Consider the following 57,671-nt stretch of genomic DNA (forward strand, 5'->3'; position numbering starts at 1 on the left):
TTGAGACGCTAACCTGGCAACCTTACACACAGGCGAACTTCGATGCCGCACGCGCATCCGGCAAGCCCATCTTCATCGACTTCACCGCCGCCTGGTGCCTGAGCTGCCAGGTCAACGAGCGCGCCGTTCTACGCTCAAAGGATGTCGAGTCGAAGCTCATCGACAACCACGTCCAACTGCTCAAGGCCGACTGGACACAGTACGACCCGCAGATCACGCAGGAGTTAGCTGCGGTAGGCCGCAGCGGCGTCCCCACCTACGTCATCTACCCCGGAAGCAAGAACTCCAATGCCGATGTGCTGCCTGAGTTGCTGACCAAGGATATTGTGCTGAAGGCCATCGAGAAGGACAGCAAAACCGACTAGGTTGTCAGGGTACCCTGACAACCTACGACTTTTTTACGAATCCTGCATTAATAGAGCGCGCAGATTGCAATAATGATTGACAGGCGGAAAGTGATCACTTAGGGTTGGGAACATCTTTTAAAATCCCACTCCAAGGAAATTCCTTATGCTGAGCAATAAGCTGAGATTCTCAACAACTGCATCTCGATTAGCTTGTTAGATTTGCTAACAGGATGCACGGTAACCGGAAGTGCCGGAGCGCCTGCGACATACAGCACCTCTACTGGGGGCTGGACAATTGGCGGCCAAGTCGATGTCACCGTCGGCAAGACCACCAAGTCTGGCACATTGCCGAACGCCATAATGCCTGTCTGCGGAGACGCAACTCCCACCACATCCAGTCTGCTCTTCGTGCTCCCTACAGGAGTGGCGCTCAGAAACAACCAGGCAGTAGTGACCCTCGTGGCGACCACAGACACAGGATACACATCGTCTATCGCTGTGCCTGTAACCGCATCCTCCATGGGCTCAACACAAGCCAACTCGATCTCTTACGCTTATACCGTTCCGGATTCAACCGACCTGCAAAACTGGAAATCGCAGGTAGATGCGAACACAACCAACACCGCTACACTTAGTGTCCAGACCTCCGTGCCTGCTGTTGTAACTGGAACAGCCCCGTCGTATCCCGTGCAGATCACAGCTACTAGTCCGATGGGAGATTTCAATGTAGCTACGGTGAACGTGTCTGGAAACGCCACGTCCCCAAGCGGCCCGAGTGGTAACTGCCCGACACGAGGGAACTGCCTGGAACCCGGTTCAGGAGGAAGCAATTGAAGGCTTCTTCCTCCTGTCAGCTAAGCTCTTGTCGAGCAGGAGGACTGATCGTCCTCCTGCTCGCAATCTTGGCTCCAACCCTCCAGATGAAGGCCCAAAGCAGCAAAACAAAACCTGCCTTTTCACTTCCCTTCGTAAATCACGATGGCTATATTATTGTGAGTCTCGACTTTAACAAAGCAGGTCCCAGATTTTTCCTTGTAGATACAGGACTCTCCGATACGATGCTTGACTCGGGGTTCGCCGAGCAAATGAAACTGGATACATACGAGGAGAAAGGGCTCAAAGCTACTGGGATCTTCAGTCAGGATGCTATCCCTGCGCGTGTTGCCCGCAAAGGTGTTATCCATCAAAAGAAATTGTCCTTTGCAAGTGGCCCTTACCCAATCTTTAATATAAGTGGCTTGAGCCAAGGGCTGGGAATCGACCTGGCTGGCGTTTTAGGATTTCCAATTTTTGGGAAATACGTCGTCGAAATCAACTACGATACAAAGACCCTCGACTACTTCAAACCGAAGAAGTTCGAATATCAAGGTTCGGGGCAAGTACTTCCACTCAAAGGATCTCGAAAGTTGATTATCGATGCGGGACTGACGTTAAACAACTGCCAACAAGTCTCCGTCCCGCTAATTCTCGACACCGGCTCTAACGATTCTCTGCAGTTAGACAAGACTGCACAGATAAAGTACGGTTTTCCTGGAAAACAGCCCCTGCACTCTAATGGCAAAGGGACTATCGTAATGGGCGGGCCTGAGGGAACGGAGATGGAACCCAGTAGCAAAGCGGGGAAGATCAAGTCCTTGCAGCTTGGTTCCTACACTTTACCGGATGTCGAAACCGTTTTCGCGGAAAGAGACGCTGTCACCGAAGATAGTGCACCCACAGACGGAGTTCTCGGCGTCGAGCTTCTATCTCAATTCAACATCATCGTCAATAAACCAAATGGCAGCCTGATTCTAGAGTCACGTAAATCTATGGTAACGAATCAACCTCCAGCATGCGTACCGTCGAGCTAGATCGTGAGATCTCTCTACCTATGATGAATTTGCCTATTCATCACAGTTCATAAATAGCGTATCTGAAAGCTGTCGACTAGGAATATTGCGCCAAAAGCAATCGAGAAGAACTGCAAACCTTAGCCAATTAGAATGGCTTGGTAATTAAAAATCTCTCTATAAGTTGAACGAAACATGCTGCGACGGAAACAGCTGAGCGCTTCTCCCGCACATCAGTTAAACCCTTGTCGAGCAGGAGGACTAATAATCCTCCTGCTCGCGATCTTGGCTCCAGGTCTCCAGATGAAGGCCCAGGGGCCAAAAATGAAACCTGCCTTTTCACTTCCCTTCGTGGATCACGATGGCTATATCATTGTGAGTCTCGATTTTAACAAGGCAGGCCCCAAGTTTTTCCTTGTAGATACAGGAGTCACTGATACCGTACTTGACTCGGGGTTCGCCGAGCAGATGAAGTTGGATACACACGAGGAGAAACGACTCAAAGCTACCGGTGGCTTCAGTCATGATGTTATTCCCACCCGTGTCGTTGACAAGGGTGTTATCCACAGAAAAGGGTTGTCCTTTGCGCGTGGCCCTTACCCCGTCTTTGATATGAGTGGTTTCAGTCAATTCTTTGAAATCGACTTAGCGGGCATCTTAGGGTATCCACTTTTTGGAAAGTACGTCGTCGAAATCAACTACGATACAAAGAGCCTGGACTTTTTCAAACCCAAGAAGTTTAAATATCAAGGCGCGGGACAGATATTTCAACTCAAAGGATCTCGAAAGCTGATCATTGATGCCGGGTTGACGTTAAATAGCTGCCAACAGGTTTCCGTTCCTCTATTTCTCGACACCGGCTCTAACGATTCTCTTCAGCTTGATAAGACCGCACAGCAAAAGTATGGCCTTCCTGGAAAACAGCCTCTGCACCCTAATGGCGAGGGGACTATCGTAATGGGCGGACCTGAGGGAACTGAGGTGGAACCCAGTAGCAAAGCGGGAAAGATCAAGTCCTTGCAACTTGGTTCCTACGCTTTACCGGATGTCGAAACCGTTTTCGCGGAAAGAGACACTATCACCGAAGATAGTGTATGGACAGACGGGGATCTCGGGGTTGACGTCCTGTCTCAATTCAACATCATCGTCAATAAACCAAATGGCAGCCTAATTCTGGAACCACGTAAACCTATGGCAACGAACCAACCTCAGACGTGCGTGCCATTGAATTAGATCGTGAGACCTTCTACCTGTAATGAATATGGCTATTCAGCACAATTCATAAATAGCGCACCTGAAAACTGTCGGCCAAAGATATGTGCTGAAGGCAATCGAGAAGGACAGCAAAACCGACTAGGGAAAGTAGCGCGTTTTGTACATCACAACCTGGGTGCCCCATCCTCGACGCGCGTCGAGGATGGGCACCCGGATATAGCTTGTCTAAATCTGCCCCAGCCGCCGCTGCCACTCTGCAATCACTGTTGTCTCAGACGCCGCGCACGTCAGGTGCCCCACCTTACGCCCAGGTCGAGACTCCTTGCCGTAGTCGTGCCGAAACAACACCGGAAACTGCGCCGTCTCTTCTACCGAAGGCATCATTCCAATGCAGTTCAGCATGACCGTCGGCCGGCTCTCCGTGCTGCCCAGCTCCATCCCCGCAATAGCACGCAGATGATTTTCAAACTGCGAGGTCTTTGAGCCTTCAATCGTCCAGTGGCCGGAGTTATGCACCCGCGGCGCCATTTCATTGGCCCGCAGCGTATCTCCCTGCACAAAGAACTCGATCGCCAGCACACCGACATAGTCGAGTTCTTCCAGAATCTTCGTCATATAGGCTTCAGCCTGCGCCTGCAAAGTAGAAGCATGAGCATAGGGCGCGATAGAGGTCCGCAAGATACCGTCGCGATGATGGTTTTCGATCAGCGGATAGAACACAATCTGCCCCGTCCGTCCGCGTGCCGCAATCAGCGATACCTCGGCATCGAACCGCAGCATCCCCTCGAGGATGCACGACACACGGCCGATCTCCTCCCACGCCGCCGCAGCATCTTCAGGACGATGCAACCGCACCTGCCCCTTGCCGTCGTAGCCCATGCGGCGCGTCTTGAGAATCGCCGGCAGTCCGGTAGAAACGATCGCCCGCTCCAAATCCTGCAGGCTATCGACTGGCGCAAACGGCGCAGTGCCGATGCCGCAGACCTGAAAGAAACTCTTCTCCGGCAGGCGGTCCTGCGCAATGCCGACAGCGCGCGCGTTCGGATAGAGGTTCAACCCGTGCAGCACAGTCGCATCGATGTTCTCGCTCTCGATCGTGACCAGATCGACCTGAGCCGCAAACGCTGCGACCGCTGCCGCGTCGTCCAGATCGACAGCTACCACCGGCGCAACCTGTTCGGCACAGTCGCCAGGCTGGCCGGCGCAGATGATATCCACGTCAAGCCGCCTGCCTGCCTCTGCCAGCATGAGCGCCAACTGCCCGGCGCCGAGGATACCGATACGGGTTCGTGCTGTCTGTGTCATGCGCGCGGATTCGGGTTCTTCAAAACGGTCTTCGTCTGGGTGCTGCGAAACTTCTCCAGCTTCGCTGCAAGAGCTTTGTCTTCGAGCGCCAGAACCGCCACGGCAAACAGCGCCGCATTCTTCGCTCCTGCCGGGCCGATGGCGAACGTCGCAACAGGAATGCCCGCAGGCATCTGCGCGATTGATAGCAGTGAATCCAGTCCATCCAGCGCGCGGCTCTTCACCGGAACTCCCAGCACCGGAAGGCTTGTCTTCGATGCCACCATTCCCGGCAGATGAGCGGCCCCACCTGCACCCGCGATGATGAGTCGCAGACCACGGTCCTTCGCGCTCTCGGCGTACTTGATCATCTTGTCCGGCGTGCGATGCGCGGAGACAACCTCAGCCTCATAGCCGATGCCAAACTCATCCAGCACCTTCGCGGCCTCTTCCATCGTCGGCCAGTCGGACTTCGATCCCATGATGATGCCGACATAGATATTTTTCTGCTTCGCCATTACACTCTCCAACCCTGCAGGACTTCGACGAATGCCACTTGCTCCAGCGCCTGCACGCGATCCTTCAGGCTATCCACCGTATCGTCCGGCAGCACAGCGCAGCGCTTCTGCAGCACGATCGGCCCCGCGTCCACGTCTTCCGTTACCTGGTGAATCGTGCAGCCAGTCTCGGTCACTCCAGCGGCCAGAACCGCCTCATGCACGCTCTTGTTCATCTTGCCGCCAAAGGCCGGCAGCAGCGAAGGATGCACATTGAGCAGCCGCCCGCGCCACGCCTCAACAAAAGAGGCGGAGACGATCCGCATATAACCGATCAGTAAAACAAGCTGCACGCCCGCGTTTTGCAACGCCTCCGTTACCTGCGCGTCATAGACCTCACGTGTCAGCCCGGCAGGAGAAAGAAAGGCCGAGGGGATGTTGTGATCCGCAGCCCTTTGCAGGATCGGGGCCGTAGCCTTATCCGATACGATCAACGCGATCTCTACGTCGAGCGTGCCGCCTTCAATGGCGTCGATGACGCCCTGCAAAGCTGTACCGCGGGTTGATCCGAGAACACCAATCTTCAAACTCATGCGGACCTCAGCGATTTCATATGTTCGACACGGCGTGCAATCAACGCCGCCGTACCGATGTCCGTGCGATGAAAGAACGGACCGGGGATCTGCTGCACCACCTGCTCGCACAGCACCTCAGCTTCGGCAATCGTGGCGGCTCTGCCAACCACTGCTACCGTACGCGAGCCCGTCGCAATCAACTCGCCATCCTTCACATCCACCGCACTCAGGAACAGCGTAACCTCCGCCGGCAACTGCGACGGCAGAGACACCGCATCGCCCTTGCGCGGCGCATCAGGATAGCCATCGGGCACGATGTACTTGCAAACACTGGCCTCACCCGCAAAGCTGACAGTCTGTTGATCGAGCGTTTGATCCGCAATCGCGCGGCACACCGCTACAAAGTCCGTCTCCAGCAACGACAGCAGATTGAGCGACTCCGGATCGCCGAAGCGCGCGTTGTATTCGATCAGCTTGACGCCATCCTTCGTCACCATGAAACCGCCATACAGAATGCCTTGGTACGGCGCGCCGCACTCCTGCGCAAGAGCCGCCGTCACACGCTCGTTGATCGTCTGCGCCTCTGCGATATCGGCATCGGTCAGAAAAGGCAGCTTGTGGTCGGCATCGGTGTAAGTTCCCATGCCGCCGGTGTTCGGGCCCTTGTCGCCCTCGTAGGCGCGCTTGTGGTCCTGCACTGCAGGCATATGCCGCAGCGTCTCGCCGTCACAGAAACTCATCAGCGAAAACTCTTCGCCTTCGATCTTCTCTTCCACTACAAAGGGATGACCGCTCTCCACCAGTTCACTGCAGAAGGCCAGGCTATCGTCCTGCGACAGCAGATGATCGCCACAGACCTTTACACCTTTGCCACCAGCCAGCCCATCATCCTTGATAACGTGCCGGTTCGGAAACCTCCCAAGCACCTCTTCCAAACCATCCAGCGACTCGAAGCGCTGAAAGAAAGGGTTGCCGGGAATGTTGTACTTCGCCAGCAGCTCTCGTGCAAAACCTTTGCTCGATTCGATACGCGCGAGCGCCTGCGTCGGACCGACCACAGGAATCTTCGCAGCCCACAACGCATCGGCAACGCCCGTAGCCAGCGGCGCTTCAGGTCCAACGATCGCCAGCGTCGGCGTATGTTCTACCGCAAACGCCGCAACCGCGCTCGCATCCGTGATGCTGCCAATCCCATAAGCACCGCAGAGCTCTGCGATACCTGGATTGCGTGCTCCACTAAAGCAGATCAACTCAGGCTGTTGCGGCGAACGCGCCAGCGCCACCGCGATGGCATGCTCACGCGCGCCCGAGCCAATGATCAGAATCTTTTCCTTCATGCCGATAAACCTGCGATCACGGTCGCGTCCAGCGGACGCAGATCCGGCACGAACGCCGTACCCGTAATCTTCTCGAAGAGTTGAATGTAACGCGAGGCCAGCTCCGCGATGAGGTCATCAGGAGGCACAGGAAGGATCGCGTCTTTGTACGGATCGCAGCGCTCGCGGAACCAAAGACGGAAGAATTCCTTGTCGATCATATCCGGCTCCTGCCCAACCGCGAGCCGCTCCGCATAACTGTCCGCGAGCCAGTAACGGCTGGAATCCGGCGTATGGATCTCATCGATCAGAAGGATCTCGCCATCGTCTCCAACGCCAAACTCATACTTCGTGTCCACGAGAATCAGCCCGTGCTCCGCAGCGATCTTCTGCCCGAACGCGAACAGCGCCAGCGCCTTTGCCGAACAGAACTCCCACTGCTCCGCCGTCATCCAGCCTTCGGCGACGATCTCCTGCGCCGTGATGGGGCGATCATGCGCCGTCTCCTTCGTCGTAGGCGTCACGATATTCTGCTGCAGCTTCTCGTTCTTACGCATGCCCTCAGGCAGTGCATGACCGCAGTACTGGCGCACGCCCTTCGCATACTGCGTCCAGATGGAGGTATCGGTCGAACCCGTCAGATAGCCGCGCACAACGAACTCAATCGGCAACACCCGGCACTTGCGCGCAAGCAGCGCATTCGCATGGGGACTGCGGAGAACGTGGTTGCCAACGATATGCTTCGTCGCGGCAAACCAGTGCAGCGAAGTGCGATTGAGCACCTGCCCCTTAAACGGAATCGCCCCCAACATGCGATCGAAACCGCTCTGCCGGTCCGTGGTGACGAGCAGCAAACGTCCATCTCCCAGGTCGTACGTATCACGCACCTTGCCGGGATACTTGTCCAGCAAAGGCAGGTTGGTCTCCGTAAGGCAATACGGAATGGCGTCGATCAATCTCTGTCGTTCCATCTCTACACCCCGCTGAACCGCACGCCGGTCGTGCCCGCTTCGACGCGGCCAAGCTCCCAGACGCGCAATGCCGGAAAATCACCAAGCGCAGCAGCCAGGTCGTCCTGCAAACCTGCAGGCGCAACGATCACCAAACCAACGCCCATGTTGAACGTCCGGTGCATCTCAAGATCGTCGATGTCGCCAAGCCGCTGCATCGTCGCGAAGACAGGCTGTGGCGTCCACGTCGCACGATCGACCACCACGCCAAGCCCATCGGGAATAATGCGCGGTACGTTTTCGACCAGCCCGCCGCCGGTGATGTGCGCCATTCCCTTCACCGGAATACCGGCACCCAGAATGCTCTGGATCGGCGCGACATAGTTGGCATGCGGCGCGAGCAGCACATCGGCCAGCGACTTGCCGCCGAACTCTTCCGGCGTCGCATCGATCGCATAGCCACCGATCTCAAAGAACAGTTTGCGCGCCAGCGAAAAGCCATTGGTATGCAGACCGCTGGAGTTGATCGCGTAGAGCGCATCGCCCGGCACAATGCCGGCGCCCGTCAGCAGCTTCTCACGCTCCACAACACCCGTAACGAAGCCGACCACATCGAGATCGCCCTCCGCGTAGACTGCGGGCATCTCGGCGGTCTCGCCGCCCACCAGCGCAATGCCCGCGTCGAAGCAGGCCGCGGTCATGCCGCGCACCAGTTCTTCCACAACCGCAGGATCGGTCTTATGCAGCCCAACATAATCCAGAAACGTTAGCGGCTTCGCACCCATCACAGCGATGTCACCCGCAACAGCAGCGACGAGGTCATGGCCAAGAGCTTCATAACGACCGGCCATGACCGTCACCTTGGTCTTGGTTCCGACGCCGTCGGTGCTCTGCACCATCACCGGGTCGATCATCCCCTTGATCGCATCGCTCAGCGAGAACATGGTGCCAAACGATCCGAGCCCGGTCAGCACCGCAGCCGAATGCGTGCGTGCCACATGCGACTTGATGCGTCGCACCGCCTCATTCCCGGCTTCAATGTCCACTCCAGCAGACTTGTAATCAATCTTCGCGCTCAAGCTCTCTCCTCAATTCTGGCCTGTTCTTCCTCGTAGCTCTAAACCTCAAAGCTCGTAGCTCACAGGAACCGCTCTTCTACATACCCGCCCGCAGCTACCGAACCCAGCGACGAGCATTGTCAAACATACGTTGCCAGGGGCTATGCTGCAATTTCCGCGTCCAGGTGTGCTGCAGTCCCAGCGCGACGCGCTCGGGATGCGGCATCAGGATCAACGCCCTGCCATCGGCGCTGCTCAACCCCGCGACACCCTGCACAGAACCATTCGGGTTCAGTGGATAGCTCTCCGTCACAGCGCCATAGGTGTCGATGTAACGCAGAGCCGTTAGATCTCCACCCGAGCCAGCATAGCCCTCGCCATGCGCCACCACGATAGGGATCTTCGCCCCTACCATGCCGCTGAAGAACAGCGAAGGCGTGTCCTGAATCTCCACCATGGAGACCCGCGCCTCAAAGCGTGCGGATACATTGCGCTCGAAGTGCGGCCAGTCCGACGCCCCCGGAATAATATCGCGCAGTTGCGCCATCATCTGGCAGCCATTGCAGACTCCCAGCGAGAAAGTATCCTCACGATGGAAGAAGTCCGTGAACTGGTCCTTCAGACGATCGTTGAACAGAATCGTCTTCGCCCAGCCGCTTCCCGCTCCCAGCACATCGCCATAGGAGAAACCACCACAAGCTGCAAGTCCGCTGAAGTCTTTCAACTCCGCGCGACCAGCGAGCAGATCGCTCATGTGTACGTCGACAGCAGTAAAGCCCGCACGGTCGAAGGCCGCAGCCATCTCCACCTGCCCGTTCACACCCTGCTCGCGCAGGATCGCCACCCTCGGACGTTCGCTATGGAAGAACGGCGCGCTGACACGCTCCGCCAGCTCAAACGGCACACTCACCGAAAGCCCCGGACCCTCCGCATCGTCAAGCAGCGCAAACTCCTGCGCGGCGCACTCCGGATTGTCTCGCAGCGATTGGATATGAAAGCTCGTCTCCGCCCACATCTTCTGCAGCGCGGTGCGCGTATTGCGATAGACAACCTGCCCGTCATGGCGGAACACGATCTCGTTCCCGGTAACGCCGTGACCGATCGCCTGCGCGGCAAGTCCCGCATCCGTCAGCGAGTCGAGCACGGCAGAAGCATCAGCACTAGCCACCTGGATCACAGCCCCGAGCTCTTCGCTGAACAAGGTACCGAGATCGGCCTGAGCCAGATCGATCGCCAGCCCCATGTGCCCGGCAAAGGCCATCTCCACCAGCGTGACGAAGAGACCGCCATCGCTACGGTCGTGATACGCCAGCAGCTTCTGCTCGCTGTTGAGCTTCTGGATCGCCTCGAAGAAGGCCTTGAGCACTGAGGGTTGCGGCGCATCGGGTGTTTCATCGCCCACCTGGCCGTAGACCTGTGCAAGGCACGACCCACCCAGACGATTCCAGCCTGCGGCAAGGTCGATCAGAATCAGCGTTGTATCGCCTGCCTGCAACTGAGGCGTCAGTGTCCGGCGCACATCGCTCACCGGCGCAAAGCCTGAGACGATCAGCGACAGCGGCGACACCACGGACTTCTCCGCCTCGCCCTCGCGCCACTTCGTCTTCATCGACATCGAGTCCTTGCCGACCGGAATCGTCATCCCCAGCGCAGGGCAGAACTCCATGCCAACCGCATGCACCGCATCAAAGAGCTTCTGGTCTTCGTTCCCCTGCCCCGCGGCCGCCATCCAGTTGGCCGAGAGCTTGATGTCCGAGAGTTTGTCGATGGCCGCGCCTGCCATGTTGGTGATGACCTCACCTACCGCCATGCGCGCCGAAGCCGCGGCATCGATCACCGCCAGCGGCGTGCGCTCGCCCACGGCCATCGCCTCACCGGTCGTCGTGTCGTAAGAAGTGATCGTCACCGCACAGTCAGCCACCGGAACCTGCCACGGGCCGACCATCTGGTCCTGCACCACCATGCCGCCAACGCTGCGGTCGCCAATGGTAATCAGGAAGGACTTCGACGCAATCGCAGGCAGACGCAACAGGCGCTCCACCGCAGCCTCAATCGTCACACCCGAGAGTTCCAGCGGTGTTGCCTTCAAGTCCGTGCGGGTAAATGCGCGCTCCATCTTCGGCGGCTTGCCGAAGAGTACCTGCAAAGGCAGGTCAATAGGTTTTTCCGCGCCATCGCTCAGCGTCAGGTGCGGCTCCTGCTCTGCATAGCCGATGACGCCGAACGGGCAGCGCTCACGCGCGCAGATCGCCTCAAACGCCGCCAGATTCTCCGGCGCAATCGCCAGCACATAGCGCTCCTGGGCCTCGTTGCACCAGGTCTCCAGCGGGCTCAAGCCCGCCTCGCCGCGCGGAATCGCGTTCAGGTCGAATGTGCCGCCGCAGCCGCCATCCTTGATCAACTCCGGGAAGGCATTCGACAAACCGCCTGCGCCGACATCGTGGATAAACGCAATCGGATTGCTCTCGCCATACTGCCAGCAGCGGTCGATGACCTCCTGCGCGCGGCGCTCCATCTCCGCGTTGTCGCGCTGCACCGAGGCAAAATCCAGCTCGGTATTGCCGTTCCCAGCACTGCTCGAAGCCGCGCCGCCGCCAAGGCCGATCAACATCGCCGGGCCACCAAGCGCGACCAGTGCGTAGCCGGGCTTCATCGCGCCCTTCTCAACATGCTCCGCGCGAATATTGCCCAGGCCGCCCGCGAGCATGATCGGCTTGTGATATCCCCAGGCCTGACCGGCGCTCTCGTCATTCGCCTGCTCAAACGTCCTGAAGTAGCCGCACAGGTTAGGCCTGCCAAATTCATCGTTGAAGGCCGCTGCACCCAGAGGTCCTTCGATCATGATGTCCAGCGGCGAAGCGATATGCGCGGGACGGCCAAACGGCTGCTCCCACGGCTGCGGGGCCTGCGGCAGATTCAGATTCGAAACTGTAAATCCGCTCAACCCGGCCTTCGGCTTCGCGCCGCGGCCTGTTGCACCCTCATCGCGAATCTCCCCGCCCGAGCCGGTCGCCGCACCCGGCCACGGCGAGATCGCCGTCGGATGGTTATGCGTCTCAACCTTCAGCAGGATGTGAATGTCTTCGTCGTGATAGCCATACGCATTCCCCGTCGCCTCCGGGAAGAAGCGTCCGCCCCGCGACCCGCGAATCACCGCAGCATTGTCACGATAGGCCGAGAGTACGTTGTCGCCCGAGACCTCATTCGTATTGCGAATCATCTGGAACAGCGAACGCGGCTGCTTCACACCATCGATGGTCCAGGTCGCATTGAAGATCTTGTGGCGGCAGTGCTCGCTGTTCGCCTGCGCGAACATATACAGCTCCACATCGGTCGGATTGCGGCCCAGCTTCTTGAACTCCGCAACCAGGTAGTCGATCTCATCCGCAGCCAGAGACAGCCCAAGCTCGCGATCCGCCGCAGCAATCGCCGCAGCGCCCTGCCCCAGCACGTCGATATGCGCCAGCGGCTTCTGCTGCCGTGGCGCGAACAGCGTCTGCAACTCTTCGGCATCCCCAAAGAAGACGCTCTCTGTCATGCGATCGTGCAAAGCACCAGCCAACGCCTTCACATCGTGCGCGCCGGCAATATGCACCACGCGCGCGCGTTCTATCCGCTCGATATTGCCGAAGCCCGTATTGTGCAGAATGTCGGTGGCCTTGCTCGACCAAGGCGACTGCGTCCCCATGCGCGGAGCAATCCAGACACTCGCTCCCGAAAGAGTTTCATCGCCCGGGCCCAACAACTCGGCAAGCCGCGTCTCGTCGATCTCGCCCTCGCGAACGAGCAGCATGTAGAGATACGAGGCCGTGACCGCCGACACCCCCGCGTCGAGCGCGCGCAGGCGCTCCGCGAGCCGTTCGGCCTCGAACAGCGTCAGTGCCGCCGGACCGGGCAGCAGACGCACCGAGACCTGGCGGCTAGAGTCGGGAAGAGAGGTTTCTGGTGATGTGGCTGGCGACATCTTCTGTATGTTTAGCGGCGTCGTTACGTTGTTTTTCAAGTGTGGCAAGATACTCTTCTGTGACGTCTCCCGTCACATAGTTTCCATCGAAGACCGAGCTGTCAAAGTGCGTCAGATCGGGTGAAGCCTCGGTGATCGAATCCTTCAGATCCTGCAAATCCTGGAAGATGAGCTCGTCGGCGCCGATGTCCTTCGCCAGCTGCTGCACGGTCTTGCCGTTAGCCACCAGCTCGGAGCGTGCCGGCATATCGATGCCGTAGACGTTGGGATAGCGCACCGGCGGCGCAGCGGAGCAGACATAGACATTCTTGGCGCCCTGCTCACGAGTCATCGCGACGATCTCGCGGATTGTCGTTCCACGCACAATGGAATCGTCCACCAGCATCACGTTCTTGCCTTGGAAGGCCTGCGGAATCGGGTTCAGCTTGCGGCGAATCGACTGCTTGCGCTGCGCCTGCCCCGGCATGATGAAGGTGCGCCCGACATAGCGGTTCCGCACAAAGGCGTCACGGTAAGGGATATTAAGCCGCGTCGCGATCTCCTGCGCCGCAATGCGGCTGGTCGATGGGATCGGGATAATGACATCAATCGGCAGATGCGACCATTCGCGCTTAATCTTCTCTGCCAGCTTGATGCCCATGTTGATGCGGCACTGATATACCGAAGCGCCATCCATCGTGGAATCGGGCCGTGCCAGGTATACGTACTCGAACAGGCAGGGAGCTTTTTCGTGCGCCTGTAAACTTACATGGTTGAAGAGTTCCCCATTGTGGTCGATGAAGATCACTTCGCCGGGGGCAAGATCATGCTCCAGCTTGAAGCCGCTGACCTGCAGGGCCACGGTCTCCGAGGCAATCATGTACTCGGTCTTGCCTTCCTGGCGGGTGCCGAAGACCAGCGGACGAATGCCGTTCAAATCGCGAAACGCCACCATGCCAACGCCCGCGATCATCGCAACGACGGCATAGCCACCCTTACATCGACGGTGGACCTCTTCCACGGCGGCAAAGATGTCGAACTCATTCGGCTTCACCGCGCCGCGCCGCGCCATGGCGTGGGCAAAGACGTTCAGCATGACCTCGGAGTCGGAGTTCGTGTTCAAATGGCGCATGTCCGTTTCGAACAGGCCTTGAACGATATCGGCGACATTCGTGAGGTTGCCGTTATGCGCAAAGACGATGCCGTACGGCGAATTCACATAAAAGGGCTGGGCCTCGGCCACCGACGCACAACCGGCAGTCGGATACCGCACATGACCAATGCCAATGTTTCCCAGAAGCCGTGCCATATTGCCGGCATCGAAGACCTCGGTAATCAGGCCGTTGCCCTTTTCGAGATAGAAACGCTCATCAAAACAGGTAGCAATACCCGCAGCATCCTGCCCACGGTGTTGCAGCATGGACAAAGAATCGAAGATAACCTGACTAACCGGATTGTGCCCAAAGACACCAACAATACCGCACATTACTCTTAGTTTACGGCAGGATGACATTTGGCGCTGGCAGCCCTGTGAGTAAGGGCTTACAGATAAAAGCAATCATCGGCACAGCCACGGGTTCGAAGGCGCTTGCCTTTGCTGTTGCTGTTGTTTTCTGGTTGTCATTCCGCCCCTCGAGCGAAGCGAAGGGGAGGAACCTGCTGTCTCCCGTTCTTTGTTCGTACCACCCGGAAACATATAAGTCAGAACTGAAGCAGCATTTACGCCAGAACGTAATATTTGTGGCATCAACCGGCGAAAAGCGGGAGACAGCAGGTTCGCTCGCTGCGCTCGGCATGACAACCAGAAAAACAAAGACGATTTGTGCCCCTTAAAAGCGAAAGCCCCATCCTCGCCGCACAAACGCGACAAGAATGGGGCTTCCGTAATTCCCTACTTCAAGGTCGAAAGCGTAGGCTGCAGGTGCACGACGACCCCGTCCAGCCCAGCCTGATGCGCAATGATCTTCTTCAGCGTCTCGTACGGAATACCCGCGACCGGAAGCAGATGACCGTTCACCGCAAGAATCGGTGTCTGGTCAACACCAACATCCGTACCCAGCTTCTGGGAGGCCTTGACAGCATCCTTGATCGCCGGAGTCTCCGCGCAGGCAGCCGCCGCCGCGGGGTCTCCGCCAGCCTTCGTGACAGCAGCGCTCAACGTAGCGTCAGCACGCTCAGGAGTCAGCCCATCCTGCATGTCGAAGACGGTCTGCGCATAGGTAAAGAACGCGCTATCGCCCTTGGCCTTGCGTACGCACTCGCCTTCAGCCGCCGCGCGAAACGCGTAGGGATGAAGCTCGCTGATCGGATAGTTCTCAAACACGATGCGCGCCTGGGGGAAGTCCTGCGCAATGTTGTCCATCGTCGCCTGGACTTCCTTGCAGTGAGGGCACTGCAGATCGGCAAACTCTACGAGCAAAAGCTCTTTGCCTGCGGCTCCGCGCGCGGGGCCATCGACACGATCCTGCAGAATCTTCCGTGTCGCGGCAAACGGCGTCGCACCGAAGTCGATCACGTTATCGGCGATCGCATGCTTGCCATCCGGCGTAGTGAAGAAGACAGTCTGCGTGCCCTTACCCGGCTGCGACTTATCTGACACAAAGACAACGACCTTGCTGACACCAGGGGCCGGCGTCGCAAGGACTGCGGCAACGCTCCAGATGCGATTCTCGTCGTAACCCCAGATCGCCTTCAGAAAGCTGTTAACCTCATCGGCCGTAGGAGAGGTCGCCGTAAAATTCTTCGGATTTACCGGAGGAAACGGATTGGCAGGCGGCACGGCGTTCTGCGGCTTGGGAGCCTGGGGCTCCGCAGCCTGCGTTGCGGGACTAAGCTTGGGCGTGCCCGGCGTCTGCCCGAACATCGGTACTGCGACTGTCAGCAGCGCCAGACCGGCTGCCGTTGCGAGGGTGCTGTTCTTCACGTCTTTCGGTCTCCTGGCTTCAGCGGTCTCCGCCTCAGCCGTTTATTTCTTTTCAGATTTTGTCGAGCTTTTCCGTTAGGGCCTGCTTGAACCATTAGACCCCGGTTGAACTTCAGACTTCGCGTTTTGCGGCGATGGGAAAGCGTCTCCCCATGCCAAAGGACTTCTTGGAAACCTTGAGCACCGGAGCAGCCTGCTGCCGTTTGTACTCACTGCGCTCCACCAACTGGATCACCGAGCGCACCAGGTTCTCATCCACACCCTGCTTTGCCGCAATCTCTTCGGCAGAGACATAGTCCTCAATGTAAGCCCTCAGGATCGGATCGAGCACCTCGTAAGGCGGCAGGGAGTCGGTATCCTTCTGCCCCGGCCGCAACTCCGCCGAGGGAGGCTTGGTCAAGGTGTCTTCCGGGATGATCTCACGCTCACGGTTGGCGTAATGGCTTAACGCGTAGACCTCGGTCTTGTACACATCTCCGATCACGGCAAGCGCGCCGACCATATCGCCATAAAGCGTGCAATAACCGGTCGCCATCTCGCTCTTGTTGCCGGTCGTCAGCACCAGGGCTCCGGTCTTGTTGGAGAGCGCCATCAGCAGGCTGCCGCGAATGCGCGGCTGCAGATTCTCCTCCGCCAGGCCAAACGACGTGCCGGCAAAGAACGGCTGTAACGAGTCAGAGAACTGCGTGTAGATCTCGCGCACAGGCACGACCGAGAACGCGATCCCCAGGTTCTGCGCCAACTTCTCGGCATCGCTGACCGAACCGGTAGACGAAAACTCGCTCGGCATCCCGATTCCCTGCACATTCTCCGCGCCGAGAGCCTCCACGGCAATCGCCGCAACCAGAGCCGAATCGATTCCCCCGCTCAACCCCAGGAGCGCCTTCTTGAAGCCACACTTGCGCACATAATCGCGTGTTCCCAGCACCAGCGCCTGCCATGTGAGGGACGTCTGGGTCGCGGCGTCCGTCTCCGGCACAGAAGCTACCTTTACCGGAGCGCTATCCGTATCGAAGATCACAAGGTCTTCGGCAAACCCACGCGCCTGCGCCACGATCTCCCCGTCAGGCCCGGCGACAAACGAGTTTCCGTCGAAGACCAGGCTATCGTTGGCCCCTACCTGGTTCACCAGCACGACCGTCGCATGGTGCCGCTTCGCCAGGGCGCCGATCATGCGCTGCCGGACTTCGACCTTGCCATGCCAGTAAGGAGAAGCGGAGATGTTCAGAATCAGCCGCTGCCCTCCCAGTGGTTGCGGCAGTACAGCCCACTGCTTCATCAACTCTTCAACAGGGTCGACAGAATAATTGCGGCGCGGCCAGAATACCTTGTCGTTCCAGGCGTCCTCGCATACCGTGAGTGCCACGGCCTGACCTTTGACCACCGCGAGCGACTGATGGGTCGCAGGCTCAAAGTAACGCTGCTCATCAAAGACGTCATAGAACGGGAGCAGCATCTTCTGCTGCAGGCTCCGGATCTCTCCTGCCTCCAGCAGCGCCGCGACGTTGCGCACATGCTTGCCGGTAGGTTGTGCAACGGACAATGCCGCCCCGCAGAGGATGGCTGGACGCCCTTCCCCCTTGGTCAACGCGGCAACCTCCGCCAGCGACGCCTCGGCGCGTTTGACAAACGATTCCTTTTCAAGGAGATCCGCGGGTGGATATCCGCAGATCGCAAGTTCCGGAAAGATCACGAGGTCGGCGCGTTGCGCAACAGCGCACTCCGTAAACTCACGAATCTTCTGCAAATTGCCGGAGAAGTCTCCGACAGTCGGGTTGATTTGGGCCAGGGCAATCCGCACAGAATCAGTCTATCGCGGCCCGGGGTTCCTCAGGAGCCTGTGCCGCCCACAACGACACTGATCGTCCGCGCCAGGATGCGTAGATCCAGCAACAGGTTCCAGTTCTCGACATACGCCGTGTCCAGTGAGATATAGCTGTCGAACGAGGGATCCTGGCGGGCTTCCACCTGCCACAGCCCGGTCATTCCCGGCAGCACATCCAGACGGCGCAGATGAGAGAGCTCATACTGCTCGACCTCGGCAGCAATCGGCGGCCGCGGACCGACGAGGCTCATATCGCCGATCAGCACATTGAAGAGCTGGGGAAGCTCGTCCAGAGAGTACTTGCGCAGGATGACGCCGATTTTGGTGATGCGAGGATCGTTGCTGATCTTGAAGAGCACACCCTCGCGTTCGTTCAGATGCGCCAGGTTCTCGCGCAGCCGGTCGGCATTGACCACCATCGTGCGGAACTTGTAGCAGGTGAAAGTCCGTCCCTTGCGGCCAATGCGCTGAGCGCGGTAGAAGAACGGCCCCTTGGAATCGAGCCGCACAGCGATGGCGATAGCAACCATCAAAGGTGAAGCAATCCCAAGAATGATGACCGACAGCGCGACATCCAGAATCCGCTTCAGCAGGAAGGCGCCGCGCGGGAAGTCGCGCCGATGCAGGGGGATCGTCGGAAACTGTCCGATGTACTCCACCCGTGCGTTCCAGGCGAGGCCGTCATACAGATCGGGGACCACGCGCACATCGATTCCCTGCGAGCGGGCCTCTTCGACGACGGCCATGACGGTCTGCTTATCGGCGGGGGTCGAAAAGTAAATCTCGTCGACGAACAAGGACCTGGCCAGCGCCACACAGTTGCTGACGTCGCCGATCACATCGGGAGCAATCCGGTCATCGCCCCTCGGGGCAAGCGAGATGAAGCCCATGAAACGGAAGCCCATATGACGAAGAGCTTCCAGGTGGTTGCGCAACGCATGGCCAACGCGTCCATCCCCCACGATCAGGACGTTGCGCGTCTCCAATCCCTGCAGGTAGCGGCGCTCTCGCAGCTTGCGCATCACGGCACGGCGAATCATCACCAGCACCATCGTGATCACAACCGTCAGGAGCACCATGACACGCGAGATAGCGTACCCATGCATCACATACAGGTTGCCGCAAAGCAGCAGGCCGGCGGTCAGGGTCGCCTGTACGGTCATCCGCTGCTCGTGCAGGCCGCTGTGGTTCTGAGCCAGGCCATACAGCCCATAAATCCGCGCGAAGATCACCAGGTAGAGGCCGAAGAGCGCGAGGAACATAAACGAGACAGCCGGGCGCGCCGGCACCAGGTGGGCCAGGACTCTATCCGCAGGAATCGGGCTTTCAGGGATAAACCGGAGCCGGAAGGCGATGAAACCGGCAAACATAGCGGTAAAAAAGTCAAAAGAAGCCCAAACGATACTGGTCAACGCCGGTTGCGATAAGGTTCCCGCAGTCCCAGCCGCAGAGGCACCATGCCTCCCATGCCTCCCGGAAATCACTATCTGTTGGAGATAGTCAGGTGTCGTCATCTTGAGCTACCGTAAATGGCCCCACACCGAAGAACGGTGTTTGTTATCTATCTTGAGGAAGTGTCCCATACTCTATGGGCAACGGTTGAACGGCGTTCGAAAAACATTAACAAGCCCGTACCCGTAACAACATCATTTCAAAAACGTTGGACCCCGAAGGGTGAATGATTGTTAACCCTAGTTTGGCAGAATCAGGGCATCCAAAGCAAGGAATTCCTGAAGTACAGGATCCTTGCTGGAGCGCATCTCCTCCATCGTCCCGAAGAAATGCGCCTTGCCTTCGTGCAGAAAGACAACGCGATCAGCCAACTTCTGAGCGAAACGCATATCATGGGTGACCACAATACTCGTGAGATGCAGTTGCACTTTTAAACGTTGGATCAGGTCTCCTAAAAGATGCGCCATTAAAGGATCGACCATGGTGGTCGGTTCGTCATACAGAACAGCCGACGGCTGAGCCGCGAGTGCCCTCGCAATCGCCACCGACCGCTTCATACCGGTGGAAAGGTCCGAAGGCAGCAGGTCTTCCATCCCGGCGACCCCCACCATCTCCAGCAAACCCTTGACCACCTGCCGGATCTGGTCCTCCTCCATTGTTCTGCGCTCACGCAGCGGAAAAGCCACATTTTCTCCCACCGAGATGGAGTCGAATAACGCACCGTTTTGGAAGACCATCGTGACCTTGCGCCGAACCTCCTGCATCTCCCGCTCGGAGAGACCCGAGATGTCCTGCCCGGCGACCAGCACCGTTCCCTGATCGGGCTTGAGGAAACCCATCAAGATCTGCAAAGAAACCGACTTGCCGACGCCGCTTCGTCCCAAAATACAGAGCGTCTCCCCCGGATTGACGAAAAAGCTCACATCTTCCAGCACAACGAAGTCGCCAAATGACTTACAGACGTGCTCAAAGGAGATGTAAGGACCGACCTGGGAGGAGTTTAAGAACTCCTCACCGGCAATCCCCGCATCAGCTTCGATATTCGAATCATTCGCAATGGCTTCAGCCTCTTCCTCGTTAGCCTGCGCCGCCTCGGCCATGAACTCCTCAACCACAGGAGCGACATCCGCCGAAACCTCCGCGGTCAGGGACACTTCTTCATCCGGCGGCAGTTTGGCCTCGTTGTCGTCAGTCACAGCTTTCCCTCCCAGCTAGTATCCCATTCGTGGTTACGCTGTTCGATGCTGGGCCCAGATCTCGGCTTCAGCCAATTCCTGTGGAGTGTTCATGTTCGAGAACCAGAACTCGAGATCGAGCGCGGCAGGATTTGTCTCCGGAGCAAAGTGCGAGGCATCACAGGACCATAGCCATTCAGCCCCGTCGTTATCAATACTCATAAGGATTTCATCCAGGCGACGTTCCCCACGCTCAATGGCCTGAGCAACAGAGGCATAGCACTCCCGCCGAATCATGCAGAAAGCAGGCTGCCGCTGTTGATTCACCAGCAGATAGCTTGCCCCGCAACCTGCGAGCCCCCGTTCCAAAACGGCGGTAGCCCAGTTGTGCAGAAGTTGCACAGGCACCAACGGCACATCGACAGGGATAACCATCACCCACGGCTGCAATGCCCCCATCAATCCGGCTGCAATGCCAGCCGCCGGGCCTGCACCCAGCAACTCCTCCTGCACCACCGGCGCATACCCCGCCAGATCCTCACGATTCCCCGCGATGCTCACATCAACGCAAAACTCCCGCAGTTTCTCGACCGCAATCTCGACCATTGGACGCCCACAAAACGGCAGCAGCGCCTTATCCCGTCCCATGCGCAGGCTCTTTCCGCCCGCCAGCACGAACCCATGCACGGGCAGCTTCGTATCGCCCTCTCGAAACTCGTCTCTCGAATCTCGCAACTCGAAGGCCTAAGCCCCACCAACCAGCCCAAAGAACCGCACGATCGACTCGATCCCGCGATGAAAGTTGGCCAGGTGAAACTTCTCGTTCGGCGCATGAAGATTGTCGTCCGGCAGCCCGAACCCCATCATCACTGTAGGAATTCCCAGCTCACGAACGAAGTCGCCGACGATCGGGATCGACCCGCCACCACGTACAAACACCGTCTCCTTGCCGAAGACCTCGGCCATCGCCTCTTTTGCGGCGCGGATATAGTCGTTGTCCGTGCTCACCACGATCGGCTCACCGGAGTGGATCATCCGCACCGTCACCTGGGTTCCCTTCGGGACGATCCCTTCGACGAACTTCCTGTACTTCTCGAACGTGGCCTCGGGAGCCATTCCCGGCACCAGACGGAAGCTGATCTTCGCCAGCGCTTTTGCCGGAATCACGGTCTTCGCGCCCGCTCCGGTAAAGCCTCCGGGCATGCCGTGAACATCCATCGTCGGACGCGACCACGTCCTCTCCAGCACGCTGAAGTCCGGCTCGCCCGTCAGCTCCGTCGAGCCCACCTCTGTCTTGCGATAGTGCTCCTCATCAAACGGCAATGACTTCCAGGCCTTCAGCTCATCCGCAGTAGGAGCCTCGATGCCGTCATAGAAGCCGGGAATCGCGATGTGTCCGGTCTCATCCTTCAGCTTCGCAATGATCTGTGCCAGGGCGACGAATGGATTCGGAGCTGCACCGCCATACATGCCGGAATGAAGATCGGTCGCGGCGCCGCGCACCTCAAGCTCCGTATAGATCATGCCGCGCAGACCGACGCACAACGTCGGCAACTCAGGCGCGAACATCTCGGTGTCGCTCACCAGCGCGGCGTCGGCCTTGAGCACATCCCCATGCTCCCGCACAAAGGCCGCAATGCCCTCTCCGCCAACCTCTTCTTCGCCTTCGACGATCACCTTGATGTTGACCGGCAGCTTGCCTTCGGCCTTCAGAAGGGACTCGAGCGCCTTCACATGCATCCACATTTGGCCCTTATCATCGACCGCGCCGCGCGCGTAGATATTGCCATCGCGCTCTTCCGGCTCAAACGGCGGCGACTTCCACTCATCGAGAGGATCGGGAGGCTGGACATCGTAGTGCCCATAGCAGAGCACCGTCGGCTTTCCGGGAGCATGCAACCAATCGGCATAGACCAGCGGATGCCCCTGGTGAGTCGCCGTGGTCGTCTCGATCAGCCGGACGTTCTCCATTCCAGCCGCACGCAGGCCCTCGGCAACGAACTCCGCCGCCTTGCGCACATCGCCCGCACGTTCCGGAGTGGTTGAAATCGACGGAATGCGCAACAGCGCCTTCAACTCCTCAACAAACCGTGCCCCATTGTCCTTCGCAAACTCCACTGCCTTGCCGCTCATCAAAACACTCCTCAAAACCGTTCCGGCACCATACACCGATGCCCCCAGAATAGTCCGTCTATCTCTCGTCTCCAACCTGCTGCGGAGGGAATTACGATCTCTTTACATCTTTGATCGGCACTTCCCCGTCTATAACAACTACAGCGCTATAAATTACGAAGCAGCTCAATCCTGCAAAACTCATCTCAGAATCAGTCAACACAGAAGGAAGCATGACGAAGATCACGCCGCGCCACACAGTCTCAATCGCTCTTTTCCTCGGATTACTTTGCACCGGTGAACTCTGTGCGCAGCAGCTTGCGGCGTCTGATACCCCCAGTCTTCCTGCAGCACCGGTGGCCAACGTCTCCTATAGCTCCTCGAACGCAGCAGGCAACTTTTCAGACTCGCCGCCCCTGATCGATGCCCCAACGCCCCAAACTCCGGCATCCCAAGACAACGATCCCTCCGGGAAGCAGACGAAGCGCATTCTCGGCATCATCCCAAACTTCCGTGCCGTAAGCGCAGATCAGCATCTGCCGCCGCAGACGGTCAAAGACAAGTTCATAACCGCCAGCCAGGACACCTTCGACTACTCGGCCATCGTCGTACCGGCAGGACTCGCAGGCTTCGATCTGGCCCGCAACGCCACGCCTGAGTTCGGCCATGGCGGAGTTGCTTATGGCCGCTACTTCTGGCACTCCCTCGTAGACCAGACCGTCGAAAACTACATGGTGGAGTTTGTCGTCCCCGCCGCCACCCACGAAGACACCCGTTACTACACGCTGGGCCACGGAGGCTTTCTCAAGCGCACCGGCTATGCCCTGAGCCGCACCATCATCACCCGCTCGGACTCCGGCAAAGAGGTCTTCAACGCTGGTGAAGTCGTGGGAGCAGGAGCCGGAGCCGGTCTCTCCAACCTTTACTATCCCAGCCGGGAGCGCGGTCTGGGCAACACCGGCACCCAATGGGGCACAAGCATCGGCATCGACGCAGCCACCTTCGTCCTCAAAGAGTTCTGGCCGGACATCAACAACGCGCTCTTCCACAACAAAGACTAAAACGCCTGGACCACCATACCTCTCAAGGCGGCGGAGACAGGATGGCAATTCCATGGTGATACCATTTCACCCATGAATCGAGCCCTTGCTCTCCGCCGCCTGGTACTTCCTGCCGTGCTTGCCCTTGGCTTTGGATCGCTGGCCCCGGCGCAGCAAAGCGTGCCCGCTACCCCCGACGCTCCCCCGCAAACCAATCTCCCCACCGACACTCCGCTCAACCTGAAGCTGCCGACCGTCTTCATCGTCGGAGATTCTACCGCCCGCAACGGAGCCAACCTCGGCTGGGGCGACCACTTCGCACCTCTCTTCGACACCTCCCGCGTCAACGTCGCGAACCGAGCCGTGGCCGGCCGCTCCTCCCGCACGTACATCAATGAAGGCCGCTGGACCAAAGTTCTCAGTGAGATGAAACCCGGCGACTTCCTCCTCCTGCAGATGGGCCACAACGATGGCGGCGACCTCGGCGGAGCCAAACCGCGCGGCACCCTGAAGGGCATCGGCGACGAAACCAAGGACGTCCCCCAAACCACCGGCCCACTCGCCGGCCAGCTCGAGACCGTCCATACCTATGGCTGGTACATGCGCAAGATGATCGACGAAGCCAAAGCCAAGGGCGTCCAGCCCATGATTCTTACCCTCACCATCCGTAATATCTGGACTAACGGCCACATCGAGCGGGACATGGGCTATACCGCCTTCATTCACCAGATCGCCGACCAGGAGCACATCCCCGTCATCGACATGGCCACCCTCGAAGCCGACCGCCTGGAGGCCCTGGGCCAGGAAAAGACCGCTCTACTCTTTCCCATCGACCACACCCACACCAGCCCTGAGGGAGCTGAAAAGAACGCCCAGTCCGTAGCCGATGCCCTCCGTGCAAGCCATGTCCCCCTCGCCGGCTATCTCAAGCCGTAGCCAGGAGCGAAGCACTCGGATGTGTATTTACATCCGCGGTGCCCTCTTTCGTCTAAAATCCAATTAATGCGACTTCGCGCCCTCCATCTCGCCAGCGTCCTACTGCTGCTCGCCTCTCTCGGCGCGGCAGAAGGATCGGTCCTGCGCGAGGGCGACCTCCGTAGCGGCGTCCACTATATAGGCGTTCTGCTGGCGCAGGACTACGCCGGAGTCGATACCTGGGCGGAGCTCAACTCCGGCAGCAAGGATGCCCTCCGGTTCGATCTTCCTGTTGCCTCGCTCGTCCAGCACCGTGCTGTCTGGACCATGCGTCCTCCCTCTGCCCACTGCACAGAGCTTCAGGCCGTCACCGGCTTCAGCCTTTAGGCCCCTTTTCCCGAGCGCATTCCGTGCAGGCCGCCACTTGGCTCAGCCCATCTGTTCCACACAAACTAGAGATTGCGATCCTCTGTGCCCGTGTTTCCACCCGGCGCCCACGCAAAAAGGACACCCGCTTTGATCAACACTGTACTCGCCAAAGTCTTTGGTACCAGCAACGAACGTGCCGTAAAACGCATGCTCCCGGTACTCGCGCAGATCAACGGTTTCGATGAGTCCATCAAGGCCCTATCGGACGCCGAGCTCCAGGCCAAGACCCTTGAATTCAAAGCCCGCATCGCCAAGGCCATCGAAGGCCTGACCGACGCCGACGAGATCACTGCCGCCGAAAAAGCCGCACTCGACGAGATCATGCCCGAAGCCTTCGCCGTCGTGCGCGAGGCCGGACGCCGCGTCGTCGGCATGCGTCACTTCGATGTCCAGATGATCGGCGGCATGGTGCTGCACTCCGGCAAGATCGCCGAGATGAAGACCGGCGAAGGCAAGACTCTCGTCGCGACGCTTCCCTGCTACCTGAACGCACTCGCCGGCCACGGCGTGCACGTCGTCACCGTCAACGACTATCTAGCCAAGCGCGATGCCGAGTGGATGGGCAAAATCTACGGCTTCCTCGGCCTCTCCGTCGGCGTCATCGTGCATGACCTCGACGATCGCCAGCGCCGCGAAGCCTACGCCTCGGACATCACCTACGGCACCAATAACGAGTTCGGCTTCGACTACCTGCGCGACAACATGAAGTTCGAGATCAGCGAGCAGGTCCAGCGCGGCAACTACTACTGCATCGTCGACGAAGTCGACTCCATCCTCATCGATGAAGCCCGTACCCCGCTCATCATCTCCGGCCCGACCGACAAGACCACCGACAAGTACGCCATCGCCAACACCATCATTCCCCAAATTGAAGCAGGCGAACTGATCGAGTCGCTCGAAACCAAGATCTGGTCCGGCGATTACGTGGTCGACGAAAAGGCACGCGCCGTCACCGTTACCGACGAAGGCTGGGAAAAGATCGAAGGTCTCCTCGGCATTGGCAACATCGCCGACCCCGAAAACTGGGACATGAAGCACCACATCGAGGTCGCCATCAAGGCGCACGCTCTCTACCGGCGCGACGTGGAGTACGTAGTAAAAGACGGCGAAGTCATCATCGTCGACGAGTTCACCGGCCGCCTGATGCCCGGCCGTCGCTGGTCCGATGGCCTGCATCAGGCCGTCGAAGCCAAGGAAGGCGTGGTCATCCGCAAGGAAGACCAGACGCTCGCCACCATCACCTTCCAGAACTACTTCCGCCTGTACAAGAAGCTCTCCGGCATGACCGGCACCGCCGAGACGGAAGCCTCCGAGTTCGAAAGCATCTACAAGCTTGAGATCGTCGTCATCCCGACGAACCGGCAGATGCTCCGCATCGAGAACTCGGACGTCGTCTACCGTACCGCGAAAGAAAAATACTTCGCCGTCGCCGACGAGATCGAGCGTCTGCATGCGCAGAAGCAGCCCGTTCTGGTCGGCACTACGAGCATTGAAAAATCCGAACTGCTCTCCGACATCCTGAAGCGCAAGGGCGTGCGCCACGTCGTGCTGAACGCCAAGTTTCACGAGAAGGAAGCCGAGATCGTCGCCCAGGCCGGACGGCTCGGCATGGTGACCATCGCCACCAACATGGCCGGCCGCGGCACGGACATCCTGCTCGGCGGCAACTCCGAGTTCATGGCCCGCCAGGACCTCGTGAAGCGCAATCTGGCCCGCGCCGTCTCAGCCGCCGAAGGCTCCATCCAACCCGTAGCGGCTCCCGGGTTTGTGCGCTTCTACTACCAGTCGCAGGAGTTCGAGACCTCGCAGCAGCAGTGGGACGACATCATCGCCTCGCACTCCGCCGCCACCAAGGTCGAGCACGATGCCGTCATCGAGGCGGGCGGCCTGCACATTCTGGGCACCGAGCGCCATGAGTCGCGGCGCGTCGACAACCAGCTCCGCGGCCGCGCCGGCCGTCAGGGCGACCCCGGCTCCTCGCGCTTCTTCCTCTCCCTCGAAGACGACCTCATGCGCATCTTCGCGCGCGAGTGGGTCGGCACACTGCTGCAATCGCTGGGCATGGAAGAAGGCGTCCCGATTGAAAGCCGCATGATCTCCAAGCGCATCGAATCCGCGCAGAAGGCGGTCGAATCGCAGAACTTCGAGTCACGTAAACACGTGCTCGAATACGACGACGTCATGAACAAGCAGCGCGAAGCCGTCTACGGCCTGCGCCGCCAGCTCATGGAAGGCACCGAGCAGAAGCAGCTCATCACCGAGGACTACGTCTCGACGATCCTCTCGGGCATCCTCGAGGAGTTTGCTCCTGAAAAGGCTCACCCGGACCAGTGGAACGTCGAGCAGATCTTCTCCCAGATCTACGACATCTTCGGCGCCAAACTCGAAGGCGAAATCGATCCGACCCAGCTCAGCCGTCACGACTTTGGCGACGCCATCTTCGACAAGCTGCGTGAGCGCTACGACGTGAAGGAGAAGATTCTCGGTGAGCCCAACATGCGCTATCACGAGCGCATCGTCATGCTCAGCGTGCTCGACGGCCTCTGGAAAGAACACCTGCTCTCGATGGACCAATTGAAGGAAGGCATCGGCATGCGCGGTTACGCGCAGCAGGACCCGCTGGTGGCCTACAAGAAGGAGTCTTTCGAGATGTTCGAGACGATGATGCTGCGCTTCCAGGAAGACACCGCGCGTCACCTCTTCCGCATGCAGATCCTCGCTCCCGACGGCACCCCGATCGAGACAGCCGAACAACTCGCCGCGCTGCAGTCGGCACAGCCTGCGCCTCCGTCTCTGCCGCCGCAGCAGCAACGCTCGATCTCCGAGGAGGCCGGCTTGCCGCCCTCACAGCCGGCAACTCCCCCGCCCGCCGTGCCGACCCGTCCGCCATCGACCACCATCGACGCGCTGGAGCGTGAGTTTGAACGTAAGAAGCAGCGCGACCTCGACGCCGCCCGCAACGTAGGTGGAGCAACCACCTACACAGCTTCTCCCCGTCGCGCAGGAGAGAAGCTCGGTCGCAACGACGAGTGCTTCTGCGGCTCCGGCAAGAAGTACAAGAAGTGCCACGGCGCCAACGCGTAACAGCAAATCGCGAGCATTGAAAAAGAGCAACCGAAAGGTTGCTCTTTTTCTTGTCTCCCCATAATATGCAACTAGGAGGTTGCCTTATGGACAATCGTATCGAAAAGCATATCGAACTGAAGGCTCCGGTCTCACGCGTCTGGCGAGCCCTCACAGACTACCGCCAGTTCGGAGAATGGTTCCGCGTCAATCTCGAAGGCCCCTTCGTTCCCGGCGAAACAGCTCGCGGCTACATCACCTGGCCCGGCTACGAGCACCTCTTCATGGAGGTCATCGTGCAAAAGCTAGAGCCAGAGCACCTCTTCTCCTTTACCTGGCACCCCTATGCCATCGATCCCAAGGTGGACTACTCCAAGGAAACACCCACCCTCGTCGAGTTCAAGCTCGCGAAGACCGCGACTGGCACAGAACTCACCGTTACAGAGTCTGGCTTCGAGCACATTCCCCGCGAACGCTTCGCAGACGCCTTCCGAATGAACGACTCCGGCTGGACCCAGCAACTCAAGAACATCGAGACCTATGTCGCCCAGGCGCTCTAGTCCTAAGCCGCAAGCCAAGGCAAAAATCTTTGCCGCACTCGGCGACGAGACGAGACTGTCTCTGCTCGTCAGGCTCTCTGACGGGCAGAGACAGTCGATCGCTCAGCTCACCGAAGGTTCTAAGCTAACGCGTCAGGCCGTCACGAAACACCTGCGCATCCTGGAGCGCGTGCGCATCGTACACAGCACGCGAGCGGGCCGCGAAAGTCTCTTCGAATTCAACCCGAAGCCCCTCGACGAACTCAAACGATATCTGGATCTAGTCTCTGAACGATGGGACCAGACACTCTCCCGGCTTAAGTCCTTCGTCGAAATCAACGAGGAATAGCTATATCCTGAAGACATGGATCTCGAAATCACCGTCGACCAACTCAAGCAACAACTCTCCTCAGCTACGCCACCTCTGCTCCTCGACGTGCGCGAACAATGGGAGTTCAACACCGCCAGCATCGCGGGCAGCACGCTGATGCCGATGAACGAAGTTCCCTCCCGCGCCCACCAGGAGCTCGACGAAGAGCAGCACATCCTCGTCCTCTGCCATCACGGAGCCCGTTCGCTCTCGGTCGCCGCTTGGCTGCGCCAGCAGGGCTTTGACAAGGCACAGTCGGTTGCAGGCGGCATCAACGCCTGGTCGCGCTCCATCGATCCCACCGTTCCTCTCTACTGACCATGGCTGCCGCGCGAAACTTCGACGCCGAACTCGATGCGGTGAACGCTGCCGCCGAGCTCCCGCCGGACGAAGCCCTGCCGCTGCTTCGCAAGGCCCTCAACCATCGCAGCAACTTGATCGTCTCGCGTGCAGCCAAGCATGCGGGACGCCTTCACCTGGCGGTCCTCACAGACGCGCTCGCCGAGGCCTTCTACCGCTTCATGCCCGCAGCCGGGAACCCGGCCAAAACCGATCCCCAATGCTGGGCCAAGAATGAGATCGGCAAGGCGCTCGCCGCGCTGGAGTATCAGAACACCGAACTCTTTCTCGCAGGCATGAAACATCACCAGCCGGAACCCACCTGGGGTGGACCCTCCGACAGTGCAGGCCCCTTGCGCGGAGCCTGCGCGCTCGCCCTGGTGCAGTGCCGCGAGATCTCTTCCTCAACCCTGCTGCGGCATCTCGCCCCGCTCTTTCGCGATGAAGAGCTACCCGTTCGCGTCAACGCCGCTCGCGCCGTCGAACAGATAGGCTCCGATGCGGCAGCCCTGATGTTGCGGCTGCGCGCGGAGCTTGGCAGCGACGCCCCGGAGTTGATCGGAGCCTGCCTCGGTGGAGTTCTCCGCCTCGACGGCGAATCCGCTCTGCCTTGGGTCTCCGGCTTTCTCACACTCGGAGACGAGCTCTCCGCCGAAGCCGCCTTCGTCCTGGCCGAGCATCGCTCGCCTCAAGCCGTCACACTGCTGCAGACCGCTCACGACGCCACATTCAACCGCGACTTCCGCGCAACGCTGCTCACAGCCATCGCCTCGACCCGGCTGCCCGAAGCTACGGATTGGCTGTTGCAGCGCGTCATCTCCGGCGCGCAGGACTCAAAACTCGCCGCCCAGGCGCTCTGCGATGCCCAACCTCCGCCGGAAATCGCGGAACAGCTACGGGCAAACGGATTTCCCTGCTCAGGCCGCTGAAGCACGGTGATGAAAACGCTTCACAATCTCAAGATACTTCCGTGCATTCTCCGTGATCGTCTCCGGCTGCCCGGCGGCAATGGCTTTCGTGTCCACGAGGTCCGCTCCAACACCAAGCGCAAACGCACCAGCCTCGAGAAACTCATGCGCCGTCGCCAGCGAGACGCCACCCGTTGGAATCAGCTCAATCTGCGGCAGCGGAGCCTTCAGGCTCTTCAGATACTTCGCTCCACCCAGCGCATTCGCCGGAAAGACCTTGATGATATCCGCGCCGCACTGCCAGGCCGTCACCACCTCGGTCGGCGTGAGAGCTCCCGGCAGCACCGCGACAGAGTAGCGCTGGCAGATCTCCACCGTCTTCACGTTGAGCGCAGGGCTTACGACAAACTGTGCGCCTTCGAGCATGCAGATACGCGCGGTCTCAGGATCAAGCACGGTCCCCGCGCCGATGAGGATGTCAGGGCGCTCCTTCGTGAGCCTTGCCATCACCCGCACCGCACCGGGCACGGTCATCGTCACTTCGAGCACGGTGACGCCGCCCGCCGCAATGGCCTCCGCCAACGCCAGCGCCTGATCTTCACTCTCCGCACGCAATACGGGAAGCAGCCCGATCCTGCGTATCTCCTGCAACACTTCACTCTTGCTCAAGCTCATCTTTATCCCCTCATCGCTCAACTACTCATAGCTCGTAGCTCAAAACGCCCCAACAACTCTCCGCGCTCTTACCGAACCGTTCCCGCCGAGCCCCCCGCCATCAATCGTTCCACCTCCGGCAGTGTAGCCATCGACGAGTCACCTGCGGTCGTCATCGCGAGCGCTCCATGCGCGATCCCACAATCCAGGGCGTAACGCATCCCCTTGCCTTGCAGCAGACCGTAGATCAACCCCGAAGCGAACGAATCGCCCCCGCCAACACGGTCCAGGATCTCGAGATCGTCAAAGCGCAGGCCTTCATAGGCCTCACCCTCCGCATAGCCAAAAGCGCTCCAGCCATTGCGGTTCGCCGTGTGCAGACGCCGTACAGTGCTGGCGATCACCTTGAGATTTCCGAACTCCGCCGTCACACGGCCGGCCATGGCGCGGAAGCTGTCCAGCGTATGCCACACGGGCCCCTGAGAGGCTTCGCCAAGCGTCGCCGCGATATCGCCTTCGTGGCCAAACAAAACATCGACCAGCGGCATCAGCGATCGATTCACATCGATAGAACCCTTCCGCCCTCCACGTGACTTCCAGAGCGAAGGCCGGTAGTTGCAGTCGAAGCTCACGATCGTGCCATGGCGTTTCGCAGCAGCCATCGCTTCGCGCACCACCTCGGTAGAGTCTTCACTCAACGCCGCCATGACGCCGCCGGTATGGAACCACTGGACACCTTCGTCCTGAAAGATCTCGTCCCAGTCCACATCGCCGGGCTTCATCTGTGAGATCGCCGTGCTGCCGCGGTCCATCATCCCCATGCCACCGCGCACGCCAAAGCCGCGCTCCAGAAAATAGATCCCGTTACGAGCCTCACGTCCGACACCGTCAAAATCCCGCCACAGCACATGCGACAGATCGACTCCGCCCTGCAGCATCAGATCTTCGACCAACCGGCCCACGGGATTATCCACGAGCGCAGTAACGATAGCGGTCCGCAGATCGAAGCAGCGGCGCAGGCCACGTGCAACGTTATACTCACCGCCGCCCTCCCACACGCGAAAGTTGCGAGAGCCGACAATCCGTCCCTCGCCCGGATCGAAGCGCAGCATCACCTCGCCGAGCGAAACCAGGTCCCACTCACAAAGCACAGGGTCGCGCAGGGCCAAACCGCCATGGCCCTGCGCCGAATCACTGATTAGCTCACTCGCTGACTCGCTGACTCGCTGGCTCACTTCAACTCCGCAATGGCCACGGCATCCATGTCGTCGTACGCCTGGTTCTCACCGCCCATTCCCCAGCAGAAACCATAGCTCTTGGTGCCCACACCTGCATGGACGCTCCAGCCCGGAGAGACCGCAACCTCACGGTCGCCGATAAAGAGATGCCGCGTCTCCTGCGGTGGCCCCATCAGGTGTAGCACGCGGTGCGCGGGATCGACGTCGAAGTACAGGTAGACCTCACTGCGGCGCATGTGCGTGTGTGGCGGCATCGTGTTCCAGTTCGAGCCTTCGTCCAGCAGCGTAAAGCCCATCACGAGCTGACAGCTACGCAGCCCCTCTTTATAGATCGCCTTGTAGATCGTGCGCTTGTTGCAGGTCTCCACCGCGCCGAGCTTCAGACCTTCGAGGTCCTGGAAGCGCACCATCTTCGTCGGAAACTCTGCATGGGCCGGATAGCTCAACAGATAGAACGCAGCAGGCTTCTCCGCATCCTCACTGGAAAAGCTGATCACCTTGCTCCCGCGACCGATATAAAGACAATCGAGCTTGCCTAGCTCGAAGGTTTCTCCATCCACCGTGACCGAACCCGAACCACCGACGTTGAGCACGCCCAGCTCGCGCCGTTCGCAGAAGAACTCAGCCCGCAACTCCGGCTGCGTCTCCAGATGCAAAGCGGACGTCGTGGGTACAGCCGAGCCGATCACCGTGCGGTCGAGATCGACATAGGCAAGATCGAGGCCGCCGGGACGAAACATGCCTTCGAGTAAAAAGGTCTCGCGCAGCTCCGGTGTCGTCATGCGGCTGTAGCGAACGGGATCTGCCATTTGCAGCAACTTCATCGTAAATCTCCTCTTGTCTGTGGCTCTAAGAATAACGCGCCTTGATTGCGCGCTGTGATTGCATACCGTTGTCTATTGCATATGGACGTTAGTTCTTCGCAGGCGGTGGAGGCGGCGGCGGTGCCACCAAAGTCTTCGTCACCCCCGCCTCACCCCGCTCTTCCACCTTGATCACATACATCGTGATGGTCTGCCCCGGAGCTTCAATCGCCTGATGCGGCGTACCCGCCGGAATATGAATGAAGTCGCCCTTGTGCAGCACATGGGGCGTCGCTCCATCCAGACGCGTTCCACGCACCTCGCCGTTCGGGCCTTCCTTGCCGTCGATCATCGTGCCGCCGGTCAGCTCCGTGCCCTCGCCATCGATCACGATCAGGAAGTCGGCAAAGTGCTTGTGCAGTTCGCCGCCACCACTCTGGGTGCGGGCCGACAGCATCGTGTAGTGGCCGTTATAGTTTGCCAGCGTAATACTGGCGCTTCCGTTACCTGCCTTCGCCTGCTCCAGCAGGGCCTTACCCTGCTGCGCGAGCGCGTCGAAGTTCAATGCCTCAGGCTGCGTCTGAATCGTGGACTGCGCGCTCTGTGCGCTCATCACAGTCGCCGCCCCTATGAATGCCAGCGCCGCCAGTCTCCGCGCTGGCCGTCCCCACCTACCCAACAGGTCCTTCATCTCAAGCCTCCGGTATTGCAGCCTCAACAAACCTGTCCAACAGCATACGCAAGAGCGCATAGACTCGTCAGCTTTATACAACCGGATGACTGCGCAGAGAATAATTTTCGGCGGCATAAAAATGTTCGCCTCGGGCATTGCCTTCACCCTTTGCTCTTCGTGCGTCACTCCGCGTAGAGTTTCTTCATCATGTCTATCTCCACCACCGCTCCGACCATCCTCGATCTCTTTCGCCTCGACGGCAAAGTCGCGCTCGTCACCGGAGCCGCCAGCGGCCTCGGCGCAGCCATCGCCACGGCGCTCGCACAGGCCGGAGCCGAGGTCGCCGTGCACGGCAATCGCAGACCCGCCACAGAGACCGCTATGGCCATCGGCGACAAGGCCGCAGCCTTCCAGGCTGACCTCTCCTCGACCAGCGGCGCGGAATCCCTCTTCGGTGCAGTCAAAGAGCGCTTCGGACGCGTGGACATCCTGGTCAACAACGCGGGAACGATCCATCGCAACGCCGCCGAAGACACCCTGCTTGAGGACTGGCAGCACGTCCTGCAGGTCAATCTCACCAGCGTCTTCCAACTCTCGCAGTTCGTCGCCCGCGACATGATCTCGCGCGAGGCCGCGGGAAAGATCGTCAATATTGCCTCGCTGCTGAGCTTCCAGGGCGGTATCCGCGTTCCGGCCTATGCGGCCTCCAAAGGCGGCGTGGCCCAGCTCACCAAGGCCCTGGCCAACGAGTGGGCCCCCAAGGGCATTCGGGTAAACGCCATCGCCCCTGGCTACTTCTCTACGACCAACACCGAAGCTCTGCAGGCCGACGAGACACGCAATCGCCAGATCCTCGAACGCATCCCCGCCGCCCGCTGGGGCAAGCCGCAGGATCTCGCAGGTGCAGCGCTCTTCCTCTCCTCAGCAGCAAGCAACTACGTTACGGGAACCGTCCTCACCGTAGACGGCGGCTGGATGGGACGATAGAGTTTTGCAACAATAACGCTTTGAAAGGGCGGGGCTTCAGCTGTACGGACTCATGACATCCTTTACACATTGTCTCCAGACATCCTTTACAGATTTGTGGGGGTGTCTGGATGTCGTGGAGGCATGTGGAAGTCTCGTCGCAGCGTGTTTCGTTTGTGCAGGAAGCAGTCTCTGGTCTGCGTTCTCTAGCGGTGTTGTGCGAGGAGTACGGGATTAGCCGGCCCACCGGCTACTTATGGGTGAAGCGGTATCGCGAGAGTGGTTTGAGTGGGATTGCGGAGCGCAGCCGCAAGCCCTTGCACAGCCCGGGGCGGAGTTCTGCGGAGTTAGAAGGGCGGATCGAGGATCTGCGCCGGCTGTATCCGGAGTGGGGCGCGCGCAAGCTGCAGTGGCTCTTGGAGAAGGATGGTGTGAACGTTCCAGTCGCAACGGTTCATCGGATACTGAAGCGGCGCGGTTTGGTGCATCCGCTGGATCGTCATCGGAAGGCGACCGGGAGCTTCTGTCGGGAACGGCCGAACCAGCTCTGGCAGATGGATTTCAAGAGTCCGAAGGGCTGGGGCACCCATATCGGCCCGTTATCTGTGCTGGACGACCATAGTCGTTACGCAGTGGCACTGGAACATCTGGGTTCCAGCGGTGCAGACGGCGTGCAGCAACGTCTGGACCAGGCGTTCAGGGATTGTGGTTTACCGGATGCGATGCTGATGGATCACGGCACTCCGTGGTGGAACATGCAGTCCGCAGGGGGCTGGACACAACTGTCGGTATGGCTGATGAGGCTAAGTATCCGCCTCTACTTCTCCGGCTACTCCCACCCGCAGACGCAAGGTAAGGTAGAGCGCTTCCATCGCTCGCTGGAGATGGCGAGACGACGTCGTGTACAGCCAGAGAAGGGCCAGGAGCAGGCATGGCTGGACAGCTTCCGCTATGAGTACAACCACATTCGTCCGCACCAGGCACTGGAGATGGCCACTCCGGCAAGCCGCTGGAAGGCTAGCCTGCGACCCTTCACAAAACCCCTGGACCCCGTCTATCCCGCCGATGCAGAAGTCTACCCACTGAACTCCAATGGATCGTTGCGGCTCGATAAGGCCACCTGGCAGGTGGCCGGTGCGCTCGCCGGACAACTCGTCCGAATTCAGCGCATCGACCACCGCGCCCTCGTCTTCTACGGAGCTACCCTGATCCGGGAACTCGATCTCGCCGGGCATGGCTCCACGATCGTGGAGCCATGCCCGGCAAACTTCCTCAACTTGTAAAGGATGTCTGGAGACAATCTGTAAAGGATGTCTGGAGACTAGACAGTTTCAACCCTGCCGCTAACACCCGCCGAGAACGTGGCTTTAGCCACTGAGGGAACGCCCCCAGCGCGAGCCTGCCATCCCCCTCCGCGGCTAAAGACTATTTAGAGGTTGCCCTAACGGCGACGCAGCCCCGCCCTACGCCAGCTCATACTCAAAATCGTAGAAATGCTTACCGGCCTCTATCGTGATCGCCAGCGTCCCGGTCAATCCACCGAGACCTTCCGTCCCCGACCCCGGCACCACGACAACCTGCAGATGGCTCGACTTCGGGTCATTCTTGTTCATCGTGGCATTGTGCATTAGAACGAAGCTCCCAGCGCGGCCGTCGAGCTTGCCAGTGACACATTCGATCGCGACATAAGCCATCGCTCCCGTGCTCTCCGTGATCCCGGTCAGCATCTCGCCCTTGCTGGTCCCTTCCAGCTCCCCTGAAAACACCTTGTCGATCGTCATCCGTCCGACTCCGCCCTCTTTTCCGATAGCCGACGCCTCGGCAGGAGCGATCTTCACCTCAAACATTCCCTTTGCCTGCTTCATCCTTCTCCTCCGGGTTGCTGTATTGGGCTGCGGCCCTAGAAATACCACAAGCTCACAGTGCCACGCACCCAATAGAAAAGGCCGCCCGCAGGCGGCCTCTTCCAGCACCACAAAATTAGTCGATCGAGATCTTCCGCAGCAACCGGAAATCCGACAGCATCTTGCCTGTTCCCAACACCACGCTGGCAAGCGGATCGTCCGCAATCGAAACGGGCAGTCCAGTCTCTTCGCGAATACGGCGGTCGAGGTTCTTAATCAGTGCACCACCACCCGTCAGCACGATGCCACGGTCGGAGATGTCCGCCGACAGCTCAGGCGGAGTCCGCTCCAGCGCCACACGAATCGCATTCATGATCGTCGCAATGCACTCGCCGAGCGCCTCGCGAATCTCCGAATCCTCAATGGTGATGGTCTTCGGCACGCCCTCGATGAGGTTGCGGCCCTTGATCTCCATCGTCAGCGGCTTGTCCAGCGGGAACGCCGAACCGAGTTCGATCTTGATCTGCTCCGCCGTGCGCTCGCCTACCAGCAGGTTGTACTTGCGCTTCAGGTAGGTCATCACGGCTTCGTCCATCTGGTTGCCGGCCATGCGAACCGAGCGCGAGTAGACGATGCCCGCAAGCGAGATCACCGCAATGTCCGTCGTTCCGCCACCGATGTCGACGACCATGTTGCCGCCGGGCTCAGTGATCGGCAGACCCGCGCCAATCGCGGCCACCATCGCCTGCTCTACGAGATGCACTTCGCTGGCCTTGGCGCGATAGGCGGAGTCCATAACCGCGCGTTTTTCCACCTGCGTAATCTCGCTCGGCACGCCGATGACGATGCGCGGATGCACCATCATCTTGCGGTTGTGCGCCTTCTGGATGAAGTAGTTCAACATCTTCTCGGTCTGCTTGAAGTCGGCGATCACGCCATCCTTCATCGGCTTGATCGCGATGATGTTGCCGGGAGTTCGGCCCAGCATCTCCTTGGCTTCCTTACCCACAGCCTCCACCTCGCCCGTCACGCGGTTGACGGCGATTATCGAAGGCTCGTTCACAATGATGCCCTTACCGTGCGCGAAGACGAGGGTGTTCGCCGTCCCAAGATCGATCGCCAGATCGCTGGAGAAGAGCGAGAAGATAGAGCGCATGTTGCTCACGCGCGATGTACGCGACTGAAAGTTCTTCGATGACATTTTGTTGGGCGGATCCTGTTCCAATAAGCTCTTAGACTCACTCTAGTGTAATCCTTCGCAGCCAAGCCCATCCGGTTGACCAGCCAGCATCCGACTGCACAACAGCGCAGGCCGGAAAATCACCCCCTTCAAGGACCCAAAGAGCTCTCCGACCGGCATTTCCCTCTGGAAGATAACCACAGTCCTGTCACATTCACTGCGAGCCGAGCACTCTACTTCGTCCCTACTCTCGGTACAATCGACCTAAAGGACGGAAACTGACCGCGATGATAATTGGCGTTCCCAAAGAAGTAAAAGACCATGAGAGCCGTGTAGGCATCACCCCAGCAGGCGTAAGAGCTCTCGTCGATGCTGGCCACAAGGTGCTCGTCGAGCACAATGCCGGGCACCTCTCCTCGTTTCCCGACGACGAATACCAGGCCGTCGGCGCCGAGATCGTCGGCGAAGCCTCCGCCGTCTGGGGCCTGGCCGACATGGTCGTTAAGGTCAAAGAGCCGGTCGCCAAGGAGTATGGCTACTTCCGCGAAGGCCTCGTGCTCTTCACCTATCTGCATCTCGCTCCCCTCAAGGAGCTCACCGATACCCTGCTCGCCAAGAAGGTCACCGGCATCGCCTATGAGACCGTCCGCGACCGTGCCGGCTCACTTCCGCTTCTGACCCCCATGTCCGAGGTCGCAGGCCGCCTCTCTGTACAGGTCGGTGCAGCCTATCTTGAGAAAGAGCACGGCGGACGCGGTGTCCTGCTGGGCGGCGTCCCCGGCGTTCCTCCGGGCAACGTCTGCATCATCGGCGGCGGCATCGTCGGCACCAACGCGGCAAAGATCGCCCTCGGCATGGGAGCGAAGGTCACTCTCGTCGACCTGAACCTCAACCGCCTCCGCGAGCTGGACGACATCTTCTCCGGCCGCGTCTACACCCTGGCCTCGAACGCCTATAACGTCGAACGCGCGGTCTGCGAAGCTGACCTCGTCATCGGCGGCGTCCTGATCCCCGGTGCGGCCGCACCGAAGCTCGTCACCAAGACCATGGTCTCCAGGATGAAGAAGGGCGCGGTCATCGTCGACGTCGCCATCGACCAGGGCGGCTGCATCGAGACGGCGCGGCCCACCACGCACTCCGATCCCAGCTATGAGGTCGACGGTGTCGTCCACTACTGCGTCACCAATATGCCTGCGGCCGTGCCGAACACCAGCACACTCGCCCTGACCAACGCGACCTTCCCTTACGTCATGAAGCTCGCAAAACTTGGCGCGAAGGCAGCTATCCTCGAAGATGCAGGCATCGCGGAAGGCGTCAACACCTACGAGGGGCACCTGACCTACAAGGCCGTTGCCGAAGGCCAGGAACGCGCGTTCACCCCTATCTCCCAGCTCCTCTCGAAGTAGCGAAACGAGTACACTTTCACGCATGGGAACAGCAGCAGGCCGACGCAAGGCGCTCGTCATCGGGCTAGGCGTCTGCCTGCTGTTGCTGTTTCTGGTGCTCGCTACCCTCAACGCGTTCAATCTCAATTTTCTGAACCCGGGCTCGCCCCTTCAGACGCTGATCTTCATCGCGCTCTCGACCCTCGCCTTTCTGCTCTTCATGGGCGTTCTGGTGCTGTTGGTCCGCAATGTACTGAAGATCTATGCCGACCAGCGCAGCCGCGTACTCGGCACCCGCCTGCGCACGCGCATGCTGTGGGGAGCGGTCCTCGTCTCTCTGGCTCCTCTGGTTTTCATGTTCGCCTTCAGCTATCTGCTGATGAACCGCGCCGTCGACCGCTGGTTCTCCCAGCCCGTCACCCAGATGCGCGACGACGCCAACCGCATGGCCGTCGAGCTCTTTCACTATGCCGCGCTGAACTCCCGCTCCGAAGCCGACTCGATCGCGGCCGCGCTCTCCGACTCTTCCATCGGAGCCCAGGAAAAGCCGACCCCCGCTGAACTCGCCAAGGTCGCTCGCGTCCTGCAAAATCACGAGTTGACCCTGCAGGGCGGCTTCGCCATCCTCTACCGCAACGGCCAGGTGGTCACCTCGTTTCAACTGCCGAACTTCAAGGCAGGCCATATCGAGCTCAAATCGCTGCAACCGGCTGAAACCGAGACCGACGAAAACCCCAACCAAAAGCCCGTCGTCTACGTAACCCCGCTCCAGGGAGCGGGGCTGCAGACCATCCTGGCTACAGCACAGCGCAGCGACGATCCGATCTACAGCGTGAACGGCACCGACTACACGCTGGCGACCGCAGGGCTCAAGCTCGGTGGCATCGTGCTCGTGGCGCTGCCCATTCCTCCCGGCATCTCCACCACCACCGTACGTCTGCACTCTGCTGCCGACGCCTACTGGGTCCTCTTCCGCGAGCGCCGCCAGGTGCGCAACCTCTACATGGGTTACCTGTTACTCATGACCGGGCTCGCGCTCTTCGTGTGCTGCTGGCTGGCGCTCTACCTCAGCAAACAGGTCACCCGGCCGGTAGAGTCGCTCGCCGACGCGATGGAGGCCATCGCCGCCGGCGACTACGCGCACCGCGTCAGCGCCTCGGCCACCGAAGAACTCGGTGAGCTTGTCGACAGCTTCAACGCGATGGCCTCCGATCTCGAATCCGCACGGTCCGTCGCGGACCAATCCACGGCCCAGCTCTCCGAACTGAACGCCGCGCTGCAGGCCCGGCGAACGGAGCTCGAGACCATCATCGAGACGATCCCCAACGGCGTCGTCACCCTCTCCGCCGACCGCCACATCGTCCTCGCCAATCGCGCCTTCTCAGAGATGCTTGACCCTGGCGGACAGAAGCACTTCATCGGTGCGGCGCTGGGTGAGGTCTTCCCCCCCGAGATCGTGGAGTCGCTCGACCGCCTGCTGCGCCGGGCGCACCGCATGGGCGACGCCTCCGCCGAGATCCAGATGACCTCGGCCTCGCGCATCCTGCACCTCTCCACCACCGTCGCGCTGCTCGAGAGCCGCTCCACCGCCGAACGCGAGCACCTGGGTTATGTACTCGTGCTGGAAGACATCACCCAGCTCCTGCACGCCCAGAAGCAAAGCGCCTGGAAAGAGGTAGCGCGGCGAGTCGCACACGAGATCAAGAATCCCCTCACTCCCATCTCTCTCAACGCCGAGCTGATCCATCGCCACATCGTGCGGCTGGTTCCAGAGCTCACGGAGCACGGAGTCGAGTCGCGCTCTCCGGCCATCATCCAGCGCTCCTCCGAGGTCATCACCTCCTCTGTCGAGACGATGCGCTCGCTGGTCGATCAGTTCTCCGCCCTCGCCGAGTTCCCCAGCTCGCGCCCGCACCCCGCCGATCTGAACATGATCGTCGAGAACTCCCTGGCACTCTTCGCCGGCCGTCTCGGCAACATCCGGGTGACGCGGGAACTATCGCCGCGCCTGCCCCTGGTGCTGGCCGATCCCGAAGCCCTCAAGCGCGCTCTCTCCAACCTGATCGACAATGCCGCCGAAGCCATGCAGGAGAGCCTCCTGCGCGAGCTGCACATCACCACCCGCCTGCTCGACTCCGGCCTGGTCGAGCTCGTCATCGCGGACACCGGCCCGGGCCTCACCGACGAGATGCGGGAGCGCCTCTTCCTCCCCTACTTCTCGACCAAGCAGCGTGGCACCGGGCTGGGCCTCTCTATCGCCGCCAAGATCGTGCAGGAGCATCAGGGTACGATTCGTGCAGAGAAGAACGTACCGGCAGGAGCTCGCTTCATCATCGAACTGCGCCCCCCGGCCTTCCGGGATAATGATTCAGGCGAGACGCCCATGCAGGGGCCAGCCGAAGCCCCCACCGAGGCTATAGAGCGTACCTACAAAGGAGCTACCGTTTGAATCACGTCCTCATCGTCGACGACGAAGCCGATATCCGCGATTCGCTCGAAGCCATCCTCCGGGAGGAGGACTACGCCATCACAACGGCAGGCACCGCCAGGGAGGCGCTCGAACTGGTGCGCGACGCCGACTACCAGGCCGTGCTCCTCGACATCTGGCTGCCCGACAGCGACGGACTCGACGTGCTCGCCCAGATTCGCGGCGAGTCCGGCTCCGACCAGCGCGCCAGCGCGCCCGAGGTCATCATGATCTCCGGCCACGGCACCATCGAGGCCGCCGTGCGCGCCACCAAGCTAGGGGCCTACGACTTCCTTGAAAAGCCGCTCTCGCTGGATCGCACGCTGCTGGTGCTGCGCAACGCGATCAAGGCGCATCAACTCCGCGAAGACAACCAGGAGTTTGCCCGGCAGCTTGCAGCCAAGGGCTCGGTCACCGGGCAATCCGTGCCGCTGAAGGCTCTGCGCCAGCAGATCAAGCTCATGGCTCCAACCAACGGCCGCGTGCTCATCTTCGGCGAATCGGGCACAGGCAAGGAACTCATTGCCCGCGCCATGCACGCGGAGTCCCTGCGCCACGACCGCGTCTTCGTCGAACTCAACTGCGCAGCCATTCCCGAAGACTTCATCGAGACGGAGCTCTTCGGCTATCGCCACGGAGCAGGCCCCGGCGGCCCCAATCAGCCCACCGAAAAACGGGGCACCTTCGAGCGTGCGGACGGCGGAACACTCTTTCTCGACGAAGTCGGCGACATGAGCCTGAAGACCCAGGCCAAGGTGCTGCGCGCCCTCGACGAACAACGCTTCTACCCCGTCGGTGCCTCGACGCCGGTACACGTGGACGCCCGCGTCATCGCCGCCACCAACAAGGACCTCGAAGAGGAGATCGCCCGCGGCAACTTCCGCGAAGACCTCTTCTATCGCCTCAACGTCATTCCGTTCTTCGTTCCACCGCTGCGTGACCGCAAGGAAGACATTCCCTTGCTGGCACGCGAGTTCCTGCAGGAGTTCGGCCAACAGTACGGCAGGCCGCGCGTCGAGATCTCCGACAGCGCGCTGACGCAACTGAAGCAATATCACTGGCCCGGCAACGTGCGCGAGCTACGCAACGTCATCGAGCGCGTACTGATCCTGAATCCCAAGGCCCAGCGCATCGAAACCAAGCACCTCCCCATGCTGGTGCAGCGGACCGACGGAAGACCGGCCAGCAGCAATCGCGAGGAGTTCACAACCCTGCTGCAGGCTCGCGAGGCTTACGAGCGCGACTACATTCTGAAGGAGCTCGACCGCTCACACGGCAATGTCACCCGCGCCGCCGAATCCCTGGGCCTCGAACGCTCCCACCTCTACCGCAAGATGAAGACTTTAGGCATCTCGATGGGAGAATAAGCGCCTTTGCTTTTGTCGTTGTTTGTTTTTCGTCGTCATCCTGAGCGGTACGCGAAGGACCCCCGCATTTTGCACGGTGCTGATGGAACATGCAGGGGCTGTTCTTGGCGACGTTTTCTTCGTGGTCCCGATGCAGCTTGGGTGATTCCGAATGCGGGGGTCCTTCGCCTACGGCTCAGGATGACGACGAAAAAACAAGTTCCCGCATCTACCTAAAGAAGAGATCTACCTAAGAAGAGAGTACCCATGCGCATCCTCATTCCCGGCGGCTCCGGACAAGTCGGCACCCTCCTCGCTCGCCACCTGCACACCTCAGGCCACGACGTCACCGTCCTCTCCCGCCATCCCCAGCCCAGCCCCTGGCCAACGCTTCCGTGGGACGGCCTCACCCGCGGCCCCTGGGTCGCGGAGGTCGACCGCAGCGATGCGGTCATCCATCTCTCCGGACGCTCCGTCAACTGCCGCTACACCCCTGAGAACCGCAGACAGATCTTCGACTCGCGCGTGAAGCCCACCTTGCTGCTCGGCGAAGTCATCGCCGCCTCGCCCACTCCGCCGAAGCTCTGGATGAACGCCAGCACCAGCACCTTCTATCGCAACGCCGTTGACGAGCCTCAGGACGAGTACACCGGCGAACTCGGCGATCTGCCCAGCCAGCGCGGCACACACGAACCCGCCGACCTGCCCGAGACATGGTCGTTCTCCGTCGATGTCGCGCACCAGTGGGAGCAGGCCCTGGCCGCCGTTCCCACCCCTCGCACCCGCAAGATCCGCCTGCGCTCCTCGATGGTGATGAGCTCCGACGCAGGCGGCGTCTTCTCCGTCTTCTCGAAGCTGGCGCGCCTCGGCCTCGGCGGAACCCAGGGTTCGGGCAGGCAATTTGTTTCGTGGATGCACGACATCGACTACTGCCGCGCTACCGACCTGCTGCTGGAACATCCCGAGATCACCGACGAAACCGAAGGAGTGGTCAACATGACCGCACCGGAGCCCCTGCCGAACCGCGAGTTCCTGCGCATCCTCCGCCAGGCCTGGGGACAGTCCCTCGGCCTCCCCGCAACAAAATGGATGCTCGAGATCGGCGCGATGGCGATGCGTACGGAGACAGAGCTTATCCTCAAGAGCCGTCGAGTCGCTCCCGCAGTCCTGCTCAAGCATGGCTTCGAGTTCAGCTTCCCCACCTGGCCGGAGGCTGCAACTAACCTCGTCACTCGCTTGAAGAGGGCTGTCTGAGCTCTTATCTCACTACAGATTCGTCATCCTGAGCGAAGCGTCCCGGCCTTTTGGGACGCGCAGTCGAAGGACCCCGAAGGTCGCAATCCTGCCCACGCCCTTAGTCCCTCTTCCACGTCAAACGCTCGAGCCCAGACTCCCGTGCGGGAAAAGGTCCCAACACCATAGGCGAGATCAAATCCTTGGGGTCCTTCGACTCCGCACCTCGCAAAAGCGCGAGGTGCTACGCTCAGGATGACGCTTCTGTAGAAGATTCAAACAAGAGCACAGCGGGACGCCTACCGCACCCGCCGATACCGCACAGTCCCCGGTTCATCGCCTTCACCCACATAGACCATGCCGCAACGCTCCATCACCTTGATCGACTCCACCTTGCCGCAATACGCCTGCGCGGTCACAGCCCGTATGCCGTCCTGCTGCAACAGCCACTCCACCAGCGCCGACGCAGCCTCGCTGCCGAACCCCCTGCGCTGAAACGAAGGCAGTGTCGAGTAGCCGATTTCGACCACCCCATCGGCCTTCGGAAATCCCCCTACACAGCCGATCAATCTTCGCCTGCCGTTCTCCATCGGCAGAAGCGTATAGCGCCGCCAGCCCAGAGACGAGGGCGACGCCGCAGAGTGCGAAAAGATCGTCGCCAGCACATAAGTCTCCCACTCGACCGGCGGCCACTCCGCAGTCACCTCAGCGCGAATCAGCCCTTCCAGGCTGCCGTCTCGCGCCGCATCCGCTTCAAGCATGGCGGGCGTCATCGCAACCAGCCGCAGCCGCGCCGTCTTCAACTCCGGGACCCCTAGCAGGCTCCGCAGGAGACCAATCATCCCTCGTCCTCTGAATCCGAAGCCCCGAACTCCGAACCATCGAACTCCGAGATCCCGTTGCGGCTATCCGCCAGCTTATTGTTGCGATGCTGCTTCTCCGCGATCTGCTCCAACTGCCGCCGCCAGTCCAGGTCTTCGATGAAGCCGCGCGAAGCGCGCCACTCCTCCTGCACCTTCACAAACAACTCCAGAAAGACCCGCGTTCCCAGCATCGATTCGATATCTTTGCGTGCGGTAGAACCGATCTTCTTCAGCATCGAGCCCTGGTTGCCGATGATGATCGCCTTCTGACCGTTGCGCTCCACGAAGATGGCCGCGGCAATCTTCGTCACCGGCAGCTTGCCGTCCTTGGTCTTCTTCAGCGACGCCGGCTCCTCGAAGCGCTCGATCACCACCGCCGCCGCATACGGAACCTCTTCGCCCGTGAGCAGCAGGATCTTCTCGCGAATCAGCTCCGCAACCAGGAAGCGCTCCGGCTGGTCGGTAAGCTGGTCCTTTGGGAAGTAACGCTGTCCCTCCGGCAGAAGCCTCGCCGACTTATCCAGCAGCAGCTCCAATCCATCGTTCTTCTTCGCCGAGATCGGGATCACGTCCGCGAACTCATGCAGCGAGGTCCAGTGCGCGATCAGGGGTAGCAGCGCGCTCTTGGGCAGCGCGTCGATCTTGTTCAGCACCAGGATGACGGGGCAGTCGAGTTTCTTCACCAGTTGCAGCGCAAAGTCGTCTTCGGCCTTGGACAGGGCACGGCGATGCTGGCCCAGGGTACGGATCTTGCGGGCCTCGGCAAACTCTTCGCTCGTCAGCAGCTTTTTGGGTTCAGGCAGACGGTGCGTCACATCGACGATAAACCACACGACATCGCGAGACTCCAGCGCGTCGTGGACCTCCTGCATCATGCGCTTGTCGAGCTGAGTCTCGGGCTTGTGAACTCCGGGGGTATCGACCAGCACGATCTGCGACGCGGGACGTCCTCCGTCGGTCTTGGTCTTCTTGCGTACCGGCAGCTCCAGCACGCCCTGGATGCGCGTGCGTGTGGTCTGCGGCTTGTGGGTGACGATCGCGAGCTTTTGCCCGAGCAGAGCGTTCAACAGCGTCGACTTGCCCGCATTGGGGCGCCCGATGATCGAGATGAATCCGGAGCGAAGTGCCATGTCTTTATGATGACACCGATAGTGTGCAATGTCCGATGGACTCTACGGTCTTTGCTGTTGCTTCTGTTTGTCTACTCCGGCTCACTAGCCGTCTGCGACCCTGCCAGACAAACCCGCACCCGCTCCACCAGCCGGTCTGTCGAGGCAATCACCTCCAGCCGCAGTGGCCCATCCTCGACCACCTCGCCAGGCAGCGGAATATGTCCGGCAATCTCGCTCACCAGCCCACCCACCGTCGTCGCCTCGTAGCCCGTCAACAGCTGCGGCAGAAAATCCTCCGCCGCTGGCTCGTCCTCCGTGGCTCCATCCTCCGAGCTAGCCCGCGCTTGCAGGCTCTCCCCAAAGAGCTCACGCAGCCGGCTCACCTCGAAGCTGCCGGAGACCAGAAACGCACCATCCGACTCCTCTACCGGCTCGTCCTCCGCCGGGGCATCGTGCTCATCCTCGATATTGCCGACGATGGCCTCCAGCAGGTCTTCGATCGTCACCAGCCCGGCAACGCCGCCGTACTCATCGATCACGATGCCCATATGCTGCTTCTGCCCCTGCATCTCGCGGAGCAGTTCGTTCACCTTCTTGCTCTCCGGCACAAACTCCGCCGGACGCTGCAATTCAGCCACCTTGCGCTCTTCCGCCTCGCTGTCCTTCACGCCGAGCAGATCACGCGCAAAGGCAATGCCTGTGATCTCGTCGATCGAACCGGCATAGACAGGCACTCGCGAAAACCCGTGCTCGTTGACCTGGGCCGTGAACTCTTCGAGAGACATCGTTCCCGGCACGGCAAACATCTCCGGCCGCGGCGTCATCACCTCGCGCACCACCTTGTCGCCAAACTCCACGACGCTGCGCACCAGCTCCCGGTCCTCTTCATCCAGCACACCCTCTTCTTCACCGGCCTCGAGCAGGGCATCCATCGCCTCGCTGGCATGCTCCTCCACCTCGACCTCCGGCTCGGCCAGACCTGCGATAGAGAGCAGCAGGCCGATCATCAGCGTCACTGGCAATACGAGGTAGAAGAGAGCCTGCACAATCGGGGTAATGGGCGCAACCCACTCCCCTCGCGTGCGGGTAAAGAAGAGTTGCGGCAGCAGGCGGTCGAAGAAGAGCAGCACCAGGACCAGCTCAAAGACCGCGCGGGAGATCTCCACCAGGCTATGTCCACCGGCACTTCCATGCAGGCGCATCGCCAGCAGAAAGGCCAGGGCACCCAACGCAATCTGGCGCAGCACGGAGGCCGACATCGCCGCCGACTCCCGCCCCAGCAGGAGCTTGGGCTCTACGTTGTTCTCCCAGGCGTCGATGTTCTCGGCGTACTCACGCGAGAGGAACTTGCCCATCTCAAAATAAATACGGTCGATATAAGCCGAGAGCGCCAGCAGGCAGAGCAGTCCGAAGATCGAAGTCCCGAAGATCCAGTTCATGCGGACACCTTCTTCGCAGACGCCTTCTTGCCTTTGCTCTTGCCTTTGCTTTTCTTGTTGTCATTCCCGGAGGGAATCTGCTTCTCCCCCCGGCCCCACAACCCAGGTCCAGCCTCCACCCGCGCAATCAAACCATTTCGCAGCCGCAACTGCGTCCGCAGCACCGCCTCGCGCGCCGCCATCTCACCCTCATCGACCTCATGGTCCATGCCATACAGATGCAGCAACCCATGCAGAAGCAGCACACGCACCTCGTCCCGCAGTGTGTGCCCCTGCTCCTGGGCCTGCTTCAGCGCGGTATCCAATGAGATCGCCAGATCCCCGGCAAGCTGTCCTTCCAGCTCTGGAGGCGCAGGAAAGCTCAGCACATCGGTCGCCTTGTCCTTGCCACGAAACTCGCGGTTGAGGCGGCGCAGCGTACGGTCGTCCGACAGCAGGACCTCGACTTCGCCACGCAGACCGACCGCAGCCTGGGCTGTCCGTACAAATCGTCCCAGACCGGCCCGGGAAAGCCCCAGCTCACCCCAGGGGTCTGCACTGGCTTCCAGTCTTCGTGGAGGTTCTAGTGTGATCATGCGTGGTCTGATGCTATCGCAAGCAAGGGATTAGGGCACAGGGATCAGGGATTAGAAAGCCTACTAATCCCTAATCCCTGTGCCCTAATCCCTGCTAAATCCCCTGCTACTGCGGCTTCAACGCCACCTTCCGCGTCTCTTCAACCGGCAACGCCAGCGGCGTACCGTCGATCGCTAACGGCAACTGCTCGGCCCGTCCATAGCTGTCGTACGCCCGGACGATCCGCTGCACCAACTGGTGACGCACGACATCGACATCCTCGAAGTGGCAGAACTTGATGCCCTCCACCCCATCGAGCACATGCAACGCCTCGAACAGACCGCTCTTCTTTGGGTTCGGCAGATCGATCTGTGTAAGATCGCCGGTGATGACCGCCTTCGACGAATTGCCCAGGCGGGTCAGGAACATCTTCATCTGCTCATTGGTCGTGTTCTGCGCCTCGTCCATGATGATGAAGGCTTCGTTCAGCGTCCGTCCGCGCATGAACGCCAGCGGAGCCACCTCGATCACATTGGTCTCGAGCATCTTATCGACCTTCGCCGGGTCGAGCAGATCGTAGAGCGCGTCATAGAGCGGCCGCAGATACGGATCGACCTTCTCCTGCAAAGAACCGGGTAGAAAGCCCAGCCGCTCGCCGGCCTCGACCGCCGGACGCACCAGCACGATACGCGAGACCTTCTTCGCCAGCAGCGCGCTAACAGCCATGGCGACAGCAAGATAGGTCTTGCCCGTGCCCGCCGGGCCCAGGCCGAAGACCATGTCGTTGGTCTCGATGGCTTCGACATACTTGCGCTGGTTCGGCGAACGCGGCTGCACCATGCGTTTGACGCCCGCAGAGCGCTGCTTGCCGCTTTCGACCAGCCCACGCAGGTTCACGGTGGGGTCAGAGACCACCATCTTCAATAATGCGTTCAGTTCCCCGTTATGGGGATGTACTCCTAGTTTTCGCAAGTGCTCAAAATCGGTGAAGATGCCTTCGACGCGCGCGACGGCCGCGGCATCTCCCAGCACCTGAATCGAATCCGATCGTAGATCGATCTGGACGTTCAGCCCATCTTCCATCAGACGAAGGTTCTCGTCGCGCGTGCCATACAACGGCTCGATTCCGGGAGTGAGATGCAGCGATTTTTTTACCAAGCGAGGATCTGACCTCCGTCAGGAAGTACCTTGAGATAGGTTATGAGGGGGATGTTACGGACCGGTTGTCGAACAGCCAGTTTGGCCGAACTCTCGTGGGCATGTTCCGCCGCGAGCTGTGCTTCTACCGGATTGGCTAGGGTTGCCAATAGAGTAACGATGTTGGCGAAAGCGTAACCCCGCTGCCTTGCCCGAGTCAAGGTAGACTGTGCAAAAGCGAACCTGGCTGGCTTCCTCAATCTCCCCAGGAAAGGTCGCAGACAGGCTTCCTTCGCGGTCTTTGCAGCAATCTGCTTCGGGTACTCGAAGTATCATTGACCTAGCCCGGGAAAACCCATAAAATCAGAAGTTGCAGAGGGACGCGGCAGGACTGTGTGCCCACCAGCCTCCGGCCTGCATCCCATTTCCCGCACAGCTCGGGTCACAGAAAAGAGTTTTTAGTATGGCAAATCATGTCTCATCTCTGAAGCGCGCTCGTCAGACCCTCACCAAGACGGCCATCAACCGCGCCAACAAGTCCAAGCTCCGCGGCACCCTTCGCGCCATGCGCGAAGCGATCGCCGGCGGCGACCACAAATCGGCCACCGAAGCTTACCGCTCGACCGCGTCGATCCTCGACAAGAGCGTCCAGAAGGGCATCCTGCACAAGAACACCGCCAGCCGCTACAAGGGCCGCCTCAACGCCCGCGTCAAGGCGCTCGTCGTCAAGACTGCTTAATTCTATTCAAGCTTGAAGAACAGGCCAGCCTAGCGCTGGCCTGTTCTGTTTGGCTTTTGCCTTTCTTGCTTGTCATTCCCGCAGGGAATCTGCTTTGGCTTTGGCTTTGGCTTTGGCTTCTGCCTTTGCTGTTGCTTGTTTTTCGTCGTCATCCTGAGCCGTAGGCGAAGGACCCCCGCATTTGTGGTGGCACAACCGCATGCAGCTACCCCAAACAAACGATGTTAGGCCAAGCATAACTGGCTAGCGAGCAGCGTTCGCTCCAGCGGCACCGTGCAAAATGCGGGGGTCCTTCGCGTACCGCTCAGGATGACGACGAAAGACGACCTACCGCGGTGACTTGTCCACAAACTCCGCCTTCTCCCCCGGATTAAGCAACGTCGGCGGCTTCCGCGGAGCAGTCCCCTCTTTCACCACCGGAGCCTCAGGCACCGCAGCCTCCTCCGTATTCACAGCCAAAGGCCCTGCCGCAACCTCTTCCTCCGGCACAGCTTCCTTCGTCTCAGCCACCGCCAACCCACTAAGATCGACAGGCCCTTCCCTGGATGGTGGCGCAGCCTTTTGCAGCTCTGCCAGATCAGCCCGGTCGCCGGCACTCAACTCCGGCAGGCGATAAATCTCGATAGCCCCCTTCCGAACCACGACCGCTCGCATCCCGTCCGCTGAAAGATCGAAGTTCTCCGAAGTCCGAAGCACCGGAGAACAGTTGACCTTCAACAGCAGATCGCCGGTCTGCGTCTGGTACACGCGAACCTCCTGGGACTGCACGTTGTCGGTCGTCAGGATGTCCGTCGCAATAGAAGCATTCGTTCGGCTTACCGCGAAACGCCCGGCAGCAGGGGCGAAGGCGAAGACCGGCTGCACCGTGAAGCTGTCCAGGGGCTCCTGCCACATCTCATGGGAGTTGAAATCGAACGCCATCAGCATGGGCCGGTCCACGCTTCCACGACAGCTCAGGGCCACTAACTGGGTGGGGCTCACCAACCGGAGGCCGGGAGGGCAACTGCTGTCGATGGGCGCCAGCTTGATCGTCTTTCCTCCAAAGGGCTCAAACGCAATCGACCATCGGGCGCCCTGCCCGGTATCGTTCGACCGGAGATAGCCGTCGGCACTCATCGGCAGGTTAATCGTCGAGGCCGAGCGCGCCGATCCCACAAGGGAGCTCGCCAGAGGAGAACCATCCGAGCCCCCACCAGCAATGCGGTAGAAATCGAGAGCGACCATAGAAGACGACGAAGCATCGCCAAGCAAGACCGTCGTTGCGCCGGATTTCTTCGCAGCCTTCGTCTCGATCGTTACCAGCCGGTTATCCGGCGAAACGACCACCGCTTCAACCTGGCCGGAACGATGTGGAAACGGCCTGCGCACAAAAGGCTGATCGGACCTCAGGTTCACCATCGGCGTAAAGGTCCAGAGTGCATTCCCCTCGCGCAGCAGAAAGCGCCCCTCCCCCAGATTCCACAGGTAGCGGCCGTGGTCATGGAGATGCCACTCCGTCCGGGCAAGCACCTTGCCGGAGGGCAGCTCCACCAGGAGAGCGGCAACCATGCGGTCGTCATGATCCGGCGGATCGCCCGGCAGCCGCGGCACCAGGCAGCGCAGGCTGAAGGTCACCAGCAGATGCTCGCTGTCCGCAAAGTGCACCGTCAGCAGGGAGACTCCGGCGTTCAGGAAGTTAGGGGAAGTCCCCGGAAACCCAAGATCTTCGAGGGAGAACCGGGCCTCGGGAGGGGATTGATGGGAGGGTTCAAACGCCAGCGTCTGCAGCGGCGCCGCAAACACGGCAGCCAGCGGCAGAAGGTACAGAGACCTTCGCCAGGCTCCATCACAACGCAGTCTCTTTAGCAGGGGAACCAGCATCGACGACTCCGCGTACATGTACTCTTGCACAAACGGCTAGCGCGGTGTCCATTGTAAACCGAAGCCTGACGTCTGCTCACTCTCCAAAAGAACAGGAGAGAAGCGCAAAATTTCTTTAGGGAGTTCCACCCATGAACTACGCATCCCTGCGCATGGCGGCAATCAGTCCGCTGGCGACAGCCGCGCTCTCGGCCGCATTCCTTCTTGCCACCTGTCCTTCGCCACTCACCGCTCAGAGCCCTGCCAAGGCCGACGCTCCCCCTGAGACCCACTACGTCCCCGCACCCGCCTTCGATACCTCTTCCATCGACCCAAAGGCCGACCCCTGCAATGACTTCTACAAGTTCGCCTGCGGTAACTTCGCGGCCAACCACCCCATTCCCTCCGACCAGACCGGCGTCGACCAGTTCTATCTGCTCTACAACGTCAACACGCAGGAGCTGAACGGCATCCTGAAGAAGTACACCGTGGCCGACCCCTCACGGACCCCGAACGAGCAGAAGATTGGCGACTACTACGCTGCCTGTATGAACACCGACCTGATCGAGCAGCGGGGCCTCGCGCCGATCCAGCCGCTGCTGGACGCAATCAACAAAGTAAGCCGTCCCGGCCTGCCCTACTTCGCAGGCGAGTTGCAGCGCTATGGCGTGAACGTCTTCTTCGGCTTCGGAGAGCTCCAGGACTTCAAGGACTCCACCAAACAGGTTGCCTTCATCGATCAGGGCGGACTCGGCCTGCCTGAGCGCGACTACTACACACGCACCGGCGACAAGGACAAGACACTCCGCGACCAGTACGTCGCCCACATCACCAAGGTGCTCACCCTTGCCGGTGAAACCCCGCAGCAGGCGGCCCTGGACGCTAAAAACATCCTCGCCTTCGAGACCACACTCGCGGAGGCCTCGATGACCAACACCGAGCGCCGCGATCCCGAAGCGATCTACCATCCGCAGACGATGGCAGCCTTCGAAGCCAGCATCGGCAACGTCCCCTTCGCTCCCTTCTTCGAGGCCATTCACTCCCCCCATATCGATTCCCTCGTCAACGGCAACCCAGCCTTCTTTCCCAAGATGATCGAAGCTGTTCACAACGCCGATATGCAGACGCTGCGTGCCTACCTCCGCTTCCACGTTGTGGACGAGGCCGCCTCCAACCTGCCCAAGCGTTTCGACGATGAGCGCTTCGACTTCTACGGACGCAAGCTCAGCGGCCAGCCGGAACAGCGTCCGCGCTGGAAGCGCTGCTCCGCTGCCGTCGACGGCTCGCTCGGCGAAGCCCTCGGCCAGGTCTACGTCTCGCAGTACTTCGCCGGCGACAGCAAGGCCAAGACACTCGAGATGGTCCACGACATCGAGAGCGCCATGAACAACGATCTCGACACGCTGGATTGGATGAGTCCCCAGACCAAGGTTCGCGCGAAAGAGAAGCTGCACGCCGTCGCCGACAAGATCGGCTACCCCGAACACTGGCGCGACTACTCGAAGCTCAACGTCGCTCCCGACGATGCCTTCGGCAACGCACAGCGCGCCACCGCCTTTGAGAATGACCGCGAACTGGCAAAAATTGGCCAGCCCATCGACAAGCTCGAGTGGGGTATGACACCGCCGACCGTCAACGCCTACTACGACCCCAGCATGAACAACATCAACTTCCCCGCCGGGATCCTGCAGCCCGCATTCTATGACGCCAAGGCCGATGTCGCCGTGAACTACGGTCATATCGGTGCCGTCATCGGCCACGAACTGACGCACGGCTTCGACGACCAGGGCCGGAAGTTCGACGCCACAGGCAACATGACCGACTGGTGGACAGCCGAGGACGCCAAGAAGTTCGAGTCTCGTGCCGGTTGCCTGGTTAACGAGTACGGCAGCTTCACCGCCGTCGACGATGTCAAGGTCAACGGCAAGCTTACGCTGGGTGAAAACACCGCCGACAACGGCGGCCTGGTGCTGGCGTACATGGCCTATGTGGCTCGCGCAAAGAAGGACGGGTTAGACATCAACAAGAAGATCGACGGCTATACCGGACCGCAGCGCTTCTACATCGCGTTTGCACAGAACTGGTGCGAGAATGCGCGTCCCGAACAGGTTCGTCAGCAGGTGCTCACCGACGGACACTCGCCAGACCACTTCCGCGCCAACGGAGCCATCGTCAACCAACCCGGCTTCGCTCCCGCGTTCGGCTGCAAGAAGGCCTCACCCATGGTTCCAGCCGACGCCTGCCGAATCTGGTAAAGAAAACAGAGTGTAGAGGTTAGAGCTTAGAGGATAGAAAAGGCGTGGTTTTCTCTACACTCTATCCTCTACTCTCTATCCTCTGTCTCTCATGCGAAAGTAGACTGTGCCCCGTCTCGCCCCCAATCGCTCTCTTGGCTTCGCCGCCTGTGCCCTTGCAAGTACCTTCTGGGGTTGTGGATTCTTCTTCGGCAAGATCGCTCTTGCCGAGATGAACGTGGGTTCGATGGTGCTTTATCGCTTCCTGTTTGCCACGCTCGGCCTGCTGCCGCTGCTGCTCACCCATCGTCCCGGGCTCAACTCCACCGAGTGGCGCACACTGCTCATCTGCACCTTTCTCGGCGTGCCGATGCAGTTCCTGGTACAGTTCCGCGGTCTCTCGCTGACCACCGTCTCCCACGCCTCACTCATGGTTGGAACCCTGCCGGTGATCCTCGCCGTCGGCGCCGTGCTCTTCATGCACGAACGCATGCAGAAGCTCGGCTGGGTGGCCCTCGTCCTCTCGACCGCGGGCGCTGCCTTGATCGCACTCGGCGGGCACCACAGCACCGAGACCGGCGGCCCATCCCTCAACGGAGATCTGCTCGTCGTTGCCTCCATGGTCATCTCGCTCTTCTGGATCCTGCTCAACAAGGGCCTGGTCAAACGACATAGCCCGATTATGATTACAGCCTATGGCCTGGCCCTCGGGACAACCATGCTGGCGCTTTACGTTCCCCTTGCGTACGGCCCGCCACCTGTTCATGGAGTTTCGTTGAAGGCCTGGGCAGCGCTGGCGGCAAGCGGTCTTCTCTGCACAGCCACGACTTCTCTGCTCTGGAACTGGGGGATGACACAGGTACCCGCCTCGCAGGCCGGCGTGCTGCTCAACATGGAGCCCCTGATGGGTTCGCTGCTCGGCGTCTTCCTCCTGCATGAGCATCTGGGACCATCCGCGTTCGTGGGAGGAGCCATGATTATCGGTGCAGCAATCGTCCTGACCACGCTCTCTCCGGCGCCCGCACTTGAGCCGCTTTGAGTTCTTTGCACAAAAACACACGGGTCTTTGCTACTATTCTGCGGTAACCCTGCGCCCTTAATTCCTTACCGATCGGAGACTCTTATGTTGAAACTGCGATTTGCTCTACCCGCACTCGCTGCCGCGCTCTTCTGTTGTCACGTATCTCTCGCCCAGGCCCCCGCCGGAGCTCCTGCCGGATCGACCGGCCAGTGCAAGGACGGCACCTACTCCACGGCCGCCACCAAGGCCGGCGCCTGCCGCGGCCACAAGGGCGTGCAGCAGTGGTTCACCGCCTCTGCGGCAACTCCGGCCAAGCCTGCCGCAGCCGCCCCTGCCAAGTCCAATCCGGCACCCGCTCCTGCAGCAGCCCCCCAGTCTTCCACGACGATGATGATGGCCCCGGCTCCGTCTTCGAAGCCCGCGAAGTCTATGCCCGCGCCCTCGGCAACAGCCGCCCCCGGCGGCGGCCCAAACATGGTTTGGGTCAACACGGCGAGCAACGTCTACCACTGCCCCAGCGACCGCTACTACGGCAAGACCAAGGCCGGTAAGTACATGACCGAAGCCGACGCCAAAGCCGCAGGCGCTCACGGACAAAAAGGCGAGACCTGCTTCAAGTAGCCCTTGTTCGATAACAAACGGCCCCTCGGTGGGGCCGTTTGCTTTTGCAGCTTTACACTTGTCCCATCACCATCGCCCTACACTTGACCCATGCCGATCGTACAAATCACAGGATTCCGTTCCGCGCTCCTTCGGACGCACTGGGGTAGAGGCCTGCGCGCCGGTCTTGCAGTCGGCGGCGCCATGCTGGTCTGCTACGTTCTCGGCAAACCCATGGGATGGGCTGCGCTGGGCGGTCTTCAGGTCATCATGGCCGATAACGGCGGCCCGTATCGCTCGCGCCTGGCCAACATCGTAACCGTGCTGCTGGGAGGCTCGATTGCGGTCGCACTCGGGGTGATCGCAGGCGTCAATCTTCCCGTTGCCATCCTGATCAGCCTTGTCTTTTGCTTTGTCGCCACACTGGCTCGCGTACTTTCGCAGCCTCTGGCCTCGTCCAGCGTGACCATCCTGGTTGCCTACATCGTCGCTTTTGGCAGCTCGCAGCATACGTTTTCCTATGGCCTGATCAGTACGGGCTACTTCGTCTTCGGAGGCCTGTGGGCCTCATTACTCGCCCTGCTGCTCTGGCCGGCGGACCCGTTTCGCCCGGCGCGCAACGCCGTCGCCGACGTCTACGCCACCCTCAACGAGTTCATCCGCGCTCTCCCCGCAGCCCATACCGCGGAAGGCCAACCGCACTTCCATGAAGTGCTGGCACGCCTCCGCCTTCGCATTGAAGAGGCCCAACTGGCGCTGGCAGCAACGCCGGCCCGCATGACCTCACGCACCATCCGCGCGCGCAATCTGTCCGTCCTGAACGAGAGCGCCGACCTGCTGACAGCCCGCATCATGCGGTTTGCCGAACTCGGCTCCAGGTCGGCGGACGGCAACCACCTCACCGCGGATGCGCCCCTGCATCTCCCCGAGATCACCACCTGGCTGCTGACCTCGCTCGCCCCTATCGAATCCGCGCTGCGCCAGCGCCCTGTCGATCACGAAGCAGCCTTCGCGCCGGAAGGATCGCTTTCGGTAGAGCTGCATCGAACCTTCGCGCGTCTGAAAACCGCTGTTGGCGACACCTCAACCTCCGATTCCAGGGCCCATCTCGTCTCGGCGTTGCTCGACTCTCTGCTCATCTTCGAAGTCACTTATGAGGCCGTTCGAGCGATCTGGTCCGGCGTCGAGCCGCGCAGCCGGGAGGCCGCAAGGCTGCGTAACTCCGGCCTAGAAGATGTCGCCACAAAGGTCTCTGCTCCCATGCTCTGGACCGAGACGCTCCGCGCCAACCTCACCCTGCGCTCCATCATGTTTCGCCATGCGCTGCGCCTCTCGACTGTGGTGGCCATTGACGTCCTGCTGATTCACTTCACGAGAATTCAGCATGGCTACTGGCTCGCGATGACCTCCATCATCGTGCTCCAGCCCTACGCGGGCGAGACCGTGCGCCGATCGGGCGAACGCACGATCGGAACCGTCGCCGGGGCTGCGGTCGCGTCAATGCTGGCAGCCGTCATCTACGGCCAGGCCGGGCTGCTCGTAGCCATTACCATCGGCTCGATTCTCGCCGTGGCCTTTTACGCGGTCGACTACGCCTGGTACTGCTTCTTTCTGACCCCGACGGTCGTCCTTATGACGCTTCCGCACCTGCGCGACTGGCACTTTGCCGCCGTGCGCCTGGAGATGACCGGCCTCGGCGCGCTGGTCTCCGTCCTGGCCATGCTCCTGCTCTGGCCGGAGCGCGAGAGTCTGCAGCTTCCCAGCCTGCTCGCCCGAGGCACCGCGGCGGACGCCACGTATTTGCGCACCATGCTCATTTTTTGGCAGAAGTCGGACAATGACTCTATCGACGCCAGGATCACCGCCGAGCGATCGCTGCTGGCCCCGGCACGACGCCTCTGCGGGCTTACCGTCAACGATGCCGAAGAGACGCTCGACCACGCATTACTCGAACACTCCATCCCGCTCAATCCGGCCAAGGCCCGCACCGAGATCCTCAACCGCGCCGCGCTCACCTTCACCACCTACCTGCGCCGTCTAACCCAGACCATCACGACGCTGGCGGCCATCGGCTATGGCGGTGAAGAAGAGACCAGTCGCCTCATCGCACGCTTTGCGGAGCGGCTCGACGCCGTCTCCCGTGCGCTCGAACAGCACGAATCCTTCGTCGCAGTCGAGACGACCGACGATTCAGTACCCACGCTGCAGGATTCGTTTTCAGGACAGCAACTCCGCCGTC

The 57,671-nt window shown here is 60.3% G+C and carries 50 protein-coding genes (2 of these 50 cut by a window edge); 24 read left to right on the top strand and 26 right to left on the bottom strand.

From position 1 onward, the window contains the following. From ACIX8_RS17945 to ACIX8_RS17960, 4 genes are all read left to right on the top strand, one after another. On the top strand, positions 1–365 hold the final stretch of the coding sequence (locus ACIX8_RS17945; protein ID WP_223295376.1) for a protein-disulfide reductase DsbD family protein. 1,804 nt of this gene lie to the left of the window's left edge; only the last 365 of its 2,169 coding nucleotides appear in the window; the start codon falls outside the window, past its left edge; the stop codon is at positions 363–365. 192 nt (positions 366–557) lie between these two features. Further along, on the top strand, positions 558–1,181 hold the full coding sequence (locus ACIX8_RS25695; RefSeq protein ID WP_014266794.1) for a hypothetical protein: 624 nt from the start codon (positions 558–560) through the stop codon (positions 1,179–1,181). Further along, positions 1,178–2,197 (top strand): pepsin/retropepsin-like aspartic protease family protein, encoded by a 1,020-nt coding sequence (locus tag ACIX8_RS17955; protein ID WP_014266795.1) that lies wholly within the window; start codon positions 1,178–1,180, stop codon positions 2,195–2,197. Before ACIX8_RS25695 ends, ACIX8_RS17955 begins: the two co-directional genes overlap by 4 nt. Before the next feature lie 303 nt (positions 2,198–2,500). Continuing rightward, on the top strand, positions 2,501–3,409 hold the full coding sequence (locus tag ACIX8_RS17960) for a pepsin/retropepsin-like aspartic protease family protein (protein ID WP_223295377.1): 909 nt from the start codon (positions 2,501–2,503) through the stop codon (positions 3,407–3,409). 207 nt (positions 3,410–3,616) lie between these two features. Here ACIX8_RS17960 and ACIX8_RS17965 read toward each other — a convergent pair whose 3' ends face one another. The 8 genes from ACIX8_RS17965 to purF form a co-directional block, all read right to left on the bottom strand. Continuing rightward, positions 3,617–4,696, bottom strand: a complete 1,080-nt coding sequence (locus ACIX8_RS17965; RefSeq protein ID WP_014266797.1) for a 5-(carboxyamino)imidazole ribonucleotide synthase — start codon at positions 4,694–4,696, stop codon at positions 3,617–3,619. Continuing rightward, complete coding sequence (gene purE, locus ACIX8_RS17970) at positions 4,693–5,193, bottom strand: 5-(carboxyamino)imidazole ribonucleotide mutase (RefSeq protein ID WP_014266798.1); 501 nt, start codon at positions 5,191–5,193, stop codon at positions 4,693–4,695. Before purE ends, ACIX8_RS17965 begins: the two co-directional genes overlap by 4 nt. Next, on the bottom strand, positions 5,193–5,765 hold the full coding sequence (purN, locus tag ACIX8_RS17975) for a phosphoribosylglycinamide formyltransferase (protein ID WP_014266799.1): 573 nt from the start codon (positions 5,763–5,765) through the stop codon (positions 5,193–5,195). Before purN ends, purE begins: the two co-directional genes overlap by 1 nt. After that, positions 5,762–7,084, bottom strand: coding sequence for a phosphoribosylamine--glycine ligase (gene purD / locus ACIX8_RS17980; RefSeq protein ID WP_014266800.1), 1,323 nt, complete (start codon positions 7,082–7,084; stop codon positions 5,762–5,764). The genes purN and purD overlap by 4 nt, the downstream gene beginning before the upstream one ends. Then, positions 7,081–8,034 carry a phosphoribosylaminoimidazolesuccinocarboxamide synthase gene (locus ACIX8_RS17985; RefSeq protein WP_014266801.1) on the bottom strand — a complete coding sequence of 318 codons (954 nt, stop codon included), beginning with the start codon at positions 8,032–8,034 and terminating at the stop codon, positions 7,081–7,083. The genes purD and ACIX8_RS17985 overlap by 4 nt, the downstream gene beginning before the upstream one ends. A gap of 2 nt (positions 8,035–8,036) precedes the next feature. Next, complete coding sequence (gene purM, locus ACIX8_RS17990) at positions 8,037–9,092, bottom strand: phosphoribosylformylglycinamidine cyclo-ligase (RefSeq protein WP_014266802.1); 1,056 nt, start codon at positions 9,090–9,092, stop codon at positions 8,037–8,039. 94 nt (positions 9,093–9,186) lie between these two features. Beyond that, positions 9,187–13,083, bottom strand: a complete 3,897-nt coding sequence (gene purL, locus ACIX8_RS17995) for a phosphoribosylformylglycinamidine synthase (RefSeq protein ID WP_223295378.1) — start codon at positions 13,081–13,083, stop codon at positions 9,187–9,189. Then, entirely contained in the window at positions 12,992–14,500 is a 1,509-nt protein-coding gene (gene purF, locus ACIX8_RS18000; RefSeq protein WP_014266804.1) for an amidophosphoribosyltransferase, read from the bottom strand. The genes purL and purF overlap by 92 nt, the downstream gene beginning before the upstream one ends. 44 nt (positions 14,501–14,544) lie before the next feature. Here purF and ACIX8_RS25700 point away from each other — a divergent pair, with 44 nt between their 5' ends. Beyond that, complete coding sequence (locus tag ACIX8_RS25700; RefSeq protein ID WP_150110656.1) at positions 14,545–14,847, top strand: hypothetical protein; 303 nt, start codon at positions 14,545–14,547, stop codon at positions 14,845–14,847. Between the two features lie 58 nt (positions 14,848–14,905). On the opposite strand, the gene ACIX8_RS18005 is transcribed toward ACIX8_RS25700, so the two are convergent. From ACIX8_RS18005 to ACIX8_RS18030, 6 genes are all read right to left on the bottom strand, one after another. Beyond that, entirely contained in the window at positions 14,906–15,937 is a 1,032-nt protein-coding gene (locus ACIX8_RS18005) for a DsbA family protein (RefSeq protein WP_014266806.1), read from the bottom strand. A gap of 112 nt (positions 15,938–16,049) precedes the next feature. Further along, positions 16,050–17,738, bottom strand: a complete 1,689-nt coding sequence (locus tag ACIX8_RS18010; protein WP_014266807.1) for an NAD+ synthase — start codon at positions 17,736–17,738, stop codon at positions 16,050–16,052. Between the two features lie 29 nt (positions 17,739–17,767). Beyond that, positions 17,768–19,174 carry a sugar transferase gene (locus ACIX8_RS18015; RefSeq protein WP_223295379.1) on the bottom strand — a complete coding sequence of 469 codons (1,407 nt, stop codon included), beginning with the start codon at positions 19,172–19,174 and terminating at the stop codon, positions 17,768–17,770. 279 nt (positions 19,175–19,453) lie between these two features. Further along, positions 19,454–20,410 carry an ABC transporter ATP-binding protein gene (locus ACIX8_RS18020; RefSeq protein WP_014266809.1) on the bottom strand — a complete coding sequence of 319 codons (957 nt, stop codon included), beginning with the start codon at positions 20,408–20,410 and terminating at the stop codon, positions 19,454–19,456. A gap of 33 nt (positions 20,411–20,443) precedes the next feature. Next, positions 20,444–21,124 carry a molybdenum cofactor guanylyltransferase gene (gene mobA, locus ACIX8_RS24765; protein ID WP_014266810.1) on the bottom strand — a complete coding sequence of 227 codons (681 nt, stop codon included), beginning with the start codon at positions 21,122–21,124 and terminating at the stop codon, positions 20,444–20,446. A gap of 9 nt (positions 21,125–21,133) precedes the next feature. Then, positions 21,134–22,522, bottom strand: a complete 1,389-nt coding sequence (locus ACIX8_RS18030; protein ID WP_014266811.1) for a dipeptidase — start codon at positions 22,520–22,522, stop codon at positions 21,134–21,136. Between the two features lie 212 nt (positions 22,523–22,734). Here ACIX8_RS18030 and ACIX8_RS18035 point away from each other — a divergent pair, with 212 nt between their 5' ends. From ACIX8_RS18035 to ACIX8_RS18070, 8 genes are all read left to right on the top strand, one after another. Continuing rightward, positions 22,735–23,562, top strand: coding sequence for a hypothetical protein (locus tag ACIX8_RS18035; protein WP_014266812.1), 828 nt, complete (start codon positions 22,735–22,737; stop codon positions 23,560–23,562). Positions 23,563–23,634: 72 nt separating this feature from the next. Then, on the top strand, positions 23,635–24,477 hold the full coding sequence (locus ACIX8_RS18040) for a rhamnogalacturonan acetylesterase (RefSeq protein ID WP_014266813.1): 843 nt from the start codon (positions 23,635–23,637) through the stop codon (positions 24,475–24,477). Positions 24,478–24,543: 66 nt separating this feature from the next. Next, the gene (locus tag ACIX8_RS18045; RefSeq protein ID WP_014266814.1) at positions 24,544–24,843 is read left to right on the top strand and encodes a hypothetical protein; all 300 of its coding nucleotides are present in this window, start codon (positions 24,544–24,546) and stop codon (positions 24,841–24,843) included. A gap of 129 nt (positions 24,844–24,972) precedes the next feature. Further along, positions 24,973–27,969: a preprotein translocase subunit SecA gene (secA, locus tag ACIX8_RS18050; RefSeq protein ID WP_014266815.1), complete on the top strand. Its 2,997-nt coding sequence runs from the start codon at positions 24,973–24,975 to the stop codon at positions 27,967–27,969. A gap of 86 nt (positions 27,970–28,055) precedes the next feature. Beyond that, positions 28,056–28,508 (top strand): SRPBCC family protein, encoded by a 453-nt coding sequence (locus ACIX8_RS18055; protein WP_014266816.1) that lies wholly within the window; start codon positions 28,056–28,058, stop codon positions 28,506–28,508. Next, on the top strand, positions 28,489–28,836 hold the full coding sequence (locus ACIX8_RS18060; protein WP_014266817.1) for an ArsR/SmtB family transcription factor: 348 nt from the start codon (positions 28,489–28,491) through the stop codon (positions 28,834–28,836). The genes ACIX8_RS18055 and ACIX8_RS18060 overlap by 20 nt, the downstream gene beginning before the upstream one ends. A 15-nt stretch (positions 28,837–28,851) precedes the next feature. Beyond that, the gene (locus ACIX8_RS18065; RefSeq protein ID WP_014266818.1) at positions 28,852–29,175 is read left to right on the top strand and encodes a rhodanese-like domain-containing protein; all 324 of its coding nucleotides are present in this window, start codon (positions 28,852–28,854) and stop codon (positions 29,173–29,175) included. A 2-nt stretch (positions 29,176–29,177) separates the two neighbouring features. Next, entirely contained in the window at positions 29,178–30,125 is a 948-nt protein-coding gene (locus ACIX8_RS18070; protein ID WP_014266819.1) for a hypothetical protein, read from the top strand. Here the strand turns inward: ACIX8_RS18070 and ACIX8_RS18075 are convergent. The 4 genes from ACIX8_RS18075 to ACIX8_RS24770 form a co-directional block, all read right to left on the bottom strand. Continuing rightward, positions 30,114–30,779 carry a bifunctional 4-hydroxy-2-oxoglutarate aldolase/2-dehydro-3-deoxy-phosphogluconate aldolase gene (locus ACIX8_RS18075; RefSeq protein WP_014266820.1) on the bottom strand — a complete coding sequence of 222 codons (666 nt, stop codon included), beginning with the start codon at positions 30,777–30,779 and terminating at the stop codon, positions 30,114–30,116. The two genes, ACIX8_RS18070 and ACIX8_RS18075, sit on opposite strands and share 12 nt — an antisense overlap. A 68-nt stretch (positions 30,780–30,847) precedes the next feature. Further along, positions 30,848–31,993, bottom strand: coding sequence for a sugar kinase (locus ACIX8_RS18080; RefSeq protein ID WP_014266821.1), 1,146 nt, complete (start codon positions 31,991–31,993; stop codon positions 30,848–30,850). Next, positions 31,990–32,820: a 5-dehydro-4-deoxy-D-glucuronate isomerase gene (gene kduI, locus ACIX8_RS18085; RefSeq protein WP_014266822.1), complete on the bottom strand. Its 831-nt coding sequence runs from the start codon at positions 32,818–32,820 to the stop codon at positions 31,990–31,992. Before kduI ends, ACIX8_RS18080 begins: the two co-directional genes overlap by 4 nt. A gap of 88 nt (positions 32,821–32,908) precedes the next feature. Continuing rightward, positions 32,909–33,490 (bottom strand): cupin domain-containing protein, encoded by a 582-nt coding sequence (locus ACIX8_RS24770; protein ID WP_014266823.1) that lies wholly within the window; start codon positions 33,488–33,490, stop codon positions 32,909–32,911. Between the two features lie 189 nt (positions 33,491–33,679). Here ACIX8_RS24770 and ACIX8_RS18095 point away from each other — a divergent pair, with 189 nt between their 5' ends. Further along, complete coding sequence (locus ACIX8_RS18095) at positions 33,680–34,459, top strand: glucose 1-dehydrogenase (RefSeq protein ID WP_014266824.1); 780 nt, start codon at positions 33,680–33,682, stop codon at positions 34,457–34,459. Positions 34,460–34,569: 110 nt separating this feature from the next. Next, on the top strand, positions 34,570–35,721 hold the full coding sequence (locus tag ACIX8_RS18100) for an IS481 family transposase (RefSeq protein ID WP_014263729.1): 1,152 nt from the start codon (positions 34,570–34,572) through the stop codon (positions 35,719–35,721). Positions 35,722–35,901: 180 nt separating this feature from the next. On the opposite strand, the gene ACIX8_RS18105 is transcribed toward ACIX8_RS18100, so the two are convergent. Beyond that, positions 35,902–36,303, bottom strand: coding sequence for a DUF3224 domain-containing protein (locus tag ACIX8_RS18105; RefSeq protein WP_014266825.1), 402 nt, complete (start codon positions 36,301–36,303; stop codon positions 35,902–35,904). Between the two features lie 115 nt (positions 36,304–36,418). Further along, complete coding sequence (locus tag ACIX8_RS18110; RefSeq protein WP_014266826.1) at positions 36,419–37,483, bottom strand: rod shape-determining protein; 1,065 nt, start codon at positions 37,481–37,483, stop codon at positions 36,419–36,421. A 266-nt stretch (positions 37,484–37,749) separates the two neighbouring features. On the opposite strand from ACIX8_RS18110, the gene ald reads away from it, so the two are divergent. The 4 genes from ald (at position 37,750) to ACIX8_RS18130 (ending at position 43,914) form a co-directional block, all read left to right on the top strand. Further along, positions 37,750–38,868 (top strand): alanine dehydrogenase, encoded by a 1,119-nt coding sequence (gene ald, locus ACIX8_RS18115; RefSeq protein ID WP_014266827.1) that lies wholly within the window; start codon positions 37,750–37,752, stop codon positions 38,866–38,868. 22 nt (positions 38,869–38,890) lie between these two features. After that, the gene (locus ACIX8_RS18120) at positions 38,891–41,296 is read left to right on the top strand and encodes a sensor histidine kinase (protein WP_014266828.1); all 2,406 of its coding nucleotides are present in this window, start codon (positions 38,891–38,893) and stop codon (positions 41,294–41,296) included. Continuing rightward, entirely contained in the window at positions 41,293–42,681 is a 1,389-nt protein-coding gene (locus ACIX8_RS18125) for a sigma-54-dependent transcriptional regulator (protein ID WP_014266829.1), read from the top strand. Before ACIX8_RS18120 ends, ACIX8_RS18125 begins: the two co-directional genes overlap by 4 nt. Before the next feature lie 246 nt (positions 42,682–42,927). Continuing rightward, the gene (locus tag ACIX8_RS18130) at positions 42,928–43,914 is read left to right on the top strand and encodes an epimerase (RefSeq protein WP_014266830.1); all 987 of its coding nucleotides are present in this window, start codon (positions 42,928–42,930) and stop codon (positions 43,912–43,914) included. Between the two features lie 278 nt (positions 43,915–44,192). Here ACIX8_RS18130 and ACIX8_RS18135 read toward each other — a convergent pair whose 3' ends face one another. The 5 genes from ACIX8_RS18135 to ACIX8_RS18155 all read right to left on the bottom strand — a co-directional run bounded on the left by ACIX8_RS18135 (position 44,193) and on the right by ACIX8_RS18155 (position 49,020). After that, positions 44,193–44,735, bottom strand: coding sequence for a GNAT family N-acetyltransferase (locus ACIX8_RS18135; RefSeq protein WP_014266831.1), 543 nt, complete (start codon positions 44,733–44,735; stop codon positions 44,193–44,195). Further along, entirely contained in the window at positions 44,732–45,886 is a 1,155-nt protein-coding gene (gene era / locus ACIX8_RS18140) for a GTPase Era (protein WP_014266832.1), read from the bottom strand. Before era ends, ACIX8_RS18135 begins: the two co-directional genes overlap by 4 nt. Before the next feature lie 71 nt (positions 45,887–45,957). After that, the gene (locus ACIX8_RS18145) at positions 45,958–47,307 is read right to left on the bottom strand and encodes a hemolysin family protein (protein WP_014266833.1); all 1,350 of its coding nucleotides are present in this window, start codon (positions 47,305–47,307) and stop codon (positions 45,958–45,960) included. Further along, complete coding sequence (ybeY, locus tag ACIX8_RS18150; RefSeq protein WP_014266834.1) at positions 47,304–47,882, bottom strand: rRNA maturation RNase YbeY; 579 nt, start codon at positions 47,880–47,882, stop codon at positions 47,304–47,306. The genes ACIX8_RS18145 and ybeY overlap by 4 nt, the downstream gene beginning before the upstream one ends. Before the next feature lie 106 nt (positions 47,883–47,988). Continuing rightward, complete coding sequence (locus ACIX8_RS18155; protein ID WP_014266835.1) at positions 47,989–49,020, bottom strand: PhoH family protein; 1,032 nt, start codon at positions 49,018–49,020, stop codon at positions 47,989–47,991. A gap of 442 nt (positions 49,021–49,462) precedes the next feature. Between ACIX8_RS18155 and rpsT the strand changes: the two genes are divergently transcribed. Next, positions 49,463–49,738 (top strand): 30S ribosomal protein S20, encoded by a 276-nt coding sequence (gene rpsT / locus ACIX8_RS18165; protein WP_014266836.1) that lies wholly within the window; start codon positions 49,463–49,465, stop codon positions 49,736–49,738. A gap of 327 nt (positions 49,739–50,065) precedes the next feature. On the opposite strand, the gene ACIX8_RS18170 is transcribed toward rpsT, so the two are convergent. Beyond that, positions 50,066–51,598: a hypothetical protein gene (locus ACIX8_RS18170; protein WP_014266837.1), complete on the bottom strand. Its 1,533-nt coding sequence runs from the start codon at positions 51,596–51,598 to the stop codon at positions 50,066–50,068. 131 nt (positions 51,599–51,729) lie between these two features. Between ACIX8_RS18170 and ACIX8_RS18175 the strand changes: the two genes are divergently transcribed. The 4 genes from ACIX8_RS18175 to ACIX8_RS18190 all read left to right on the top strand — a co-directional run. After that, positions 51,730–53,832 carry a M13 family metallopeptidase gene (locus tag ACIX8_RS18175; protein ID WP_014266838.1) on the top strand — a complete coding sequence of 701 codons (2,103 nt, stop codon included), beginning with the start codon at positions 51,730–51,732 and terminating at the stop codon, positions 53,830–53,832. A gap of 106 nt (positions 53,833–53,938) precedes the next feature. Beyond that, positions 53,939–54,850, top strand: coding sequence for a DMT family transporter (locus ACIX8_RS18180; RefSeq protein ID WP_014266839.1), 912 nt, complete (start codon positions 53,939–53,941; stop codon positions 54,848–54,850). An 84-nt stretch (positions 54,851–54,934) separates the two neighbouring features. Beyond that, complete coding sequence (locus tag ACIX8_RS18185; RefSeq protein WP_014266840.1) at positions 54,935–55,453, top strand: DUF3761 domain-containing protein; 519 nt, start codon at positions 54,935–54,937, stop codon at positions 55,451–55,453. 90 nt (positions 55,454–55,543) lie between these two features. Further along, positions 55,544–57,671: the 5' portion of an FUSC family protein gene (locus ACIX8_RS18190; RefSeq protein WP_014266841.1), read on the top strand. It continues 65 nt past the right edge of the window; 2,128 of the gene's 2,193 nt are visible here — the first part of the coding sequence; it begins with the start codon at positions 55,544–55,546; the stop codon falls past the right edge of the window.

The sequence above is a fragment of the Granulicella mallensis MP5ACTX8 genome, assembly GCF_000178955.2.
Lineage (GTDB): Bacteria > Acidobacteriota > Terriglobia > Terriglobales > Acidobacteriaceae > Granulicella > Granulicella mallensis.

What these genes read in the sequence shown, in the direction of transcription:
- ACIX8_RS17960 (WP_223295377.1), top strand. Translation starts at nt 2,501, where the DNA reads ATGAAACCTGCCTTTTCACTTCCCTTCGTGGATCACGATGGCTATATC.
- ACIX8_RS17965 (WP_014266797.1), bottom strand. Translation starts at nt 4,696, where the DNA reads ATGACACAGACAGCACGAACCCGTATCGGTATCCTCGGCGCCGGGCAG.
- purE (WP_014266798.1), bottom strand. Translation starts at nt 5,193, where the DNA reads ATGGCGAAGCAGAAAAATATCTATGTCGGCATCATCATGGGATCGAAG.
- purN (WP_014266799.1), bottom strand. Translation starts at nt 5,765, where the DNA reads ATGAGTTTGAAGATTGGTGTTCTCGGATCAACCCGCGGTACAGCTTTG.
- purD (WP_014266800.1), bottom strand. Translation starts at nt 7,084, where the DNA reads ATGAAGGAAAAGATTCTGATCATTGGCTCGGGCGCGCGTGAGCATGCC.
- ACIX8_RS17985 (WP_014266801.1), bottom strand. Translation starts at nt 8,034, where the DNA reads ATGGAACGACAGAGATTGATCGACGCCATTCCGTATTGCCTTACGGAG.
- purF (WP_014266804.1), bottom strand. Translation starts at nt 14,500, where the DNA reads ATGTGCGGTATTGTTGGTGTCTTTGGGCACAATCCGGTTAGTCAGGTT.
- ACIX8_RS18030 (WP_014266811.1), bottom strand. Translation starts at nt 22,522, where the DNA reads ATGAGCGGCAAGGCAGTGGAGTTTGCGAAGGACAATGGGGCACGGTTT.
- ACIX8_RS18035 (WP_014266812.1), top strand. Translation starts at nt 22,735, where the DNA reads ATGACGAAGATCACGCCGCGCCACACAGTCTCAATCGCTCTTTTCCTC.
- ACIX8_RS18040 (WP_014266813.1), top strand. Translation starts at nt 23,635, where the DNA reads ATGAATCGAGCCCTTGCTCTCCGCCGCCTGGTACTTCCTGCCGTGCTT.
- ACIX8_RS18045 (WP_014266814.1), top strand. Translation starts at nt 24,544, where the DNA reads ATGCGACTTCGCGCCCTCCATCTCGCCAGCGTCCTACTGCTGCTCGCC.
- ACIX8_RS18055 (WP_014266816.1), top strand. Translation starts at nt 28,056, where the DNA reads ATGGACAATCGTATCGAAAAGCATATCGAACTGAAGGCTCCGGTCTCA.
- ACIX8_RS18060 (WP_014266817.1), top strand. Translation starts at nt 28,489, where the DNA reads ATGTCGCCCAGGCGCTCTAGTCCTAAGCCGCAAGCCAAGGCAAAAATC.
- ACIX8_RS18065 (WP_014266818.1), top strand. Translation starts at nt 28,852, where the DNA reads ATGGATCTCGAAATCACCGTCGACCAACTCAAGCAACAACTCTCCTCA.
- ACIX8_RS18070 (WP_014266819.1), top strand. Translation starts at nt 29,178, where the DNA reads ATGGCTGCCGCGCGAAACTTCGACGCCGAACTCGATGCGGTGAACGCT.
- ACIX8_RS18075 (WP_014266820.1), bottom strand. Translation starts at nt 30,779, where the DNA reads ATGAGCTTGAGCAAGAGTGAAGTGTTGCAGGAGATACGCAGGATCGGG.
- kduI (WP_014266822.1), bottom strand. Translation starts at nt 32,820, where the DNA reads ATGAAGTTGCTGCAAATGGCAGATCCCGTTCGCTACAGCCGCATGACG.
- ACIX8_RS24770 (WP_014266823.1), bottom strand. Translation starts at nt 33,490, where the DNA reads ATGAAGGACCTGTTGGGTAGGTGGGGACGGCCAGCGCGGAGACTGGCG.
- ACIX8_RS18095 (WP_014266824.1), top strand. Translation starts at nt 33,680, where the DNA reads ATGTCTATCTCCACCACCGCTCCGACCATCCTCGATCTCTTTCGCCTC.
- ACIX8_RS18100 (WP_014263729.1), top strand. Translation starts at nt 34,570, where the DNA reads ATGTCGTGGAGGCATGTGGAAGTCTCGTCGCAGCGTGTTTCGTTTGTG.
- ACIX8_RS18105 (WP_014266825.1), bottom strand. Translation starts at nt 36,303, where the DNA reads ATGAAGCAGGCAAAGGGAATGTTTGAGGTGAAGATCGCTCCTGCCGAG.
- ACIX8_RS18110 (WP_014266826.1), bottom strand. Translation starts at nt 37,483, where the DNA reads ATGTCATCGAAGAACTTTCAGTCGCGTACATCGCGCGTGAGCAACATG.
- ald (WP_014266827.1), top strand. Translation starts at nt 37,750, where the DNA reads ATGATAATTGGCGTTCCCAAAGAAGTAAAAGACCATGAGAGCCGTGTA.
- ACIX8_RS18120 (WP_014266828.1), top strand. Translation starts at nt 38,891, where the DNA reads ATGGGAACAGCAGCAGGCCGACGCAAGGCGCTCGTCATCGGGCTAGGC.
- ACIX8_RS18130 (WP_014266830.1), top strand. Translation starts at nt 42,928, where the DNA reads ATGCGCATCCTCATTCCCGGCGGCTCCGGACAAGTCGGCACCCTCCTC.
- ACIX8_RS18135 (WP_014266831.1), bottom strand. Translation starts at nt 44,735, where the DNA reads ATGATTGGTCTCCTGCGGAGCCTGCTAGGGGTCCCGGAGTTGAAGACG.
- era (WP_014266832.1), bottom strand. Translation starts at nt 45,886, where the DNA reads ATGGCACTTCGCTCCGGATTCATCTCGATCATCGGGCGCCCCAATGCG.
- ACIX8_RS18145 (WP_014266833.1), bottom strand. Translation starts at nt 47,307, where the DNA reads ATGAACTGGATCTTCGGGACTTCGATCTTCGGACTGCTCTGCCTGCTG.
- ybeY (WP_014266834.1), bottom strand. Translation starts at nt 47,882, where the DNA reads ATGATCACACTAGAACCTCCACGAAGACTGGAAGCCAGTGCAGACCCC.
- rpsT (WP_014266836.1), top strand. Translation starts at nt 49,463, where the DNA reads ATGGCAAATCATGTCTCATCTCTGAAGCGCGCTCGTCAGACCCTCACC.
- ACIX8_RS18170 (WP_014266837.1), bottom strand. Translation starts at nt 51,598, where the DNA reads ATGCTGGTTCCCCTGCTAAAGAGACTGCGTTGTGATGGAGCCTGGCGA.
- ACIX8_RS18175 (WP_014266838.1), top strand. Translation starts at nt 51,730, where the DNA reads ATGAACTACGCATCCCTGCGCATGGCGGCAATCAGTCCGCTGGCGACA.
- ACIX8_RS18185 (WP_014266840.1), top strand. Translation starts at nt 54,935, where the DNA reads ATGTTGAAACTGCGATTTGCTCTACCCGCACTCGCTGCCGCGCTCTTC.